This window comes from Nocardia sp. NPDC050378 (assembly GCF_040655675.1).
Lineage (GTDB): Bacteria > Actinomycetota > Actinomycetes > Mycobacteriales > Mycobacteriaceae > Nocardia > Nocardia coubleae.
This window is the reverse complement of the sequence record NZ_JBFAKI010000002.1, coordinates 1-57240: the sequence shown is the minus strand read 5'-3', so window position 1 is coordinate 57240 and position 57240 is coordinate 1. Positions and strand designations below refer to the sequence as shown.

The window sequence follows — 57240 nt, the reverse complement described above, 5'->3', positions numbered from 1 at the left end:
CCGCCGACAGCGCGGGGATTCCCGAGATCAGCCGCATCCTGGTGCGTAGTTCGGGGATGTCCTCGGCGCGATATCTGTTGGCGGCCACCACGATGCGCCGCACCGCCGTCATCATCGGCTCGTCGTCGGCGACGGCGGCGAAGGCCGCGCGCAGGTCGGCCACCTCGTCGTCGAACTGGTGCCACAGCACCTCGCCCTTGCTCGGGAAGTAGCGGAAGAAGGTGCGTTCGCTGACGCCCGCCTCGGCCGCGATCTGCCCGACGGTCACCTCCTCGAAGCCGTGCTCGGTGAACAGGCGCATCGCGATGAGTTCCAGGGCGCGGCGGGTGGTGCGCGGTGGGCGGCCGCGCTGGGTCGGGGCTGACATGGATACAGCGTAGGGAGTGGGCCGCCGAGTGGGCCCAGGTCTTGATTATGTCAGTGACTGACGTTAATGTTCGGTCATGTTCGTGGCCCAGCTCACATCGCCGGAGGTCGACGCCTGTCGCGCGTCGATCCTGCTGGTGCCGCTGGGCGCCGTCGAACAGCACGGACCGCACCTGCCGCTGTCGACCGATCTCGACATCGCCTCGGCGTTGTGCGCGCGCGCCGCCACCGCCCGCGACGACGTGCTCGTCGCGCCCGCCGTGCCCTACGGCGCCAGCGGCGAGCACGCCGGATTCGCCGGCACGCTGTCGATCGGGCAGGCCGCGCTGGAGCTGCTCGTGGTGGAGCTGTGTCGCTCGGCCACCGCGACTTTCGAGCGGATCGCGCTGGTCAACGCCCACGGCGGCAATGTCGAGGCGTTGCGCCGGGCCGTCGCTCTGCTGCGCTCGGAATCGCGCGACGTGCGCCTGTTCTGCCCCGGCTACGGCGGCGACGCGCACGCGGGCCACACCGAAACCTCCCTCCAGCTCGCCCTCGCACCCGACCGGGTGCGCCTCGAGCTGGCCGAACCGGGGGACACCCGCCCGCTCGCCGAGGTGCTGCCACTGCTGCGCACGGCTGGGGTGGCGGCGGTGAGCCACAACGGAATTCTCGGCGACCCGACCGGGGCGAATGCCGCCGCGGGCGCCGAACTGCTGAGCGCGGCGACCGCCGCGCTCCTGCACGACCTCGGCCATTGGTGGCCGGGTGACAACGAGGAAGGACCACGTCGATGAACCCCTGGTTCGAGACCGTCGCCGAGGCGCAGCGTCGCGCCCGCAAGCGGCTGCCGAAATCGGTGTACGGCGCGCTGATCGCCGGCTCCGAACGGGGCCAGACCATCGAGGACAACCAGACCGCGTTCACCGAACTCGGTTTCGCGCCACACTGCGCGGGCCCCATCGGGGACCGGGACCAGTCGACAACCGTCCTGGGGCAACAGGTTTCGATGCCGGTGCTGATCTCGCCGACCGGCGTTCAGGCGGTGCACCCCGACGGTGAGGTCGCCGTGGCACGGGCCGCGGCCGCACGCGGCATCGCCATGGGCCTCAGCTCGTTCGCGAGCAAACCGGTCGAAGAGGTGATCGCGGCCAACCCCGCCACCTTCTTCCAGCTCTACTGGTGCGGCAGCAAGGACCAGATCCTGGAACGGATGGAACGCGCGAAGACCGCCGGTGCGGTCGGGCTGATCCTCACCCTCGACTGGTCCTTCTCGCACGGTCGCGACTGGGGCAGCCCGCAGATCCCCGAATCGCTGAACCTGCGCACCATGACGAAATTCGCACCGCAGACCCTGGCCCGTCCGCGCTGGCTGGCCACCTACCTGCGCTCGGGTTCCATCCCCGATCTCACCGCACCCAACATGTCCGTCGGGGGCGGCGCCGCGCCCGGCTTCTTCGGCGCCTACGGCGAGTGGATGCAGACACCCGCCCCCGACTGGGACGACGTGGCCTGGATCTGCGCGCAGTGGGACGGTCCGGTGCTGCTGAAGGGCGTGATGCGAGTAGACGACGCGCTGCGCGCGGTCGACGCGGGCGTCGCCGGCATCTCGGTGTCCAACCACGGCGGCAACAACCTCGACGGCACCCCAGCCGCCATCCGCGCCCTGCCGGTGCTGGCCGACGCCGTGGGCGACCAGATCGAGGTCCTGCTCGACGGTGGTATCCGGCGCGGTAGCGATGTCGTCAAGGCCGTCGCCCTCGGCGCCCGCGCGGTCCTCATCGGCCGCGCCTACCTGTGGGGTCTGGCCGCCAACGGCCAGGCCGGTGTGGAGAACGTCCTCGACATCCTGCGCGGCGGCATCGACTCCGCCCTGCTCGGCCTGCGCAAGACCTCGGTCACCGACCTGACCCGCGACGACATCGTGGTCCCGGACGGTTTCGAACGCGCGCTCGGCCTCCCCGACCCGGTCCGCACCGCGAACGTCGCCGAGAAAGTGCTGCGGTAAGCGGTATTTCGCGAAGGGCGGGACGGGTTGTCCGGGCGGGGACCGGTCGCTATGGTCGAGCGTTGGCCTGTCGGTCGCCGGAGGGGGAATCATGGACGTTCGGGTAATGCGGTCGCGCAGTGTGACTTTCACCCTGCCCGCCTTGGTCGCGGTGGCGCTGGTGTCGGCCGGGTGCGGTGCGCCGGGTTCGGCCCAGCGCCCGACGACCACCACCCGCCCGCCGGTGACCACCCCGCGTACCACCACCTCGGTGCCCGCCACCACCGCGTCGGCGCGTCCCACCACCAGTACCACCGCCCGCCCGGCGTCGGTGGGGGTCTGTGTGGAGACGGCGACGAACAAGCGGGTGGCCGACGACCGGTGCGACACATCCGACGCGAGCTACAAACGGTTCTGGTACAAGCACACCGACACGCTGGTGTACCCGGCGGTCGGTGCCACGATCGCCCTGGCGGCGGGCAGTTTCCTGCGGCCGAGCACCGGCGACGTCTACGACCGTGGGGCACCGGTCGCGGGCGGAACGGTGCTGCGCGGCGGGCTCGGGCAGCGCCCCGACTCGAGCGGTGGCGGCGGAAGTTCGGGGTCCTGACTCACGCCATGTCCGCGGCCGGTGTCGCCTCCTTCGCCGCGACGCGAGTGCCGAGTTCCCTTGCCGCGCTGCGGTGGTGGTCGATCAGCACGTCGTAGATCTCGGCGAGTGCCGCCAGTTGCGAGCGGTCGAGCACATCGATCATGTGCCGTCGCACGCTGCGCACATGGGCGGGAGCCGCGGTCGTGAGCAACTGACCGCCCGCGCTCGTCAGCCGCGCGACGGTGCGGCGCTGATCGTGCGGCATCGTCTCGCGCACCACCAGCCCACGCTTCTGCATGCGGGTGATCTGGTGTGAGAGTCGGCTCTGCGACCACTCGAGCGCACTCGCCAGGTCGGCGAAGGTCAAACGCTGGCCCGGTGCGTCCGCCAGGTACACCAGCACGGAGTATTCGACATAACTGAGATTGGCCGCCCGGCCGGCGTCACGCCCGATCGCCGCGGCGATCAGGTCGCGGGTACGGACATAGCCCAGCCAGGCGCGCATTTCGACATCATCGAGCCACTGTGGATCGGTCACGATCGAGCTCCAGATTCGCCGGTGCAAGCTTCGGATTGAACGGCGCACGCCCACCACCGCCCGGGAGAATGGGTAGCACCGTTTGTGTTGAACGTGCAACCTCGACCATGCTTCATGTTGAGTAAGGGTTGCCTAATCCGCAGGCCGGCGGCCGGTGGCGGATAGGCTCTGCGATGCTCTGCCCACCTGCCTGAAGGAGTGCGATCCGTGACCGCGCCGGAGTTCCGCTATTCCGATCTGCTGCCGATCGGCGCGGACGACACGCCGTACCGCCTGCTGACCACCGAAGGGGTCAGCACCTTCGAGCACAACGGCCGCACCTTCCTGCAGGTAGAGCCCGAAGCCCTGCGCCTGCTCACCGAGACGGCGATCCACGACATCAGCCACTACCTGCGCCCCGCGCACCTGCGGCAGCTGCGCAAGATCATCGACGACCCGGAGTCCTCGGGTAACGACCGCTTCGTGGCGCTCGACCTGCTCAAGAACCTCAACATCTCCGCTGGCGGCGTGCTGCCGATGTGTCAGGACACCGGCACCGCGATCGTGATGGGCAAGAAGAGCGAGGGTGTGCTCACCGGCGCCGACGACGCCGAGTGGATCAGCCGCGGCGTGTTCGACGCCTACTCCCGGCTCAACCTGCGCTACTCCCAGCTGGCGCCGATCACCATGTGGGAGGAGAAGAACACCGGTTCCAACCTGCCCGCCCAGATCGAGCTGTACTCCACCGAGGGCGACGCCGACAACCCGGTCTACAAGTTCCTGTTCATGGCCAAGGGTGGCGGTTCGGCCAACAAGTCGTTCCTGTACCAGGAGACCAAGGCCGTCCTGAACCCCGAGCGCATGCTCGAGTTCCTCGACGAGAAGATCCGCTCCCTGGGCACCGCGGCCTGCCCGCCGTACCACCTGGCCGTGGTGATCGGTGGCACCAGCGCCGAATTCGCCTTGAAGACAGCGAAATACGCCTCCGCGCACTACCTGGACAACCTGCCGACCGAGGGTTCGATCACCGGTCACGCCTTCCGCGATCTCGAGCTCGAGGAAGAGGTCTTCCAGCTCACCCGTGAGTTCGGCATCGGCGCCCAGTTCGGTGGCAAGTACTTCTGCCACGACGTGCGCGTGGTGCGCCTGCCCCGCCACGGCGCCTCCTGCCCGGTCGCCATCGCCGTGTCGTGCTCGGCCGACCGACAGGCACTTGCCAAGATCACCAAGGACGGCATCTTCCTCGAGCAGCTGGAAACCGAACCGGCGCAGTACCTTCCGGAGCAGACCGAGGACATCCTCGGCGGCGACGTGGTGCAGATCGATCTGAACCGCCCGATGGACGAGATCCGCGCCGAACTGTCGAAATACCCGGTGAAGACCCGGCTTTCGCTCACCGGCCCGCTGGTCGTCGCGCGCGATATCGCGCACGCCAAGATCAAGGAACGCCTCGACGCGGGCGAGCCGATGCCGCAGTACCTGCGCGATATGGCCGTCTACTACGCGGGCCCGGCCAAGACCCCCGAGGGCTACGCCTCCGGTTCCTTCGGTCCGACCACCGCCGGTCGCATGGATTCCTACGTCGACCAGTTCCAGGCGGCGGGTGGTTCGATGATCATGCTGGCCAAGGGCAACCGGTCCGCGCAGGTCACCAAGGCGTGCAAGGAACACGGCGGCTTCTACCTCGGTTCCATCGGCGGCCCGGCCGCGCGTCTTGCCCTGGACTGCATCAAGAACGTCGAGGTGCTCGAGTACCCCGAGCTCGGCATGGAGGCGGTCTGGAAGATCGATGTCGAGGACTTCCCGGCCTTCATCGTCGTCGACGACAAGGGCAACGACTTCTTCGCCGAGACGTCCAAGCCGATCGCCCTGCGCGTGCGCACCCGCTCCAAGGAACGCGTGTAGCGACCAGCTCCCGAGGACCCCGGTGGCTGCGTCTTCGTGGGCGCCGGGGTCTTCTGGTCGTGCGTCCAGCCGTCGCGGTGTAACGTGACCGGCGACATACGGTGAACGGGGTGGCTATGCCCGCTGGAATTCCTGGGGGCCGGGTGGCGCGCGGCGCCAAGCTCGGACAGTTCGCCGCGGGCCAAGCGGTGCGCGGGGTCGGCAGACGACTGTCGATGATCGGTCGCACCGAGGAGGCCAGGCAGGTGCTGGCCGAGCGCTCGGCGATGACGACCGCGCAGCAGATCGTCACGGTCCTCGGCAGCATGAAGGGGTCGGCGATGAAGCTGGGGCAGATGGCCTCGGTGCTCGACCTCGACTTCGTTCCCGAATCGCATCGCGAACATTTCCGGGCCCAGTTGGCCGCACTGCAGGACAAGGCGCCCGCCGTCGCGTTCCCGACGATGCGTGCGGTGATCGAGGAGGATCTCGGACCGCTCGGCGGCGTCTTCGCCGACTTCGACGAGACCGCCATCGCGGCCGCGTCGATCGGTCAGGTGCACCGGGCCACCCTGCGCGACGGGCGCGTGGTCGCGGTGAAGGTGAAGTACCCCGGGGTGGAACGCGCCGTCCACGCCGATATCGGCAACCTCGAATTCCTCAGCAAGATGGGCAGATCCGTGCTGCCGAGCATGGCCGACACCGGTGTGCTCGAGGAGATCGCCGACAACCTGCGCAGCGAACTGGACTACGAACGCGAGGCCCGCACCCAGCACCGGGTGGCGCGGCGGTATCGCGGTCACCCGTTCATCACCGTGCCCGACGCGATCGTCGAACACTGCTCGCACAATGTGCTCGTCACCGAATACGTGGATTCCCAACCCTTTTCGCACATGCGAACGCTGCCCGACGCCGACCGCGACCACCTGGGCGAACTGATCTACCGGTTCTACATCTCCAGCCTGTTCGTCGACAACGAGTTCTGCGGCGACCCGCATCCGGGCAATATGCTGCTGGCCGCCGACGGGAAGCTCGCCTTCGTCGACTTCGGCCTGTACAAGCGGATGGATCCGGCGCATGTCGATTTCGAGCGCGACGTGCTGCGTGCGGCCGCCGAGGGGCGCGGTGAGGACCTGTACACCGCGTGGGTCGACCGGGGGATCATCGACCCGAGCGCCGGGGTGTCGGTCGAGGAGAGCCTGGCCTACGTGTGGGCCGCCACGGGCTGGCACCTGCTGGACGAGGACGTCACCATCACCCCCGAACTGGCCACCGGCGCATTGCTGCTCGCGGTCGACCCGCGTTCGTCGCAATTCCACGGCATGCACCGGCAGCTGCTGCCGCCGGAGCACGTGTTCTCCCGCCGGGCCGACCTGTTCACCTTCGCCACCCTCGGCCAGTTGCGGGCCACCGCGAACTGGCACCTGCTGGCCCGCGAATGGCTCTACCGCGAGCCACCCGTCACCGAGGTCGGCCGCGAGATCGACCGGTGGCGCCGGTCCGGGTGAGCCGAACCGCGCCGAACCGGGGTCGATAGGATTCCGGCATGCACTCTGTTCTCCGCATCCTGGTCGGCGTGAGCGCGGTCGCCGCGATGACGGCCACCGGTACCGCCGCGGCCGAGCCCGATCAGCGCGAACAGGTCCAGTCCGCCGCGGGCACCGAGGGCCTCGACCCACCGCTCGCCCTGGCCTACACCCTGGCCGAACAGCAGGCACACGCCGAGGGCGTGCCGCTGTCGGTCACCTCCGGCTACCGCACCCCCGAACAGCAGGAAGCGCTGTGGCAGGACGGCCTGGCCACCCACGGCACCCCGGAGGAGGCCCGTCGCTGGGTCCTCCCACCCGCCGAATCGACCCACGTCTCCGGCCACGCGGTCGACGTCGGCCCGCAGATCGGCGCCCAGTGGCTCGAGGCCAACGGCAATCGCTGGGGGCTGTGCCGGACTTTCGACAACGAGTGGTGGCACTTCGAGTTGGTGACGGTGCCGGGGGCGCCGTGCCCGCCGACCGTGCCCGACGCGAGCATGCGGTAGGTCGACCGGCGCGGTCTTGTCTGTCAGCGCAGGGCGGCGAAGAACGCCCGGATGTCGGCGACATGCGCCGCCGGTTCCTCCATCGCCACGAAGTGGTTGCCGGGGTTGCCCGACGGCCAGTGGGTGATCTTGTTGTCCCGTTCGGCGAGCTTGCGCATGAGCGGTGAGTCGCCACCGTAGACGCCCGTCGGCACCAGATTCTGGCCGGTCGGCCAGCCGAAACCGCCGTCGCGCAACCCGTTGTACATCGGCCACGAGGAGGTGCCGGTTGTCTGGGTGAACCAGTACAGCGACACCGTCGTGAGCAGGTGGTCGCGGTCGATCACGTCCTCGGCGAGTTCGGCCATCGGCGTGAACTCCTGGAACTTCTGCATCATCCACGCCAGCAGGGCGACCGGGGAATCGTTCCAGCCCAGCGCGAAGGTCTGCGGTGCGGTGCGCAGCAGGGCGTGGTGGTCGACGCCGCCGGTCATCCACACTTGCATCTGATCCCACTCGGCACGGTCCTCGTCCGACATCGCGGGCACGTCGGCCTCGGTCGGTATGCCGATCCCGCCGTCGAGATGGACCCCGATCACGTGCTCCGGGGCCGCGAGCGCCACCTCCGGTGCGATGTAGGCGCCCAGATCGCCGCCCTGCGTGCCGTAACGCTGATAGCCGAGCCGGTCCATGAGTTGCGTCCACATCCGTGCCACTCGTGCGGTGGTCGTCCCCACCTCGCGCGGAGCCTGGGAGAAGGCGAAGCCGGGGACCGACGGGACGACCACGTCGAAGGCGAGGGCGGGATCGAGACCGTGAGCGCGGGGGTGAGTCAGCGGGCCGATGATCCGGGTGAATTCAGCGAAGGTGTTGGGCCACCCGTGGGTGAGCAGCAGGGGCACCGCATCGGGTTCGGGGGAGCGGACGTGGACGAAGTGCACGTCGAGGTCGTCGATGGTCGTCTGGAACTGTGGGAAGGCGTTGAGCGCGGTTTCCTGGGCCCGCCAATCGAATTCGTCGGCCCAGTAGGCGGCGAGCTCACGCAGGTACGAGGCAGGCACCCCACGTTCCCAGCCGTCGCCCGGCAGCTCGGGAGTCCATCGGGCTCGGGCCAGCCGGTCGCGCAGGTCGTCGAGATCGGTCTGCGGGATGTCGATGTGGAAGGGGCGGACAGTCATTCGGAACTCCTCGTGATCGGTGTGAACCCGACGCTACGAGGGATCTAGGACAGGATCGGTCCTAGATGTGCGCGAGAATCGAAATCATGACCGACACCGCCGCCCGGCTGCTCCGTTTGCTCTCGCTGCTGCAGATGCCACGCGAATGGCCGGGCAGCGAACTCGCCGACCGACTCGGCGTCACCGACCGCACCGTGCGCCGCGATATCGACCGGTTGCGCGAACTCGGCTACCCGGTGCTCGCCGCGATGGGTGCGAGCGGCGGCTACCGCCTCACCGCCGGATCGGCGCTGCCGCCGCTGGTACTCGACGAGGACGAAGCGGTCGCGGTGGCCGTCGGCCTGCGGGTCGCCACCGGACAGGCGGTCGGCGGGATCGAGGAGGCGTCGGTGCGGGCGTTGACCAAACTCGAGCAGGTCCTGCCCGCGAAGCTCCGCCGCCGGGTGCGGGTGGTCGGTACGGCGGTCGCGGTCCGGGTGGGTGGGGGACCCACCGTGGAGCCGGAGGTCCTCACCACCCTCGCCGCGGCCGTCACCAACCGGGAACGACTGCGCTTCGGCTATTTCGACGCCGACGGCGCCGAGTCACGCCGCCATGTCGAACCGGTCGGCGTCGTCGCGTCCGGTCGGCGCTGGTACCTGGTCGCCTACGACCTCGACCGAGACGCCTGGCGCACCTACCGTGCCGACCGGATCGCCCACCCGCACCCGACCGGTGCCCGGATCACCGCGCGCGAGCTACCCGCCGCCGACGCCGCCGATTATGTGGCGGGACGCCGAACCGACTGGACCACCGCCCAGTACCGGATCGACGTCACCATAGAGGCCCCGCTGTCCCGGATCGCCGGCCGGCTCGGCGAGGACCCCGCCACATTGCACCCCACCGGCGCCACCACCTGCCGCCTCACCGGCGTCCGCGATGACGACCCCGATTGGCTCGCCAGGCAATTGGTTTCGCTCGGAGTCGCGTTCCGGGTACACGCCTCGCCCGAACTGTCCGGACGACTGCGTGCGATGGCGGAGCGCATCGGGCACGCGGTGGGGTGAGAAACGCGTCAGGGCCGGGCCGCGACCGCTTCCACCTCGAACAGCACATCGGGGGTGGCCAGCGCCGCGACCCCGATGAGTGTCTGGGTGGGCGGGGTGGTGCCCCAGTGCTCGGCGACGGCACCGGCGATCGGGCCGAGTTTCGTGACGTCGTGGTTCACCACGTAGGTACGCAGCGCGACGACGTGGCCGAGATCCAGGTCGTGGGCCGCCAGTGCGGTGGCGATGTTGTCGAATGTCCGCTTCACCTGGTCGGCGAAGTCGCCGGAGACGACCGCACCGTCGGCGTCGGAACCGTATTGGCCGGAGACGAAGACCAGCTCGGTGCCCGCCGCAACGGCGGCGGTGTGGCTGTAGCCGAACGGAACCGGGTTGTGCAGGCCGTCGGGGTTGACGATGGTGTGCGCCATGCGAGGCACCTCTCGTGTGATGGGTTGTCGTGACGCTGATGAGCCTGTCAGCAATACACGACATCCTCTGTCGTGTATTCCGGGTAATCTTTCGCGAATGCGCGCCGACCGGCTTGTCTCCCTCGTGCTGCTGCTGCGCAGACACGGCCGGCTGACCGCGGACGTGCTGGCCCGCGAGCTGGAGGTCTCCACGCGCACCGTGCTGCGTGATATCGAGGCGCTGTCCGCGGCCGGGGTGCCGGTGTACGCCGAGCGCGGCAGGCACGGTGGTTTCGCCCTGCTCCCCGGTTTCCAGACCGAACTCACGGGGCTGAATCACGACGAGGCGCTGGCGCTGCTCGTCGCCGGATCACGGCGTGGGGCACAGGCTTTCGGCCTCGGCGGCGCTCTGGCATCCGCCATGCGCAAGGTCGTCGACGCACTGCCCGAGAGTTATCGCGACACCGCGGCCGGCGCCGCCCGGCGACTGCTCGTCGACCCCGAGACCGATCTCCTGTCGCGTCGCGTCGTGCCCGAGGACCTGCCCGATGCCGTAGTGGCCGAGGTCCGCCGCGCGGTGCTGACCGGTCACCGATTGCGCATCAACTACGCCGCCGTCGACCGATCCGCCCAGTGGCGAACCGTGGACCCGATCGGCCTGGTCACCGTCGCCGGCCAGGGCTATCTGCTTGCCACCAGGGCGGGGGAGGACCGTACCTATCGCCTGTCGCGCATCCTCGACGCGGAGGAACTGCCCGAACTCGCGCAGCGGCCAGAGCACGTCGACCTGGATCAGGCCTGGAAGGAACGCGGCACCCGGTTTCGCACCGGCGGCGACCAGGTAGCCGTCGATGTCCGGGTGAACCCCACCCGCCGTACGGAACTCGTCGGCACGGCGGTGACACTTCGCTCCGAAACGATCGAGGCCGACGGCCGACTCCGCCTCGAGCTGACCTTCCAAGACCCGCGTCATGCCGAATGGGCACTATGGCAACTCGGCGCCCATGCGGAAATCCTGGCACCGCAATGGCTGCGCACCACCCTGCGCGACCGCGCGACCACGCTCGCCGCGCACTACCGATCGCAGTGAGACAGTGATCTCAGCCGACCGACGCCGGTTCTCCTGGCATCCCTTCCAAGGTCAGTCCACCCTCGATGGTGTTGGGCAGGCGGCGGCGGTTCGGGGAGCCGAGGGCGGTGGTGAGGTCGCCGCCGTCGTGTTCGGCGAGGAGTTCGCCGCTGTCCCACACCAGCAGTGTCGCGCTGACGGTGTTCTCGGCCGTGGAGTGGGCCAGGTCGTAGTGCGCGCAGCCGGGGACGTGTGGGTAGGTGATCCACAGGTCGTAGCCGGTCATGAACAGGTCGAGGTCGAATTGCACACTGAGGCCGAGCAATTCGCTGCGGCCGTTGTCGTCGACACCGGCGAACGCCTCGTCCAGCGCCAGCAGGCGCGGTGCCTGCGGGTCGGCGGAATCGAGCATCACATGGGCGGCGGCGAACAACGGCAGGTGCAGTGACACCGACTGCTCACCACCGGAGAGCGCGCTGTGGCGGGCGACGGTGAGCTTGTCCTCGGACCCGTCGCCGGAGATCAGCGTGAACGAGAACACCCGCCAGGACCGGTAATCGAGGGTGGCGGCGAGGATCTCGGGATACGAGCGTTCCGGGTGGGCCGCGCGGGCGGCGCGGATCTCGGCCGCGAAATGCGCACGGACCGCACCCAGATCGTCCGGGCTCAGCGCCGAGGTGTCGCGGTCGAGCAGCTTGCACATGGCGCGCGCCGCCTCCGACAGACCGTCGGCCAGCACCCAGTGCACGCCGATGGTGTTGCCGGACGACATCCGCCGCTGCTTCATCTCCGCGCCCATGCGAGAGATGAGTTCCCTTGCGTCGGTTGTTCGTTCGTGGATCTGCTGGGCCAAGCCGGTGAGCAACGCGTCCTCGAGGATGCGGCGTTCGGCGTCGGTGAGCAACAGTTCCTGGTCGCGGCGCGCGGCGTCGATCCGCGCCGCGAAATCGGCGAGCGCGGTCTGGCCGTTCTCGTCGTGTACGGCCACCACGGTGAGCCCGTCGGCGGCGTCCCAGTGCAGGCGGTAATCGCGGCCCGAGGCGGTGAGCGCGGCGTCGAATTCCTGTAGCGCGCTCGTCACCGCCGACCGGGTGGACTTGCGCCCGGCCTCGGTGGCGCGAACCTGGGCGGTGGCGGCATCCAGGTCGGCGAACAGGGCCGCGACCTCGTCCGGCAAGACCACCGGATCGGTTTCCGGGCCCGCGGCGACGATGCGGTACTGCAGCTGCTCGGGTGTCGACCAGGCGGCCTCGCTGCTCGGCCACCGGTGTTCGACCGAAGCGCCGAGCAGGCTCAGCAGGTCTGGCCGTGCGTACGGAGCCAGCGATCGCACGTCGGCGAGCACCTCGGTGAGCGCCGTGGCGAGCGCCTCGTGCGCCGTGCGATAGGCCGCTTCCGCATCACCCACCGCCTCGATCGCCGCATTGGCCGCCTTGCGCGCGGCCCGCTGCTCGGCTTTGGCGGCTTCGATGGCCGCACGCGCCGCAGCCAGCTCACGGTCGATGTCGGCAGCACCGGCGCCCAGCGCTTCTCGCAGCGTTTCGAGCTTGCGCTGCTGTTCGGTATATCCGGCGCGGGCCGCCTCGGCCTCCTCGGCGAACGCCTCGGCCAGGGCGCGGGCCTCGTCGTGCCGATCGGCGCCCTCCCGCTCGCGCTCCCGTTCCCGCTCGTGCTCGGCACGCAACCGCAACAGCCCGGTGCCGGTGTTCTCGAAATGCCGGACCGCGGCGGCCAGCGCGTCGAGTTCCCGCGCCGCGCGCGGCGTGCGATGCGCCTGCGCCGCCGCCCGCACCTTCTTGTCCTGGGCGGCCACCTCGGCCACCGCCAGATCGAGCTCCCGCTCGGCCTGCGCGGCCGCCTCCACCCGCGACCGCATCAGCCCGGCGGTCTCCGCGACCGTCCGCAGTGCGGCGGTCACCGCCGACGGCCGCGGCAACGACTTCGCCGCAGCACTGAGCTCAGCCAATTGTGCTGCCGCCGAGGACTCGTCGGCCCGAGCCGCCTCGTACTCCGCGCCGGCGGCCTCGATCGCCACCTCGATCTCGGCGAGCCGCGACGCCCGCCTGCGCGCCCGCGCGGTGGCACCGATGAACTCGGCCTCGGTCTTGTGATGCCTGCCGACCAGGACACCCAGCCGATAGTGGCCCGCTGTCCCGATCACCACGGGGGCGGCCTCGGAGGTCAGCGCACTCAGCGTGGCGCCTGGCATGGTCCGTCCCATGCCTTCGCCGTCCGCGACATCGGCGCGATCCGCACCCTTCGCCGCGACTGTCGCCGACTTCGCTCCGCTTCCCGCGCCTCCCGTCACGTCAGCTGTCGAGCCGCCATCGCCTGCTGCCTCGGGCACCGGATTCGCCTTGGCCGCTGCGCTTGGTGCGGAGTTGGCCGAGTCGGGGAGGAGTTCGTCGAGGGCGATGGAGGCGAGCACGGCAGCGACCGTGTCTCTCGGGACCTCGACCTCGGCCGTATTTTCCTCCACCACAAGGACATCGGCGAGGGTGCGACCGGTCGGGTGCTGGTCGATGGGCAGTGGGAGCAGGAAGTGGTCGGACTCGACCTCGGCGGGCAGGGTCGGTCCGCAGATCCAGCTGTCCAGCAGACCTGCGGCCTGCAACGCGGCCTCGATCCCGGCGGCTTCCTGCACGGACACCGCGTCGCCGAAACGCACGAGCTTCCACAGCGGCGCACCCGGAAGTCCTGCACGAACACCGGTTCTGGTCGTCGACGGCGGGGGAGCGTCGTCGTGCTGCGCAGCGATCTGCTTGCGTTCGGCGATGAGTGCGTCGCGGCGCGCGGCCGCGGCATCAGCCCGCGCCCGCACCTCCTGCCTGCGGGTGCGGAGCTGCTCGCGTAGCGGCTCGATTCGCTCCGTCAAAACCTCTGCGGCAGAGGGGATATCCTCGACTCCGGCGCCGGCGAAGGCGATCTCCAGCGCCTCGAACAGTCCGGCGTCATCAGCGAGGCCGGCGAGGATACCGGAGTTGGTTTTCCACCAGGCCCGAAGGTTCGCGACAGACTCCTTGCGCGCCAAGGCAACCGCGGCTTCCGCGTGCGCGACTTCGGCGGCCGCGGCGTCACGCAGCTCGACCGCGCGTTCGGCGAGGCGTTCGGCGCGGGTTCGGTCGGCGGCGGCGGATTCCCACTTGCTCACCGCCTTGCGGACCGCGCGCACATCGGCGTCGCGTTCCTCGGCGTGGCCGCGGACGGCGGCGGTGAACTGGTCGCCGCGGCCGTCGGTGCCGGGCGTGGTCCACTCGATGCCCGCTTCCTCGGCGGCCGCTCGGAGGGCTTCTTCGCCGCGCACCAGCGCGGCGGCGGCCGTGCGTACCGCTTCGGCCGCCTTCTCGGCTTCCTCGGCCCGCCGCTGCAGAGTCAGGGCGGCTTCGGCGGCTTTGTCGCGGTGGGCGGCGGCGGAGGTTTCGAGCCTGCGGACCGCGTCGGCGAGGTCGTCGAGTTGCTGTTTGCCCTCGTAGGCGCTGGAGCGCTGCAGGTTCTCGCGGTCGGCGATGGCCTGTTCGTAGGCGCGGTCGGCCTCTTCGGCACGGGCCTCGGCGGCGGCACGGTCGGCGTCGCGGCGGGTGCGTAAGGCGGTCGCGGCGAACAGGGCGGTCGAGGCATTGGTGACGGCGTCGAGCCGGGTGCGAACCTGATCGACATCCGATTTCGCTTGCACCGCGAGGTATTTGCGATAAACATCGACGAACCGCCGGGTGGCGGTGTCGGCCTGCACCAGCCCGTCGAGAGTGCGGCCCACTTCCTCCATGTCGCTGAAGGAACGAGCCGCGTCGAGGATGAGTTGTTCGTCGAGGGGACGCAGACCGTCGGTGAGGGCCTGCGACAACCCGCGCGGGTCGAGGTTCTTGGCCAGCTGTGGGCGGCGCAGCGTGAGGATCAGGTTGATGAGCTGGTCGTAGCGCTGCATACCGAGCCCGAACATGCGGGCATCGATCGCGGCCCGGTATTCGACGGGGCGGTCGACGATGGCGTCGCTGCCGATCTGCTCGGCGAGCTGTTTGCGGGTGAGCGGGCGGTCGTCGGGACCGATGAGCGAGAAGTCGACACCCGCGCGGCCGTCGGCGACGAAATACCAGCGCGTCACCTTGTCCGAGGACCGGGTGGCACGCATCCCGATACCGACCGTGACGACCTCGGGATCCTCCCAGCTGCCGCGCGCGAATTCCATCCACACATACGAGTACGCCGATTCCTGCTTGCGGTAGAGCAGGTTCGACTTCATGGTCCGTTCCTCACCGGCGAACGGGTTGAGCCTGCGCGGCTCGATCCGCCCGTCGAGCACGAACGGGAACAGCACCTCGAGAGCCTTGGTCTTGCCGGAACCGTTGGGCCCGCGCAGTACCAGGCGTCCGTCGGCGAAACAGAACTCCTGGTCGCGGTAGTCCCACAGGTTGACGATGCCCGCGCGGGTCGGGACGAACCGCACTCCGCCGTGAATGAGCGTCATCTGCTCAGCTCCCTCCCGTTCCGGTGCCGGCATCAGCGGCGGTGACGAACAATTCCTCGGTCTTGCGCACCCGTACCGTGACGACCGCTCCCCGGTATCTGGCCAGCGCGGGCAGTACGAGCAGACCGTCTTCGACGGGCCGGATCAGCCGCAGCTTGGTCAGCAGGGCAAGCACCTCGGCGGTGAGGCCGCCGAGGTCGGCCTGCCATTGAGCGGCGAAGGTGGCACCGTAGCGGTCGGTGAGGGCGGTGACGGTCGCGCGCACCCACGCATCGTCGAGGAACGGGTAGGTGTCGGGTTCCTCGGCGACCTCGTCGTCGGAATCTGGTGCCGGGTCGGGTGTTTCGTCTGCCAGCGGGACGAACACCCCGGCCTCGGGGATCGCGGTGTCGAGCTGGTCGAGGAGTTCCTCGGCCGGATCGAGGTCGGGCAGTGGGCGGTGTGGCAACGGGTTGTCCAGATCCAGCACCGCGTCGGCGATCTCACCGATCAGCAGCAGCCCCACCTGCGCGAGCGTGCCGGTGCCGGGGAACCGCGTGTCCGACAGGCGACCCGACGTGTCGACAAGGGCGACACCCTCGGCCCGCCGTTCGGCCCGCAGCCCGGTGCAGTACTCCACCTCACCGATCAGGCGCTCCTGGCCGAGCAGTGCCCGTTCGGCGGGCGTCAGATCCGCGAGATACACGACCGGGCGCTCCACCAGCGCGCGCCGCACCCGGCGAGCGACGTCGGCCGCCACCTCGGTGTCCTCGGCCAGCAGACCGCGCACGCTGTGCAGGTGCTGCAATGCCCGCGGAGGCCGGAACAGCGCGAAAACCACCGGGCGGTCGATGTCGTAGAGCGCCTCACCCGCGTCGGGGTCGCTGGCCCACCCGCCCGCGTCACCGTCGGCCAGGGTCAACGCGCCGCGCGCGCCGAGCCAGCCGACGGCGTCGACGAAGGCGTCACGATCGGCGGCCCGCTCGGTGGACAATTCGAGCCCATCGATCCGGCCCGCGTAATCGGCGACATGCTCTGCCAGCTCCGACAGGGTGATCTGATCCCCGGCCCGCCCCAACGCGGCCAACGCCAGGGACAGATAGGCGTAGCGCCGCCGGTCGAACACCCGATCGTTGACACTGCGCGCGGGCCGGGTGTCCTCGAGCCGATCGTGTACCGGATACAGTCGCGCCGTCGTCTCGGTGATCTCCACCCGATACCCGAACAACTCGGCCATGTCCTCGCGCAGTTCGGTCGCCCACCGCCGGATCAGCGGCAAGGCGATCCGATCCGGATACACCCGCGTGACAAGGTGATTCGCCAGCATCACCCGGACCGCCCGCTGATAGCTGTCGAGCGCGAGCGCATCGATCCGCTGCCGCTTCACCGCGTGGTCCTCCGCCCCGTCGAACCCTGAACTTCGAGGCGGCGATTGTTCAGATGGAGCAACCCGGCGGCCGTGCGGATCACCGTCGACCCGTCACACGGGCGGACCGTCAGGGTGACGCCGTTGTCGGAACCCGTTGTGCCCTCGACCCGTCCGCTCACCGGCACCCAGGCCGTGGAGGCCGCGTCGAGCAGACGCAGCAGCACTTCGGTCTCGCGCTGGTCGAGTACCCGCTCGTGCACGTTGCAGGTGGCCAGCGAGGCGGCGGCTGCCGCGCGTTCGCGTTGAGCGGCCAGTTGCGCTTCGCGCAGGCGACGTACTCCGGCGTCGTTGCGGGAGATCCGGGCGGGTGCGCCCGCGGTGGGTGCGCGGCCGGTCTCGGCGAGGGTGCGGGAGATCTCCAAAGGTGGTGCGTCCCACCAGGACCGGTCGACGGAGACCAGATCTGCGTCGGGGTGTTCCAGCGACAGGTGCCGTGGTTTGCCGAGGCCGAACACCGCGTCGTACAGGGCGTGCGCACTGTCCGAGGTGGGGGTGGCGACGAACCACGCCGCCAAGTGGCGCAATGCCGATTCCCGGCTGATCCCGCCCCGGCGGGTCTCGGTCACCCGGCGCAACAGCGACAACACGGCCGCGATGGCGCTCATCGTCGCCTCCCGCAGCCGGTCGGCCTCACACGACTCTCCCGGCTCGGTGCCCGCGACGAACCAGGTGCGCAACCCGTCCCAGCGGGCCCGCCAATCCGCCTCCCGCTCGACGGAACTCAGCAGCACTCGTTCGTCGCACCCGGCCGCCCGGCCGATCAGCGCGTCGACCCCGGTGTCCTCCACCTCGCCGATCGCGGCGGCCAGGCGTGGCGCGAACCGGGCCAGATCCATGCTGAACTCCCGCATGTGCGCGAGCAACGCGTCCTTGTGCGCGAGAAACGACTCGGGAGTGATCTCGGTGGTGCGCACCAGGTCGCCCAGCGACAGATAGAAGTGCGCGGCGCGGGCCGCCATGTCGGTGAGCGCGGCGTCGAGCCTGCGCAACGTCGTGTAGACGCGTTCGGCGTCGCCCTCGCGGTTGGCGGTAGCCAGGGTGCGCAGATCCGCGAGGAGCTCGGGGAGCACCAGCCGCGACAGCGACGCGTCCTCCATCCGGGCGGACAGCACCCCGGCCACGGCCTGATACGCCTGAAAACCGGCCTGCGCGAACTGGTACACGTAGTGCCGGTTGCGGTACTCGGCCAAAGTGGCCGCCCGGGTGCCGTCGTAGCTGCGCTCGAGCACTCCCCAGCGGTGCAGTTGCTCGAGCAGCGGACCGATCTCGGCCGCCGACAGCGGCACGCCCGCCGGAGCGGGCCCCTGCGTGCCCGCCTCGGCCTTGGCGATCCACTCGGCGACATCGTCGGCGTGCAGCAACACCACGTACGCCGCGCGCGCACTGTCGAAGGCACGCAGAACCCGCAGGTAGTCGGCGCGTTTCTCGGCGGTGGCGAACGAGAACAACCGCAGCCGCTCGTCCCACAGGGCAGGGACGGCGCTGGGCAGGCCGTCGGCGCGGTGGTCGGTCACCGTAGACAGATTAGTGGTGACCGAGCACTGCTCCGCCCGACCCGCCCCGGATCGGCGTGGCATCGCCGCCGCGCTCACCCGACGTTGAGCGAGCGCAACTGCTCGAGGAACGACTGGGTACGCGGATCACCGGGGAAGCGCTCGATGATCTCGCGCGCCGCCTCGCCCGCGATCCAGGCCAGCGACGGCAGCGACTTGCGTCCCGCCGTGAACGCCGCGACCCCTTCCTCCACCGCCCGCTCCAGATCACGATCACGCACGGCCACCACCGCGAGCGTGAGCCGGGCTTCGGACACGCGCATCGGATTGCGCACACTGCCGTCGGGCCGCGTCGAATCCTTGATCACCTGCTGGGCATAGCGTTCTGCCAGCCGGTCCTGCCCGGCCACCCGGCAGCAGTCCATGGCGTAGAAGTCGAATTTCGTTGCGTCGACGACGAAGTGGTTGTCCAAGTCGGCCGGATGACCCATCCGCGCCAGAATCGCCCGGCCCTCGTCGAGCGCGGTCTGCACCGCCCGGCGATCGCCCAGGCGCGCCCAGCCCTTGGCGCGTTGCGCGGCCAGTTGCACCCCGACACCCATCGACGTGGTCCCCGCCATCGCCTTCTCGGAGACATCGATGGCGCCGCGAAAGTTGCCCTGGGTCAACGCGAACCACGCCGACATCTCCGCCGCCCAGCCGACGATCTCGGGGTTGCCGGCCTCGCGGCCGAGCGAATCCGCCGCCCGCCGAGTGGCTTCCGCGCCTGCCCGGTGGCCGAGGTCGTAATCGACGCAACCCACCAGCAACGCCACCCAGCCGGCCAGTACGAGGATTTCCCGATGCTGGCTCAGGGTGAGTCGGCCGTCGAGCAGCGAGGTGATCCGGCGCAACCACGCGGTTCCCTCGGCGTGCAGCTCGTGCGGGTCGGCATAGGCGTACTCGCAGCACAACCGTTCGGCGGTGATCCGCACCGCGTCGAGGGTGGCGCTGTTGACATCGGACATGCGTAGCCTGCCGATGAATTCGAGTGTGTCCATACCGGTTGCGGATAACAGCTCGTCATCGCGGTTGGGACGGGACTTGGGGAAGAACGCGGCGGGGACGGTGTCGAACGCGGCCGCGATGATCGGCGCGTAGAACTCGTCGGGTCGTGATTCACCGGACTCCCAGCGCCGCCAATTGCGCAGCAGAGTACTGTCCGTCGGCAGGTTGTGTGTGGACTTGGCACGCATCGCGCGGACGGCGTCGGCTTGCGACCATCCCCTCGCGTCACGTTCCGAGCGCATCCGGACAGCCCAGACGGGTCGATCATCAGTTGCGGTCACGGCCGTAGTATTCCACCAGTTAACGTTCGGCGTCCCGGATAGGGCATGTAGATGTCATCGGTTTGACATCTGCTACAACGGAGGACGAATGCGCATGCTGTAAGTAGGTGCTCGGCCGGACCGAGCACCCGCCCCGCAGGAGAGCTTGCGAGGCAACGCAGTACCCCCGCGCGGCGGCTGGCGCCGCGCGGGGGGATCCGACAACAGAACAGCGATCCCAATCCAACGGAGGTTCGGGTGGAAGCGTTGATCTATGGATACTTGCGTGACGATCTGGCCGAGGGCCAGGGCGATCAATTGGAGGATGCGCTACGCAGCCTCGCGGCTACGGCGGGGATGTGTTTCGCCGCGACGTTCCATGAATCGACCGCGGGTGACGGTGCGGCCTTCGCCGAACTCACCCAGGAATTGAAGCGGGCCGATGCCCACCACGTGGTGGTTCCGTCGCTCGATCACCTTGCCGGGCAGACGATTCCGCGCGACATGCTGATCGCGAAGCTGGCGCACGAGGCCGCCGCCCAAGTTCTCACCCTGGAGCGCTGACATGACGCCTCCGGCGCCGAAGCACCATCGGTGACGGCGGCGGCCCGAGCGGGCCGGCGCGTCGGGCCTACAGCCCGAAGCTTCCCGGCCCGCGCCTGCGCAGGTACTTCTCGAACTCCGCGGCGATGGCGTCACCGTCGATCTTCGACATCGTCTCGTTGAGATCGAGTGCCGCGTCGCCCCGTTCCTCGAGCGAGCGCACGTATTCGCTGATCTCCTCGTCGCCGACGGTCATCTCGTTCACCGCGGCCTCCCACTCCTCGGCTTGAGCAGGCAGCTCGCCGAGCGGCACCTCGATATCGAGGACCTCCTCCACCCGGTGCAGCAGCGCGATCGTCGCCTTCGGATTCGGCGGTTGCGACACGTAGTGCGGCACCGCGGCCCAGAACGACACGGCGGGCACGCCTGCCTTCACACACTGGTCCTGCAGCACGCCGGTGATCCCGGTCGGACCCTCGTAGCGCGTCTGTTCCAGATTGAATCGCTCGGCGGCCTCCGGGCTGTAGGCCGAACCGGTGACCGGCACCGGCCGGGTGTGCGGCGTGTCGGCCAGCAACGCGCCGAGGATCACCACCGTCTCCACACCCAGCTGTTCGATGAACTCGAGCAGGTCGTTGCAGAAGCTGCGCCAGCGCATATTGGGTTCGATCCCGCGCAGCAGCACCACGTCGCGGTCGCTGCCGGGCGGCGAGCACACCGACAGCATGGTCGAGGGCCACTGGATCTCCCTGGTCACCCCGTCGACCTGACGCACGGTCGGCCGGTTCACCTGGTAGTCGTAATAGTCCTCGGAGTCGAGTTCGGCCAGCGGCTCGGAGTCCCAGAGCAACTCCAGATGTTCGACCGCGCCACTGGCGGCGTCTCCGGCGTCGTTCCAGCCCTCGAAGGCCGCGACCAGCACGGGATTGCGCAACGTCGGCAGTTCCGTCTCGGGGGTCTCACTGGCATCCACCAGGTCAGCCTAGTGTCTTGGGCCAATTGTTTTGTGGCGACCGGCAGGGTTGCGTGTTGTGTGGCCCGGGCCACTGGATCACCGACAGTGGTCTCGTGTGTCGGAGGCGCCCACTAGTCTTGAACCATGCCTGCGTCCTTGCCCACCACTTTCGATACCACGCTCCTCGACACGCTGCGACGCCGTGTCGTCATCGGCGACGGTGCGATGGGCACGATGTTGCAGGCCGCGGACCTCACGCTCGACGACTTCCGCGGCCTCGAGGGATGCAACGAGATCCTCAACGAGACGCGGCCGGATGTGCTGGCCGAGATCCATCGCGCGTACTTCGCGGCGGGCGCGGACGCGGTGGAGACCAACACCTTCGGGTGCAACCTGCCCAACCTCGCCGACTACGACATCGCCGACCGGATCCGCGACCTGTCCGAGCGCGGCACCCGTATCGCCCGCGAGGTGGCCGACGAGATGGGCCCCTCGTCCGACGGCACCCCGCGCTACGTCCTCGGGTCGATGGGGCCGGGTACCAAGCTGCCGACGCTGGGCCATGCCCCGTTCGCCGCGCTGCGTGACGCCTACACCGAGGCGGCGCTGGGCATGCTCGACGGCGGGGCCGACGCCATCCTCATCGAAACCTGCCAGGACCTGCTGCAGGTCAAGGCCGCGATCACCGGCAGCCGCAGAGCCATGCTCGCCGCCGGTCGCCGGATCCCGATCATCACCCACGTGACGGTGGAGACCACCGGCACCATGCTCGTCGGCAGCGAGATCGGTGCGGCGCTCACCGCGCTGGAACCGCTCGGTATCGACATGATCGGCCTGAACTGCGCCACCGGGCCCGACGAGATGAGCGAGCACCTGCGCCATCTGTCACGCCACGCCACCATTCCGGTGTCGGTGATGCCGAACGCGGGTCTGCCGGTGCTCGGTGCCAAGGGCGCGGAGTACCCGCTCACCGCCGAGGAGCTGGCCGTCGCGATGAGCGGTTTCGTCTCCGAGTTCGGGCTGTCGATGGTGGGTGGTTGCTGTGGTACCACGCCCGAGCACATCCGTCAGGTCGCCGAGGCGGTGCGCGAGGTCGAGAAGACGCTGCCGCCGATCGACGATCGCCGTCGTCCCGAGCACGAGCCCGCCGTGTCGAGCATGTACACCGCCGTGCCGTTCGAGCAGGACGCCTCGATCCTGATGATCGGTGAGCGCACGAACGCCAACGGCTCCAAGGCTTTCCGCGACGCGATGCTGGCCGCGGACTGGCAGCGGTGCCTCGAGATCGCCAAGGACCAGACTCGCGACGGCGCCCACATGCTCGACCTGTGCGTCGACTACGTGGGCCGCGACGGCGCCGCCGACATGAACGAGCTGGCTTCGCGCCTGGCCACCTCGTCCACCCTGCCGATCATGCTCGACTCCACCGAGGTCGCGGTCCTGCAGGCCGGGCTCGAGCACCTGGGCGGCCGGTGCGCGGTGAACTCGGTGAACTACGAGGACGGTGCCGGTCCCGAGTCGCGATTCCAGCAGATCATGGCGCTGGTCGCCGAGCACGGTGCCGCCGTGGTGGCGCTGACCATCGACGAGGAGGGCCAGGCCCGCACCGCCGACCACAAGGTCGCCATCGCCGAGCGGTTGATCGCCGACATCACCGGCAACTGGGGGCTGGCCGAGTCCGACATCATCATCGACACGCTGACCTTCACCCTCGGCACCGGTCAGGAGGAGTCGCGCAAGGACGGTCTCGAAACGATCAACGCGATCCGTGAGCTCAAGCGCCGCCACCCGCAGGTGCAGACCACCCTGGGTCTGTCCAACATCTCCTTCGGCCTGAACCCGGCCGCCCGGCAGGTGCTGAACTCGGTGTTCATGCACGAATGTGTGGAGGCCGGGCTCGACTCGGCCATCGTGCACGCCTCGAAGATCCTGCCGATGAGCCGGATTCCCGACGAGCAGCGCGAGACCGCCCTCGACCTGATCTACGACCGCCGCGGCGAGGACTACGATCCGCTGCAGAAGCTGATGGCCATGTTCGAGGGCGTGTCGACCGCGTCGTCGAAGGCTTCACGCGCCGAGGAGCTGGCCGCGCTGCCGCTGTTCGAGCGGCTGGAACGTCGCATCGTCGACGGTGAACGCAACGGTCTCGGCGACGACCTGGACGAGGCGATGAAGTCGGTGCCGCCGTTGCAGATCATCAACGAGACGCTGCTGTCGGGCATGAAGACCGTGGGTGAGCTGTTCGGGTCGGGTCAGATGCAGCTGCCGTTCGTGCTGCAGTCGGCCGAGGTGATGAAAACCGCGGTGGCACACCTGGAACCGCACATGGAGGCCACCGACGACTCGGGCAAGGGCCGCATCGTGCTCGCCACGGTGAAGGGCGATGTGCACGACATCGGCAAGAACCTGGTCGACATCATCTTGTCCAACAACGGCTACGAGGTGGTGAACCTGGGCATCAAGCAGCCCATCGCCACCATCCTCGACGCCGCCCAGGACAAGAAGGCCGATGTGATCGGCATGTCCGGCCTGCTGGTGAAGTCCACCGTGGTGATGAAGGAGAACCTGGCCGAGCTCAACGCCAAGGGTGTGGCCGAGCAGTTCCCGGTGCTCCTCGGTGGTGCCGCGCTCACCCGCTCCTACGTCGAGAACGACCTCACCGAGGTCTACGACGGTGAGGTGCACTACGCGCGTGACGCTTTCGAGGGTCTGCGGTTGATGGACGAGATCATGACCGTCAAGCGCGGCGGTGGCCTCGACCCCGACAGCCCCGAGGCGATCGAGGCCAAGAAGAAGGCCGCCGAGCGCAAGGCCCGCCACGAGCGCTCCAAGCGGATCGCCGCCGAGCGCAAGGCCGCCGAGGCGCCCATCGTGGTGCCCGAGCGTTCCGACGTGGCCGCCGACCTGCCGGTGCCGACCCCGCCGTTCTGGGGCACACGTGTGGTGAAAGGCCTTCCGCTGGCGGAGTATTCGGGTCTGCTCGACGAGCGGGCCCTGTTCCTCGGGCAGTGGGGTCTGCGCGGGCAGCGTGCTGGTGACGGCCCGAGCTACGAGGAGCTGGTCGAGACCGAGGGCCGTCCCCGGCTGCGGTACTGGCTCGACCGGCTGGCCACCGAGGGCGTGTTGCAGCACGCCGCCGTGGTGTACGGGTACTTCCCGGCGGTGTCGGAGGGCGACGAGGTCATCGTGCTGACCGAGCCGGAACCCGATGCTCCCGAACGGTACCGGTTCACCTTCCCGCGCCAGCAGCGTGACCGGTTCCTGTGCATCGCCGACTTCATCCGCTCGCGGGACAAGGCACGCGAGACCGGTCAGGTCGACGTGCTGCCCTTCCAGCTGGTCACCATGGGCCAGCCCATCGCCGACTTCGCCAACGCCCTGTTCGCGGGCGACAGCTACCGCGACTACCTCGAGGTGCACGGTATCGGCGTGCAGCTCACCGAGGCGCTGGCCGAGTACTGGCACCGCCGGGTGCGCGAGGAACTGAGCATCGACGGGCAGTCGGTCGCCGACAGCGACCCCGCCGACGTGCAGGACTACTTCAAGCTCGGCTACCGGGGCGCGCGGTACTCCTTCGGCTACGGTGCCTGCCCGGACCTCGATGATCGGGCCAAGCTCGTCGACCTGCTCGACGCGGGCCGGGTCGGGGTGACGCTGTCGGAAGAACTGCAGCTGCATCCCGAGCAGTCCACCGACGCCTTCGTCCTGCTGCATCCCGAGGCGAAGTACTTCAACGCCTGACATCGGTGTTCGGTGATCGGGCCGGTCCACCTCGGACCGGCCCGATTCGCCCTGTGCCCGTTGTGAATCTGATCACGAACCCGGCGGGTCGACCATGGTGGTCGATGGTCGGCAACGGAATCGAAGCACTGCGGCACGTAGGATTTTCGGAAGTTTCATCCCGCTGTGGCGCGCAGGGCTGGACGACTCGGCGGTAAGCAGGAGGGGCACACGTTATGACATCGGATCGGTTGATCGCGGGACGCTATCGACTCACCGACCCGATCGGCACGGGTGCGATGGGCGTGGTGTGGCGCGCCACCGACGTCCGGTTGCGCCGCACCGTCGCGGTCAAGCAGGTGCTGCTCGCGCCGGGTCTCACCGGAACCCAGGCGCTGGAAGCGAAATTGCGGGCCATGCGCGAGGGTCGCATCGCCGCCCGCCTGCACCACCCCAACGCCATCACCGTCTTCGACGTGGCCGAAGAGGACGGCCAGCCCTGGCTGGTCATGGAATACATGAACGCGCCGAGTCTGGCGGTGAAGATCTCCGGCGGGGCTACGCTGTCACCGCTCGAGGTGGCCGGGATCGGCGCGCAGGCCGCGGCGGCGTTGTCCGCCGCGCACGACGCCGGGATCATGCACCGCGATGTGAAACCGGCCAACCTGCTCGTCGGCGACGACGGCACCGTCAAGCTCACCGACTTCGGCATCTCGCACGCCACCGGCGACGTCACGGTCACCGCGACGGGCTTCCTCGCGGGTACCCCCGCCTATCTGGCGCCCGAGATCGCCCGCGGTGACAACCCGAAACCGGCCGCCGACGTGTTCGCCCTCGGTTCGACGCTCTACGCCGCCGTCGAGGGCGCGCCGCCGTTCGGCGAGGGCGACAATCCCCTCGCTGTCCTGCACGCCGTCGCGCGCGGGGTGGTGCCCGAGCCGAAGAAGGCGGGCCCGCTCGGACCGGTGCTGATGTGGTTGCTCACCGCCGACGACGCCGAGCGCCCGACCATGGCTCAGGCCAGGCGCGCACTGGAAGATGTTGCGGCGGGACGTGTTCCGGCGCTGCCCGCGACCGCGACCAAGGTGCTCGACCTCGCCGCGACGACGACCTCCGAGCAGGCACCGCAGGCCGGTGGGGGAGTGAAAGCCGCCGGATTGCTCGGCAGCGGCCTGGCTTTCGCCAAGGCGGCCCGCTCGGCGATCACCGGCGGTTCCTCGGGCGCGAGCGCCCCGGGTCTCGTCGGGCCGCCACCCCCGGCCGTACCACGCCTGCCCGACACGGCCCCGGCACCGGGTGATGTCGACTCGGCCGCCGCCACCGAATTCCTCGGCGGTGTCCGTGACGCGGCTGCCCCCGCCCAGCCGTCGCCCGCGCGCCCACCCGCTCTCACCCCTGCGCCCGCCCGCACCGGTTCCTCCGACAACCGCGCCGTCCTGTTGCTGGCCGCCGCCGTCGCCGCGTTCGCGGTGATGCTCGTGGTTCTGGTGGCCACCCGTGACCGCGGCGGTGACGCCGGGCAGCAGGCGCAGGACCCGCCCGCACCCGTCACGGTGACCACCATGGTCGACGGCAAGGTGAGCACCGTGGTGATCGTGCCCGAGCAGGAGACGATCACCGTCTCGGCGCCGCCGCCGTCCGGGGTCACCACCGCCCCCACCTCCACCCCGGCCACGAGCAGCGCGACCTCCACCCCGCGCCCCACCACGACCACCATCACCACGACACCGTTCGGCCCACCGACGCCCGAACGCATCAACCAGTTCATCGCGAACTACTACGGGATGCTGCCCGGCAACACCAGCGGCGCCTGGTCGCGCCTGGCCCCCGGCTACCAGGCCCAGACCGGCGGCTTCGGCCAGTACTCGTCGTTCTGGTCGACAGTGCGCTCGGTGACTGTCGGATCGATCACCCCCAGCGGTCCCGATCGCGCGGTCGTCTCGCTCACCTATCACCTCACCGACGGGTCGGTGAGCTCGGAGAACCGGTGGATCCAGGTCACCGGCGACGCGGGCAACCTGCAGATCGCCGGATCGGGCGTGTGACAGGCAGCCGTTAGGCTTGACCGGGCCCGTCGAGCGCGGTGCCACCCCCCGAGACGACGAGAACGAGGCGAGTGAACACGTGAGCGCGCGACCGGCCGCGGTGCTGTGGGATATGGACGGCACGCTGCTCGATTCGGAGAAGCTGTGGGATATCGCGGTGCGCGAGCTGGCCCGCGAACACGGCCACGAGATGAGCGACGAGTTGCGCCACTCCCTCATCGGCGCCTCCGGACCCAACGCGCTGCGCATGCTCTTCGACGGTATCGGCGTTCCGGCGACCCCGCAGGTGATCGCGGCGGCGGGGGAGTTCCTCGAACAGCGCGTCACCGAACTGATGCTCGGCCCCATCCCGTGGCGCCCCGGCGCGCTCGACGCGCTGAACATGGTGCGCGCCGCGGGTCTGCGCTGCGCGCTGGTGACCAACACCAAACGCTCGCTCACCGAGTACGGTCTCGACACCCTCGGCAGGCACTTCTTCGACCTGTCGGTCTGCGGTGACGAGGTGGCCCACGGCAAGCCCGCACCCGACATCTACCTGCGCGCGGCCGAACTGCTCGGTGTCGATCCGGCCGACTGTGTCGCGCTGGAGGACTCGCCGACCGGTGCGCTGGCCGCGCAGGGGGCCGGCTGCGCGGTGATCGTGATTCCCTGCGAAATCGAGGTTCCCGAGGTCGCCGGGCGGGTATTCAGGGAATCACTGGACGGATTGTCGGTGGCCGACCTGCGTGCCGCCTTCGCCGCACGGGATGAACGGGCCACTGCCACCGCGTGATAGGGCGTAATAGCCTACCGTGATAATTCCGTCATCGGGGTGGAATTTGCGAAAACTGTTGTGGCACAGATGAATTCACTTCCCTGTGATCTGTTCGGGATTGGCCGATTCGACCGAATCCCGGGCGTGTCACAGAATTTTCGCGCAAACTGTTTCCATGACAGGCACGCGGGGGCTTGACGAAATCGTCGACATCGCACGGTATCCACTCACCGATCCGGGTGATCCGGGGAGGCAGGCCGCGATCGACGCGGCCCGTGCCGAACTCGCCGAGGACGGCTGTACCGTGCTGCGGGAATTCATCCGTCCGCAGCTGCTCGAGACCCTGCGCGCCGAGGGCGAGGCCATCGCCCCGCACGCTTACTACAAGGTGGAGCGGGTCAACGCCTACAACATCCCCCTCGACGCCGATCTGCCCGCCGACCACCCGGCCGGCATCGTGTTCGACCGAGGCAACGCCTTCGTCGCCCGCGACCACATCCCCACCGACGCGCTGATCCAGCGCCTCTACACCGACCCGGTGTTCCAGCGCTTCGTCGCCGACTGCTTCGAACTCGACGAGCTGCACGAATTCGCCGACCCGCTGGCCGGGCTGTGCCTGAACGTGGTCGAGCCGGGCATGTCGCACCCCTGGCATTTCGACACCAACGAATTCACCGTCAGCATGCTCACCCGCCGCCCCGACTCGGGTGGTGTCTTCGAGTACTGCCCCAACATCCGCGACCCGCACGCCGAGAATCTCGACGACGTGCGCGCCGTGCTCACCGGCGAGGGCGGGCGATTCATCCGGGCGCTCGAGCTGCGCCCCGGTGACCTGCAACTGTTCAAGGGCCGCTTCTCCCTGCACCGCGTCACCGAGGTGACCGGTGCCGGGCAACGACATTCGGCGATCTTCGCCTACACGGACCGGCCAGGGGTGATCGGCACTGTCGAGCGCACCAGGCAGCTGTTCGGCCGTGTGCTACCCGATCACGTGGCCGCCGCGGCCGCCGCCGTCCGAGGTGACCGACTGCTCGACTGAGAGGAACCCATGTCCGTTCCGTTGCACACCACCGGTAAAGCATCCTTCGACGACATCTACGAGAGTCCGGACCCACGTGCGTATTTCGCCCGCATGAACGAGCTGGACTACCGGATCCCGGAACTGGCGAAGCCGCATTTCGCCGAGCAGTTGCGCCAGCTGCGCGCCGCGCGCCCGGACCGCATCCCGACGGTGCTCGACCTGGGCTGCTCCTACGGAGTGAACGCGGCGCTGCTGCGGACCGACACCACCGTCGACGAGCTGGCCACGCACTACCGCGACCACGCCGACACCGACCGCGTGGGCCTCATCGCGGCGGACCGGGAGCGGTTGCGCACCGACCTGATGCCCGACGTACGCTTCATCGGGATGGACGCCGCACGCCCGGCGCTGACCTATGCCCACGCCGCCGGACTCCTGCACGACTACGTGCACGCCGACCTCGAGGCCACCGAGCCCACCGAGGCACAGCGACGTGTGCTCGCCTCCGCCGATCTGGTGATCTCCACCGGATGCGTCGGCTACATCACCGAGAAAACCCTGTCCAGGGTCGCGCAAGCCGATCCACACAAGCGACCGTGGATGGCGCACTTCGTGTTGCGGATGTTCGACTTCGATCCCATCGCCGCCGAACTCGCCGCGCTCGGCTATCGCAGTGAGCAGCGGCCCGGTATGTTCCAGCAGCGTCGCTTCGCCTCGGCGCAGGAACGTCAGCAGGTGCTGGATGCGTTGGCGGCCAAGGGAATCGACACCACCGATCACGAAGCCGAAGGCTGGCTCTACGCCAACCTGTTCCTGTCCCGCCCGCATCCCATCGAGACCTGAGGATCTGGATTGAACCAACCCACGTTCGCCGCCGAAGACACCCTGCCCCGGGTTCCGCTGCCGACACTGGAAGACAGTTGCGCGCGGTTCCTGCAGTGGTGCGCTCCGCTGCTCGGCGCCGAGGAATACGCCACCACCGAGGGCGCGGTAGCCGAGCTGCTGCGCCCCGGTGGGGCCGGGCGCACGCTGCACGCCGCGCTGGCCGAATACGACGCCACACCCGGTGTCGGCAGCTGGCTCGACGAGTTCTGGCCCTCGCGTTACCTGGGCCGCCGCGACCGGATCGCGCTCAACGCCAACTTCGTGTTCCTGTTCCGCGACGACACGCCGCTGGCGTCGTCGACGGTGGCGGGGCAGGCCGAGCGGGCCGCCGCGCTCATCGGCGCCGCTGTCGACTACAAGCTGGCCCTGGACGCGGAGAAGATCCCGCCGGTCACCCAGCGTGGACAGCAGTTGTCGATGTGGCAGAACAAGTACCTGTTCTCCGAGACCCGGATTCCCGGCGAGGTGCAGGACTCCGTTCGCAAGCCCTACAGCGACGAATGGCCGGGGCCATCGGACGCCCGCCACATCGCGGTCTTCTACCGGGGCAACATCTTCCGGATGGACGTGGTCGGGGCCGACGGTGCGCCGTACGCGTTCTCCGACCTCGTCGACGGGCTGCGTGCGGTGATCAAGGCGGGCACCAAGCCGGCCGCCACCGACACCTCGGTCGGTCATCTCACCACCAAGGCACGCGCCGAATGGGCCCGCAGCCGGGCCGCCCTGCGCACCGTGCCCGCCAATGTGGAGGCGTTCGACGCCATCGAGACCGCACTGTTCTCGGTGTGCCTCGAGGACTTCGCGCCCCGCGACGAACTGCACGCCTGCGATCAGCTCCTGCACGGCGACAGTGGCAACCGCTACTTCGACAAGTCGGTGTCGTTCATCGTCTTCGCCGACGGCCAGGCGGGCATCAACATCGAGCACTGCGGGCTCGACGGCACCACGGTGCTGTCGTTCGTCGACGCGCTGCTCAAGCGCGGCGCCGACGACCACGCCGCAACCAGCGGCGCCAAGGCCCAGGGACTGCCCGCCGTCGAGCCGGTCGAGTTCGAACTCGACTCGGCGGCGCGGGCCGATATCGCCGCCGCCGGAGCGGATTTCGCGAAGTTCGCCGCCGACACCGCCACCTCGCTGGTGTCGTTCGACGACTTCGGCACCGCCGCCGCCAAGAAGCTCGGCATCTCACCGGACGCGTTCGCGCAGTTGAGCTATCAGCTCGCGCATCGGCGCAGCAAGGGCATCACCGGGGCGACCTACGAGTCCATCGCGACCCGCCAGTTCCGCAACGGCCGCACCGAGGCCATGCGGGTGGTGACGCCGGAGATGGTGGCCTTCGTCGACGCCATGGTCGACCCCGAGGCCGGCCAGGAGACGAAGCTCGCCGCCGCGCGGGCCGCCGCCGCCGCGCACGTGAACCGCGCCAAGGAATGCCAGGCGGGCCAGGCACCCGAGCAGCATCTGTGGGAGCTCGAGTGGATCCAGCGCCGTCGCGGTGCCGAGCTCGGTGTGGACGGTGAGCGGATCGCGTTGTTCGACAGCCCCGGCTGGACGGTCATGCGTGACGACTACCTGTCGACCAGTTCGGCGCCCTCGCAGTACATCCGCTACTTCGGTTTCGGGTCCACCAGCCCACGCTGTATCGGCATCGCCTATGTGCTGCTGCCGGACCGCTGGAACATCTACCTGGCGACGCCGAAATCGGTGGCCGATCAGATGTACGCGTTCGCCGACCACCTGCGCACGGCGGTTGGTGAGCTGCGGGAGTTGTTGGCGTGAGTTGGCCGGGTACGCGTCCGTGGGGCGCGTACCCGGCACTTTTCGGTTTGCGCCCCAGGAAGTGCCGGCTGTGTTTTTGGAGCGCTGGCGCGCTCGAGCGCGGCCCCTGGAGGGCCGCGAGTCAGCCACCGTTGCTCGCGCTTCGCGCATGCGCAACGGCGGCTGACTCGCGGCCGGGCCGCTACGCCGCTTCGCGGCGGTCCCTCATCGAGGTCGGGACGGGCGGGGCTGGGGATGCGGTGATGGCGGACTGAAGGTGGAGGTGATTGGGCTGGGAGTGCGGTAGGTAGTGGATTCGGGTGGTGCCGTGGGGCTGGGCGTGCGGGGGGCGGCGCACTCAGGTCGTGTCGGGTGGCTGTGAATGCGGTCAGGGTGGATTCAGTGCGCTCGGTGGGGCGGGGGTGGGGTGTGAAACAATCAGTTCTCGTGAAGAACTTCGAGTCCCTGTTCGCCGAGCTGACCGAGCGTGCCAAGACCCGTCCCGAGGGGTCGGGCACGGTGGCCGCGCTGGACGCGGGCGTGCATTTCCAGGGGAAGAAGGTGCTCGAGGAGGCCGGTGAGATCTGGCTGGCCGCCGAGCACGAGAGCGACGAGGCCCTCGCTGAGGAGATCTCCCAGTTGCTGTACTGGGTTCAGGTGATGATGGTGGGCCGCGGGCTGACGCTCGAGGACGTGTACCGACATCTGTGACGGCGAGATCCGTCCGGTTCGACACTCCTCCCGTCATCCCCGAAAGGACCCTCTTCCATGTTGCGCGTCGCAGTTCCCAACAAGGGCTCGCTGTCGGAATCCGCCGTCTCCATCCTCAGTGAGGCCGGCTACCGCAAACGCACCGACTCCCGTGACCTCACCGTCCTCGACCTCGCCAACCAGGTCGAATTCTTCTTCCTCCGGCCCAAGGACATCGCCATCTACGTCGGCTCCGGTGAGCTCGATCTCGGCATCACCGGCCGCGACCTGGCCCTGGACTCGGGTTCCCCGGTCACCGAACGCCTCTCGCTCGGCTTCGGCCGCTCCACCTTCCGCTACGCCGCCCCGGCCGGGGAGGACTGGAAGGTCGAAGACCTCGCCGGCAAGCGCATCGCCACCTCCTACCCGAACCTGGTACGCGCCGACCTGGCCCGCTTCGGTATCGAGGCCGAGGTGATCCGCCTCGACGGCGCCGTCGAGATCTCCATCCAGCTCGGCGTCGCCGACGCCATCGCCGACGTGGTCGGCTCGGGACGCACCCTGCGTCAGCACAACCTCGTCGCCTTCGGCGAGTCCCTGTGTGACTCCGAGGGCGTGCTGATCGAGCGCGCGGGTGCCGATCGCGACGACCGCGCCCGCAACCAGCTCATCAACCGCATCCAGGGCGTGGTGTTCGCCCAGCAGTACCTGATGCTCGACTACGACTGCCCCAAGTCGCTGCTCGACCAGGCCGCCGCCATCACCCCCGGCCTGGAATCACCGACCGTCTCGCCCATGCGCGACCCCGACTGGGTCGCGGTACGCGCGTTGGTCCCCCGCAAACAGGGCAACGAACTGATGGACCGCCTCGCCGAGCTGGGCGCCAAAGCGATCCTCGCCACCGACATCCGCTCCTGCCGGGCGTTCTGAGCCGTTCTCGTCAGACCCTCACTTGTTCGTACAGGTGAGGGCCTCTTTCGTGCGTGTTCGGACCGGCAGCGTTTCCTGCCCCTGGTAACTGTCTGAATGTGCTGGCCGGCGTCCTGAAACGACTTCATGCTGTAATCGGCGTTGCGAATGTGGTTGAACGAATTGTCGGCGAATGTCTCACCCCAGGAACGCTTGGTGATCTCCTCACCCGACAGATGTGGATTTCCCGCCATATGCGTCCACATCGTCTTCAGCGTGTCCTCGGACTTGGCTTCCATTTCGTCGTAGCGGCCCGCCGCCAATCCCAGCGTGCGGGCGATCGAGTTGCCCGCCTGCACCAGTGCGCGCACACCCCACGACCACCGCTCGGTGAATTCCTCGAAGGTCTTCTGCACTGTCTGTTTGCCCGCCTCGAGCGTCGACATCGTGAGCAGCGCGAATCCCCGGCCCATATTCCCGGTTTCGCCGATCCCCATCTCCGACAGCTGACCGATGGTGTCGTCGATGCCCGTCGCGGCCTGGTGCAGCACCGCCGGGTCGACTTTCAATGTGGTCATCGCATGCCCTGCCCGTCTGTCGCGTGTTCGGTGAGATCAGGTGGAAACGCCATCGGCGCGGAACCGAGGATGTCGATCGCTATTCCGGCGGGTTCGTCGCGCGTATCCAGGTAGTCGCGCAGGCGCCGCCCGAAAATCCAGTGGTAGTGGTAGTCCTGGTCGGCGTTGTCGAGGCGATCACGTGCGGCGATGAATCGGGCGTATTCCTCCACGCCGGTGAACGCGCACAACCAGTCGAGCCCACCGAACGGCAGGAAGAAGACCCTGTTCTCGGCGGTGAGCGGAACCAACAGGGCCGCCTGCCGAAACGCGGCGAGCAACGTATCCGGCTGCCCGAAGCCCGCGTAGAAGGCCGCTATTTCGGCGTGGAGGCGCTCCCTGCCGTCGCCATCGGTCATCCGACGCAACCTCCCCCGCCCCACATCCTCCACTCTCGAACGGCAGTGTACGCGAATGACGGCCGTCGTAGGGAGCCTCGGAATCCAGGGGTTTGTCGCATAATTCGCGCGGTTCCGTGTGCGAGAAGGTGTATGCCGAGGTCGTACGCCCGGCGGTCGATCGGTCGAGATCGGTTCAGGGTGAGTGTAATCGGTGTGTGCGGGCAGGTGGCGCGGTTAGTTTCCGGTTCTCGACGAGGAACGCAAGGAGTCACAGTGTCGCAACCAGAGACCGAGCCGAGGCCGGGTAGTGCTTTCAGGTGGAACGAGGATTGGGCGGCGACCGTTGTCGGTCTCGTCCTGATCGGTCTCGTGCTGGTGGGGGCGATTCCCGATTGGCTGGTGCCGTGATGGCCGAGGTGAAGACGACATCCGAAACCGCGGCGGTGCAAGGCAATACGCGGACGACGGGTGCCGATATCGCCGCCGGGGTACTCCTGGTACTCGTGCTCGGCGCGCTGACGCGATTCTTCGACACGCAGGTGCCGCAGTGGGCGGCCGACACACCGTTGAAGCGGGTGGCGAAGACCATCGAGTACCCGGTGTACGCGATCGCGATCGGCCTGATCGGGAACGTGGTGCTCGGCAAACTCGGTCTGCGGGATCGGCTTTCGGCCGGTTTCCGCACGGAATCCTTCATCAAGACGGGCGTGGTGCTGCTCGGCGCCTCCGTCAACCTGAAGATTCTGGTGACGGCGGCGGCGCCCGCCATCGTGCAGGCACTGGCCTTGATCACCATCGTTTTCGGATTCACCTGGTGGTTCGGCGGGGTGCTCGGCCTCGACGACAAACTGCGCGCCCTGCTGTCCTCTGCGGTATCGATCTGCGGGGTGAGCGCGGCCATCGCGGCGGCCGGAGCGGTGCAGGCGCGGCGTGAGCAGATCGCGTACGCGGCCTCGCTGGTGATCATCTTCGCGCTGCCGTCGATCTTCCTGCTGCCCTGGCTCGCCGACCTTCTCGGGCTTTCCGATGCCGTCGCGGGTGCGTGGATCGGCGGCAATATCGACACCACGGCCGCGGTGGCCGCCGCCGGTGCGCTCGCGGGTGAGGAATCGTTGCAGATCGCGACGATCGTGAAGACGACGCAGAACGCGCTGATCGGACTCGTCGCGATCGCGCTCACCGCGTGGTTCGCCTTCCGGGTGGACCGCACGCCGGGTGCGGCGCGCCCGAGCCTCGGTGAATTCTGGGTCAGGTTCCCGAAATTCGTGCTCGGGTTCGTCGCCGCGTCGATCATCGGCACCCTGTACCTGCAATCGGTCGACAAGAAGACCGGTGCCGCTCACATCGCGATCGTCAACGACCTGCGGACCTGGTTCCTGATCCTGGCCTTCGTGTCCATCGGCTTGGAATTCTCGCTGCGGGGATTGCGTGAGGCGGGGTGGCGGCCGATCGCGGTGTTCGGTTCGGCGGTGCTGGTGAACCTCGTTGCCGGACTCGGCCTTTCGGTGTTGTTGTTCCGTGACTTCGCGGCCTGACGTGGTGGAGCGCCCGCTCTCGGCGGGTACCGGATGGGTCCGCACCCACTGGCAGCGACGAGCCCGTCGGCCGCAGAGTAAGTCGGCCGGGGTGCTCTGAGCGGTCAGGTCGTGGTGCCGAGCTTCTGGGGCGTCAGGCGACGAACGGTCCGACCAGCTCCACAACGGCTTCGGGTCGTTCCACCAGCGGACTGTGCCCGGAGCCTGGGATGACTCGCGGTGTCAGCCCGGCCTCGGTGAATTTCGCGATGTTCGTGGCCGAGGGCGCCAGAGTGTCGTGCTCGCCCCAGATCACCAGCACCGGCTTACCGAGTGCGGCGAGCCGCTCGGCCACGGCACGTTCGTCGTTCATCGTGGTCGCCGCGGTCGATCGGCACACCGTGCGGTGCGTCGCGCGCTCGAGTGAGCGTTGGGCGAGCGGCGGCGGCGGGAAGTCCGCACCGAAACCGGCTTGCAACGAACCTTCCGCGATCGCGTCGATGCCGCGGAAGCGATCGATGACCGCACCGAGCAAGGGCCGACAGCCCAGCGTCTTCATCACAGGCATGTCTTTGAGTCCAGGGCCGCCCTGGGTATCGATCACGGCGACCCGCTCGATTCGCTCGGGCTCCCGTTCGGCCAGCAATGTCGCGATGTGCCCGCCCATCGAATGGCCGACGAGCGCCGCTCGGCGGATGCCGAGCGCGTCCAGCGCGCGGCTGACAGCAGTGGCCTGCCCCGAGGCGCTGTAGTCGTCGTCGGCGGTGGTCGCCTCGGATCCGCCGTGGCCGACCAGATCGAGGGCGACAACCCGGTGACCAGGCGCGGCGAGCGACGGAGCCACCTGTTCCCACCATTCGATCGACGACAGGTATCCGTGCAGCAGGACGACTGCCCGCTCGGTGGATGGGCCGTATTCGCGCACGTTCAGATCGGGGCCCTCGAGCGTGAGGACGCGACCGCCTGCGAACGGCGTCGCGCCGTGGGAGTCGCGGTCCACCAGGAACGCATTGACGACGAGTGCTGTCAGAATTCCGGTCAGCGCCAGCGCGGTAACACGCAGACTTCTCGAGAACCGCACGCCCACCCCTGGATTCAACCGAACAGCAACATGATCCAACCTACCGAGTGGTCGGCCGGGAGATGAGCTCGGGTCTGAGGATCATCGGTACGCGACGTCTCGGGGACCGTCGGAGCGCCGTCGAGCGAACTCAGATGTCTTCGGGGGTGCGGACCTGGGGGAGGCCGAGGTCTGTAGGGGTCGCGTCTCGGGTGGGCCAGCCGGGGTAAGGGGGTGGGGTGCCGCCGTATTCGGGGCACAGGGCGTGGAAGTCGCAGTAGCGGCACATCGAATTGCGTTGGGGTGGGAAGTCGCCCGTGCGGCCCGCGTCGAGGATGGCTTGCCACAGGGCGGTGAGGATGCGGGCGAAGCGATCGAGTTCGTCGCGGTCGGGGGTGTAGGTGAGCAGCACCTTGTCGGCCAGGTAGATCAGGCGCAGCTGTGCGGGGAGGATGCCGCGGGTGCGCAGGATGACCAGGGCATAGAACTTGAGCTGGAACAGGGCGCGGGCCTCGTGCTGGGGGCCGGGCGCGCGGCCGGTCTTGTAGTCGACCACGCGCAGCAGACCGTTGGGCGCTACGTCTATGCGGTCGACGAAGCCACGCAACGGGATCTCACCGTCGAGATCCACCTCGACCCGCTCCTCCAGGCCGTCCGGATCGAAACGGGTGGGGTCCTCGAGCTCGTAGTACCCGGCGACCAGGCGGCGCACCTCCTCGAACAGCGCCTCCGGACCACCTGCCGCCACCAGTTCGTCGAGCCCGTCCCGGCCCGCCCGCACGCGCTCCCACGCGCCGGGAACCAGCTCGGCCGCCCGGTCGGGTCCACGCTCGGCCGCGGGTAGACCGAACAGGTCCTCTAGCACCGCGTGCACCACCGTGCCGCGTACGGCCGCGCGCGTGGGTGGTTCCGGCACCCGATCGATCGCCCGCAACCGGTACTTCAACGGGCACTGCTTGAAATCGGCTGCGCGCGAAGGAGACAACGCCGGACGCGACCGGACGACCGGTTCGGCGGAGATCTCGTCGGTGATCGACGCGGACAGAGGCACTGACATGTTCGCCACGGTAACGGCACCTACCGACAGGTTCACGATTCGTCCATCGGGGCGGTGTCTGTCAAGATCGCCGCATGCGAACGATCCGGGTGGGGGCGGCCGTGGCCGCGATGATCATGCTCAGTGCTTGTGAGGAACAACTGCCGCCTGTGGCCACGAGCACATCGGCCAGTGCGCCGACGACCACCGCGACCAGCCCCGAGCAGGATTTGCGGACCGGCAAACTCGCCGAGGGCTTCCGGATGGCCGACGCGCTGACCCTCGGCTCCGATATCGATCCGACCTTCGTGCGCCGGGGACCGCTCGGTGTCCTCACCGAGCCGATGCTCACGATCATGGCGGGCCACAACGCCGCGGTGAGCGCCGCCGCCGCGGCCGACGGTCTGATCACGGGCTTCGCCGTCCAGCGGTCCAACGGCGGCGAGACGAGCACCGATACCCAGTGGCTCACCCACGGCGTCATGCGTTTCCCCGACAGCGCCTCCGCGACCAGGGCGGCCGAGGCCCTCGCCACCGCCGCGACCACACAGAGCGGTCTGCTCGAATCCGGTGACTGGGTGGTCACCGACCTGCCGGAAGCACCGGACAGCCGGGTCGTCACCATGACGAACCGCGGCAGGCTGGACGGCATGGCCTTCACCCCGCATCGGGAATACGTGGTGTTCACCCGGCTGAGCAACGGCGCGCTCCCCGAGATCGGGAAGGTCATCCGCGCCGCGCTCGAACGTCAACGCCCCGAACTGGATTCGTTCACGGCAACTCCGGTCGCCGAGCTGGCGAAGGTCCCCTACGACCCGACCGGGATCCACGCGCTCGCCGTCGGTAAGGGCGGTGCGAGCCGGGGCGCCTTCGGCAGGCGCGCCGCGGCGCATTACGCCGACGACCAGCAGGCGGCCCGCGCACTGTTCGACAGGGCCGGAGTGAGCGCGTTCGGCGTCGAAGGCAGCGTCGTCTACCGTGCCGCAGACGCCGCGGGCGCGGCGACCTTGCTCGCGTCCGACGCCGCCGAGTTCGGTTCCGATCGGGAATGGAAGCCGACGGCCGCCCCGACGGCTGTTCCCGGATCGGTCTGCTGGGCCGAGACAGACGAGAGCAGCTGGGCCTGTCTGGTGTCGGTCGGTCGCTACGTCGCGCAGGTCCCCGCCGACACCGAAGCCGAAGCACACTCCCTGCTCGCCGAACAGCACCGTGTGCTCACTGCCGCGAAATAGCTGACCCGTCGATCGCGCGGATCGCCCCGCCTGGCAGGCTTGAGACTTCCATTCGAAGAACGGGAGATACATGACGGCCAGACGGACCGGTCCATTCGCGATCGGGGACCGGGTGCAGCTGACCGATGCCAAGGGGCGCCTCTACACGGTGGTGCTCGAGGAGGGCAAGGAGTTCCACACCCACCGCGGCGGCATCAAGCACGACGACCTCATCGGTGCCGACGAGGGCTCCGTGGTGAAGTCGATCAACGGCACCCCGTACCTGGCCCTGCGCCCGCTGCTCACCGACTACGTGCTGTCGATGCCGCGCGGTGCCACCGTCATCTACCCCAAGGACGCCGCCCAGATCGTGCACGAGGGCGACGTGTTCCCCGGTGCGCGGGTGCTCGAGGCAGGCGCCGGTTCCGGTGCGCTGACCTGCTCGCTGCTGCGTGCGGTCGGTTCCGAGGGACAGGTGATCTCCTATGAGATCCGCGACGACCACGCCGAACACGCCGTGCGCAATGTGGAGACGTTCTTCGGTGAGCGCCCGCCGAACTGGTCGCTGACCGTCGCCGACGTGGCGAACTACGACGGAGAGCAGGTCGACCGGGTCGTGCTCGACATGCTCGCGCCCTGGGATGCGCTGCCCGCGGTGTCGAAGGCGCTGGTGCCCGGTGGCGTGCTCATCGTCTATGTCGCCACGGTCACCCAGCTGTCCAAGGTCGTCGAGGCGATGCGTGAGCAGGAGTGCTGGACCGAGCCGCGCTCCTGGGAGTCGATGGTTCGCGGGTGGCATGTGGTCGGGCTCGCCGTGCGTCCCGAACACCGGATGCAGGGACACACCGCGTTCCTGGTGAGCGCGCGCCGCCTGGCCGAAGGCACGGTCACGCCTAAGCCGCAGCGTCGTTCGTCGAAGGGATGAGTTCGATCAGGGTGTGCCCCTGCATCGGGCGCTCCGCCTGGCCGATGAACAGCTGACGAAAGCTCGGCACGGCATCGGGGTCGGCGCGCCGAGCGAGAGCACACCGCCGTTGCCGCCCCGGAGCCGTGGGTCGTTCATGCCCTGGTGAGCAGCCGCGCGCCGAAGAGCGCCGTGGCGGCGACCGCGAACCAGGGCAGACCCTCCGTGGTGAGGCCGCCTCGAGTGCCCTGCAGTATCGCGAGACCGGCCGCCGCCACAGCGAACAGCACGGCTGCGGAACGGGCGCCGCGCACCGTCGCGACCGAGCTGTCCCACCAGCGCATCGGCGTGTTCTCCAGCCCGCGCAAGGCGAGGAACGCGAGCGCGGTGAGGACCAGCGTCGCGCCCAACTGCATGGCGGTGAGCTGCCAGAACCCGGGGCGGGTCGGGCCGACCCGATCGCCACCGGCCAGATGACTCAGGACGAGCACCGTGAGCAACGCGGGCATGTGCCACAGGTAGAGCGTCATCGCGCCGGTGTTGCCGATGATCGTGAGCCACCACACGCGTGGCCGCGCCGCCAGCCGCCGTATCCACGGGGCCACCGCGACCGCCGCGCAGCACAGCGCTATCGCGTGCCCCGCGAGCAGGAGCGACGGCGGCGCGAGATTGGACAACCGCTGCCCGGGAACGGTCACCATGCTCGTCTCGTACGGTCCGACGAGAACCAGCGCCACATCGATGAGCAGCACTACGAAGGCCAGCGTAGCCGCGGTCCGTCGTGGCAGCAGACCGCGCAGGTAGCCGATCCCGAGCACGGCCGGGATCAACCACACCGCGACATTCAGCATGCCCACCTCGGCAGGTCCGCCACCGAGCCGCACCGCGTCGACGGTCCCCGCCGCGACCACGATCACCGCGACAGTCGCGAACATCCGGCCTGTACTGGTGACCCGAGTGGCCAACGGCGGCGTGCAGGCCAGCACCGCCAGATACATGCCGAGAAACCACAGCAGCTGCACACTGGTGATCGCGAGCGGCCGCTGCCAGCCCGGCCCGAGCGCCGACCCGGCGGCGAACACCAGCGCCGCCGAGGCGACCAGAAAGTAGCCGACCGGCCGGATCAGCCGCTGCGTACGCCGGAAAAGCCAAGCGCCCCAGGACGTTGCGGGGGCAATGCCGCGCGCGCCTGCCGCGACGCCCGCGAAGAAGAACAGCGGGAGCACCTGGAGCAGCCAGGTCAACGGCTGGAGGGCAGGCAGATCGGCGAGCACATTGCCGAAGCGGACGTGCTCGCCCGACACCGACACCGTCAGCATCAGGCAGTGACCGACCACCACGACCACCAGCGACGAGATCCGCAGCAGATCGAGGAACCGATCGCGATCGGCGGGCGTATTCGCCGCCACCACAGCCACACTCGGCACAACACTCATGCCGCAACCATCGCAGAAGCCGGGCCGCGACCACAGCGCGGAACTACCCACCCCGTGCGTGGAATTACTCGGATACGATCCGCCGAACCGATTTCCGCGCGCCGGAGGCGGATCGCCGCCCGGCGGCACACGAGGGGGAGAACCTATGACCGATCAGTCCGAAAAGCCGGTGCGTGACCCGTCGGCGGGAACCTTGTACCCGGGCACCTCGACCCGGTTCTACCGCGCCGCGTTCAACGTCTTCCCGCCGTACCTGTTCGCCGGCGTGCGTGTGAAGAGCATTGCCCCCGACTGGACTTCGGCGCACATCACCTACACGGTCCGGTGGTGGAACCGCAACAGCCCCAACCGGGCGGCCTTCGGCGGCACGCTGTACTCGATGACCGACCCGTTCTTCGCGATCCTCGCCTACGGCCAGCTCGGGCGCGGGTACCGGATCTGGAACACCACCGGGTCGATCGAGTTCCTCACACCGGGCCGCGGCACCGTCGCCACCGACATCACCCTGTCGAGCGAGCAGGTGGCGGCGATCAGGGAGACCACCGCCGCCGGGGCGAAGTCGCTCACCCAGCACACCGCGCAGATCTTCGACCGGGACGGGACACTCGTCGCGCGCGCCGGGCAGACGCTCTACGTGCGCCGCTTACGGGACTGAGCGGGCCGCTACGGCGCCTATCGGCCCGGGGCGGTACACCGGCGGGGCCCCGGGCCGGAGCGGGACTCAGGCAGGCGTGCAGGGCGCCTGCGCGAAGCCGAGGAGCAGGCAGCCGCTGGCGTCGGAGAGCTTCCAGGTGCCGTCGACGCGCTCCCAGGTCACCGGGAACGCGGGCGCGGTGCCGTGCGGCGAGGTGATGGTGACATCGGCGGTCGCCTTGTCGCCGCTGGTCGCGACGTTGTCGACCGCGAAGGTCAGGGCGTAGCCGGCCAGCATGCCGTTCATCTGGTCGATGTTGGGCTTGCGCGCCTCGCCGTTGACGATCAGCTTCGCCTTCTCGTCGCTGGACAACCCCGGGTCGGCGAACTGGACGAGAGTGGCCTTCAGGGAATCGGCGGACGGTGCTCCGGCGTTGTCCCCGGTGGGTGCCGGAGTTGCCGAAACGCTGGACGGAGCGGCCGAGATGCTGGTACTGCTGCTGGTGGCGTTCGTCGAGGAATCGTCGGAACCGCAAGCGGTGAGGCCGACGGCGAGGGCCGCGGCGGCGGCAGCGACGGTGACACGGATCGTGCGGGTAGGAAGGAGCATGTTCGGCAACAACCTTTCGGCTCGATGGGCGAGTAGCCCGCCCTGTGCCCCGTACGGGCTTAGGGGAGCCTAACAGGAGGTATTCGGTGGTTTGATGTCGTACCGACCGTACAAGATGTGATCACGACGAAACCATGTCGGAAAGCGAGAACGGACCGCGCCCGGTAGCGTTGATAGACCGGGACTGGGAGGAGCAGCATCATGAGCCCCAACGAGAATTCGGATTCGGCGGCCTGGCGAGAGCTCGAGGCGGTACGCGCCGAGGCGGCTGCTCTCCGCAGGCAACTCGCCGACTCGCCGGATCGCGCACGCGAATTGGAAGCACGAATCGATTCGTTGACCATCCGCAACGGCAAACTGATGGACACGCTCAAGGAAGCGCGCCAGCAGTTGATCGCCCTGCGTGAGGAAGTCGATCGCCTCGGTCAGCCGCCGAGCGGCTACGGCATCGTCATCCACACCTACGACGATCAAACGGTCGACGTGTTCACCTCCGGTCGCAAGATGCGCCTCACCTGCTCTCCCAATATCGAGGCCGAAACCCTCGAGTACGGCCAGACGGTGCGCCTGAACGAGGCACTCACTGTCGTCGAGGCGGGCAAGTTCGACGCGATCGGTGAAATCGGCACCCTGCGTGAGATTCTCGACGACGGCCGCCGCGCCCTCGTGGTGGGTCACGCCGACGAGGAGCGCGTGGTCTGGCTGTCGGGCCCGCTGTCGAAGATCGCCGAGTACGACGACATCGACGACCCCGATTCGCCCATTCGCAAACTGCGCCCGGGTGATTCGCTGCTCGTGGACACCAAGGCTGGCTTCGCCTTCGAGCGGGTGCCCAAGGCCGAGGTGGAAGACCTTGTGCTGGAAGAGGTTCCCGACGTCGACTACACCGACATCGGTGGTCTCGGCAGGCAGATCGAGCAGATCCGCGACGCGGTGGAGCTGCCGTTCCTGCACAAGGACCTGTTCCGCGAGTACGCGCTGCGCCCGCCCAAGGGCGTGCTGCTCTACGGTCCGCCCGGCTGCGGTAAGACGCTGATCGCCAAGGCCGTCGCCAACTCGCTGGCCAAGAAGATCGCCGAAGCCCGCGGTGAGGACGCCAAGGAGGCCAAGTCCTTCTTCCTCAACATCAAGGGCCCCGAGCTGCTCAACAAGTTCGTCGGTGAGACCGAGCGCCACATCCGCATCATCTTCCAGCGGGCGCGTGAGAAGGCCTCCGAGGGCACCCCGGTGATCGTGTTCTTCGACGAGATGGACTCGATCTTCCGGACCCGTGGTTCGGGTGTGTCCTCCGATGTGGAGACCACTGTTGTGCCGCAGCTGCTTTCGGAGATCGACGGTGTGGAGGGCCTCGAGAACGTCATCGTGATCGGTGCGTCCAACCGCGAGGACATGATCGACCCCGCGATCCTGCGGCCCGGCCGCCTGGACGTGAAGATCAAGATCGAGCGGCCCGACGCGGAATCGGCGCAGGACATCTTCTCCAAGTACCTCACCGAGACGCTGCCGCTGCACGAGGACGACCTGCGCGAGTTCGACGGCGACAAGCAGGCCTGCGTCGAGGCGATGATCGAGAAGGTCGTCGACCGGATGTACGCCGAGAGCGACGACAACCGGTTCCTGGAGGTCACCTACGCCAACGGTGACAAGGAGGTCCTGTACTTCAAGGACTTCAACTCCGGCGCGATGATCCAGAACATCGTCGACCGGGCCAAGAAGTACGCGATCAAGTCGGTGCTCGACACCGGCAACCCCGGTCTGCGGATCCAGCACCTGTTCGACTCGATCGTGGACGAGTTCGCCGAGAACGAGGACCTGCCCAACACCACCAACCCCGACGACTGGGCGCGGATCTCGGGCAAGAAGGGCGAGCGGATCGTCTACATCCGCACGCTCGTCACGGGCAAGAACGCCTCGGCCAGCCGGGCGATCGACACCGAGTCCAACACCGGTCAGTACCTGTGACGATCGGCTGACGCAGGCCGTGTTCCCGCTGCGGGAGCACGGCCTCCTCAGTGTTTTGTTCAAATTTTTTCACCGAAAACGCTGCGCGCGGATAAGTGAATAGGGCACGCTTCACTTGTCTCTCCCAGTGAGGGAGACCAGTAACGAGGGAGTGTTGCCATGTCCGGTTCGGCCGCCGATTTCCTGACCGAAGTGATCCTGCAGACGATCGCCAACCTGTTCAGCTCGATCAGCGCGGGCTGATCCAGCCCGGTTGCGCCGAAGGGCCGCGTCTCCGTTCCCGGAGACGCGGCCCTCGTGCGTTGTGGCTCAGTTCGCGGCGATGGTCACCTGGTCGAGGACTACCTCGGCCAACGGGGTGCCGTCCGAGCCGCCGCCCGCTACGCCGCCCTTCGCGATCGTGGTCAGCGCGTCCATGCCGGCGACCACCCGTCCGAACGGGGTGTAGTTGGGTGGCAGCATGCTGTCGCGATAGACCAGGAAGAACTGACTGCCGTTGGTGCCCGGTCCCGCGTTGGCCATGGCCACGGTGCCCGCCGGGTACACCGCGCCCGCGAGGTTCTCGTCGCCGAACTTGTAACCGGGACCGCCGAGGCCGGTGGCCGTCGGATCACCGCACTGCAGGACGAAGATGCCCTCGGTGGTGAGCCGGTGACACCGGGTGTGGTCGAAGTAGCCCTCGCCGGCGAGGAAGGCGAACGAGTTCACCGTGCGCGGCGCGGCGGCGGCGTCGAGTTCCAGTTCGACCGTGCCGCAGGTGGTTTCGAGGGTCGCCGTGTAGGCGGCGGCCGGGTCGATGGTGAGCGCGGGCTCGGCAGGCCACTGCTTGCCGTTGGGCAGGCCCGGTGCGGCCGGGCTGCAACCGGGCAGTACCTGCTGCTGCGGCGCGGTCTGCGCGGCAGGCGCGAGGGCGACGAGTGCGGCCGCGGCAACGCCGACGCCGAGCATCGCGCGCCGGAGAGTGCCGATGGATCGAACCTGCGAATGACTGCTCACCTGGGCGGTGTCTCCTCGAAATGGGGTGCTGCCGGACGATGTACCGCGCATCCTGCCAGTCGCGCCCGTCCGCGGCCAGACTTTGGGGCAGGAATCAGCGCGGAGTCAGCTGGACGACCACACCACCCTGTCGCCACGTCTGATAGATGTCGGCTTTGGACGGCTCGCCGTCGGCGGTGTAGCCGATCCCGTTGAACTTGGCGTTCTGCTTGTTGTCCCTGGCGATCACGGTGTACAGGTCGAGCACGGCGGCTTCGTCGGAATGCACGGTGGCGGTGAAGGTCTCCGGTTCCCCGCCGCGAGTGAGCCGCACGTCGGCACCGCCGCGCAGGTTCTTCACCCAGGGGCGCAGCACGGTTCCGATGAGCAGGGTGCCCTCGTGGACCGTGTAGGCCACGGGAATGTCGTAGACCTTGCCGGACTTGCGTCCGGTGACGTGCAGGGTCGCCAGACGCTTACCGACGATGCGCGACACCACCGGCACCTTCAGCAGACCACGCACGAAGGTGTTGACCCGGTTCTGATACGGACGCAATGGCTCGGGGCCGGTGGTTGTCGGTGTTCCGTAAGGGTTTTCGGAGGAGACGCTCATGGCTCCCAGTATCACCGCAGGCGCCGATCAGCGCGCCCGCAGCCGCCACAGCGTGGTCGTCTCGGCGGTGCGGGCGGCGGCCAGCGGGTCGTCTCGATCGCCCGCACGGGGATGGCGGGGGCGAGTGGTGAGCTTGCCCATCACGTGCAGGCCCGCGTCGTCGAGCAGGCGGGCGATCTCCTCGGGCGGGCGCAGGCCGAGCAGTTCGGCCAGGTCCGACAGCACCAGCCAGCCCTCGCCGTGCGGGGTGAGATGGGCGCGCAGGCCGTGTGCGAATTCCCGCAGCATCGACTGATCCTGGTCGTAGACACCACGTTCCAGATCGGAGGTGGGGTCGCCGGGCAGCCAGGGCGGGTTGCACACCACCAGGTCGGCGCGGCCGGGCGGATACAGGGCGGGGCCGGTGACGGCGATCCGATCCGACCAGCCCAGGCGCTCGGCATTGTCGGCCGCGCACCGCAGCGCGCGGGGATTGATGTCGGTGGCGACGATCTCGGAGACACCACGCTGGGCCAGCAGGATCGCGAGCACACCGGTGCCGGTGCCGAGATCGAAGGCGGTGCGGACTTCGGGGTCGAGGGGAGCGTCGGCGACCAGGTCGACGTATTCGCTGCGGGTCGGCGCGAAAACCCCGTAGCCGGGGTGGATGCGGGCACCCAGCGCGGGCACCTCGATGCCCTGTTCGTGCCAGCGCTGCGCGCCGAGGACGCCCAGCAATTCGGCGAAGGTGACAACTCGCGCGCCGTCGGCGCGCCCGTAGGCCGCGGTGCACGCGGCCCGGACATCGGGGGCGCGGCGCAGATCGAGTTCGTTGGCCGCGTCGAGGCAGATGAGTACCTTGCCGAGAATGCCTGCGCGCGTGCGCTTGCGAGCCCGCTCGCGCTGATAGAGGGCACCGAGATCGGTCGGTCCCCGCTTGGCGGGCCTGCGGTCGGCACGGCGACCGAGCGCCTGCAGCAGCTGGCGTCCGTTGTGGTAATCGCCGCGCCACAGCAGCGACTCACCCGCGCGGATGCGGCGGAAGGCGTGATCGGCCGAGAGGGTGTCGTCGGCGACGGTGACGGTGTTCGGGGCGGGCGTGCCGTTCTCCGAATGCCAGTCGGCGTGGAAACGGTTGTTGTCTTCGGTCCAGGCGATGGTGGACACGGGGATCTCCCGGTGGTCGATGTGCTGTGAGACGCGACGAGCACTTCGACGGGAGACGACAGGGGACAACCGCGGTCGCTACCGCGTCGAAATGCGCGGGTCGGCGTCGCCGAGGACCATGCCGAGCGTCACCACTGCTGCCTTTCGAGGGGAGGAAGGTTCCATTCTGCCGTACAGGCCGGATGGACGGCCCACCGGCCGCGATTAGGCTGCGGTCATGACATCTGGACAGACCGAGATCTGGCACAACCCGCGGTGCACCAAGAGCCGGAACGCAACCGCCCACCTCGACGCCAACGGGGTGGAGTACACCGTGCGGCGCTACCTCGACGACCCGCCGACCGTCGAGGAGCTGCGCGCCGTGCTCGCCCGCCTCGGCAAGGAGCCGTGGGACATCACCCGCACCGGCGAGCAGATCGCCAAGGACCTCGACATGGCGAGCTGGGGCCGCACCGCCGCCGACCGGGACCGGTGGCTCCGCGCGCTGGCCGAGCACCCGAAGCTCATCCAGCGCCCGATCGTGCTGACCGCCGACGGTGGCGCCGTCGTCGCCCGCGACGAGGAATCCCTGCGCGCGCTCGACTGAACACCCGCGATTGCCAGGCGATAACTATTCGGGCACGGGGGTAACGTGTCGACCGGATCAGATGATGTAGCTCACATCAGCGCGACACCGTGTCCGCTGCACATCTATTCGGACCGAGCGTGGCCGAGCCTGCGGATCGCCGAGCAGCCCGACCGCGCGCGTGGAGGTTGACATGAAATCGCTTCGCAAGATCGCCGTCGCGACCACCGCCGCCGGGCTCATCGGCGCGTCGACCATGCTCGCCGCGCCGGCGCAAGCCACGCCACCGGGGCGCTGTTCGGCGAATCCCGTCGCGGCCACCGGCGCCTTCTCGCAGTGCGGGGACCCGGTCTGGCACCAGGTGCGCGTCACCTGCTGGGCCTGGTGGAACTGGTTCAGCAGCTACGAGCGCTACGGCCAGCCCGCCTTCCACGGATTCCACTCGCAGACCGCCTGTGACCTGCCCTTCAGCATGCAGACCTGGTCGGTCGTCGTCCACCCGTGACCCTCAGGCTCGGGGGCCTTCGTCCCCGGTGAGCAGGTCGTCGAGGACGGCCCGCGTATCGGGGACGAAGGGCCACGTCGGGTCGCTCAGCGCGGCCCGTAGTTCGGCCTCGGTCCACCACCAGCCGTCCGCGATCTCGGACGGCTGGTGGCGGATCGGACCGTCGTGGCGGTACTCGAAACCGAACAGATGACACCGCAGGTGTCGGCCCGCCCACATACCGTCCCAGGACGCCGTGGCGCGCAGCGGTAGGCGCGTGCCCGGCGTGACGGTGATGCCGAGTTCCTCGCGCAATTCGCGGACCGCCGTGTCGGCCGGGTCCTCGCCCGCGTCGACCACGCCGCCCGCCAGACAGTCGTGCATCCCCGCGAAGACGAGTTTGCTGTCGGTGCGCCGATGCACATAGACGCGCGTCCCGTCCAAGGATCGGACGAGGACGCCCGCACTGGCGTGCCAGAGCCCGTCCCGATAGACGATGCCCCGCTCGGCCGTGCCGGTCACGCGGCCCTCGGCGTCGTACACGGCGAGCAGTTCGGACTCCGGATGCGGCGACACGGCCCGAGACTAACCGGCCTTTCTGCGTAGCGGTGCCGCGTCGGGCGCCGCGACCTCGGGCACGAAGGCGCGGCGGAGGAGATATTGCTGGCAGAGGGTCCACAGGGCGTTCGTCGCGAAGTACACCAGGACCACGATCGGCAGGATCACCCCGCTCACCAGTGCGCCCGCCGGGAACACCCACAGCGACAACGTCCGCATCACCGAGGCCGTCGGGTTGTCGGCGGCCAGGGGCGTGAGGCGAGCGGTGCAGTGCGTGGCGAGCGCGGCGATCACCACCAGCGCCACCACGAACACAGCCGCCGACGCGCCGGCCCCGAACAGCGTCGCCGACAACGGCGCGCCGAAGAGGCGGGCATCGAGAAATGCCCGGACCTCGTCGGCACCGAAGAAGTAGTTCGCGGTGGCCGCGTTGACCTCAGGAGACAACGGTGTGCTCGTCGCGGTGAACGGGCCGACGGCGAACGCCCCGGTCCGGTCGAACGAACGCAGCACATGGAACAGGCCGAGGAAGACCAGGGCCTGCGCGATCATCGGCCCGAAACCCGCGAACAGGCGAACACCATGCTCGCGATGCACCTGCCGGATCTCGACGGCCTGGGTGCGTGGGTCGTCTTCGTGGGTGCGGCGGATGCTGTCGATGCGTGGTTGCAGTGTGCGCAGAACCGCTTGTGACCTGGCTTGGCGCAGCGCTGTCCTGACAAGCAGCGCGCGCACGGTGACAACGAGTGCGACGACGGCGACCAGCCAGGTGATGCCGGTGGCCGGGCCGAAGACGAGGGCCGAAAGCTGATGCCAGCACCACAGGAGTGCGGACACGGGGAAATACACGAAATCGAGCATGGCGGAACGACCTGTCCGAAGGGCGTGCGCGACGGCACGGCAGGGGAGTGGGATCACGGAATCCGACAGGCGCGCGGCCTGTCAGCGGTGATCGATTCCCGGTGCTCGAGGACGTGGACGACCGGCGCCGTCCGGATTGCTCTGCGGCAGGAACGCGCCACGCAGCCTGCGCTGCGCCGAACGGGGCGGACCGGCACACGCGACTCGGACGGGCACGTGCCTGCCGCTGGTGACGGCGACCAGCGCGCACACCATGGCGGCCGCCAGCGCGCCGAAGGCGAGCATGCGCGCGGTCTCGCCGCCGGGGGTCGTCATGAGCACGAAGGCGGGCAGCACGCACGCGAGAACCGCGTACGCCAGAATCATCGCCCGTGCCTGCACGCCGCCGAGCATACCGGCGCGCCAGCACTGTGCCGAGGGATCGAGGCCCGTGATCCGAGCGGCACGTGATCGCGCTACGCTGGCGAGGAACCGGACCGTGGTCACCGGTTGCTGGAACGCTATGTCACGGTCAGTTTTGTGCCGCGTATCGTTGGCACTGTGATCGCATCATCCGCGCAGGCCGAGCAGACCGCTGGCGACGGGCGCGCCACCCGCTGGCAGGGCCACAAGGCCCGGCGCCGCACGGAGATGATCGATGCCGCCATCGAGGTCATCGAGGAACACGGCAACGAGATCTCGGTGCAACTGATCGCCGAACATCTCGGACTGCCGAGACCGGTGGTCTACCGCCACGTCGGCGGCCGCTCCGAACTCGACGCCCTGGCCCGCAGACGCATCCTCGATCTGCTGCTCGCCGAGCTACTGCCGACCCTGCGCCCGGACGGCACCCTCAAAGAGGTGGTGCGCGCGGTGATCCGCACCTACCTCGGCTGGATCGAACGTCACCCGAACCTGCACCGTTTCCTCAGCGACGCCGCACCGCAGGTGGAGGGCGCCCCCACGCTGTCGCCCGCGGGCCGGGAGATGGGTGGTCAGCTTGCCGACATGTTCTCCGCGACCCTGGCCCGCTTCGGCATCGATCCGGCACGCGCCCGGCCGATGGCGCTGGCGGTGGTCGGCTTGGTCGACGCGGTGATCGCCGGCTGGCGCGCCGAACCGGAACCGGTGCTCGGCGCCGAGCAGATCCAGGGCATCCTCACCGAATCGGTGCTGTCGCTGCTGGAGGGCAACGCACGCAGCCTCGGCGTTCCGCTGCAACGGGACTCGCTCGTCGCCGACCTGCTCGTCGCCCCCGAGGCGGCCCCGCCGCCCGAGGACCGCCTGCGCTGAGCCTCAGCCGCGGGCCAGCGCACTGTAGGTGCGCTGCCACAGCCACTCCACCGGCCCGCGCTCGAACCGCCGCAACCACAGGTGGGCGAAGCAGGCGATGAGTGCGACCACCAGCAGGTAGATCCCGATCGTGAACGGCACGCGCGCGGCGTCGGAGACCCGGGCCGCCAATCCGAAACCCCAGCCGTAGCACAGGATTCCGGCGATCAGATTCTGCAAAATGTAGCAGCTCAGCGCGGTGCGGCCGACCTCGCTCAGGCGTGCCCCGATGAAGCCGACGCGCGGATCGCGCAGGTAGTAGGCGGCGACGGCGGCGAGGATGCCGAGCGCCACGAACGGCGCGGTGCCGTACCGGGTGAACAGGACCAGGTCACCACCGCCGAACACGCCGATCGCGAAGTCCACGGGCGCGGCGACGCCGAAACCGATCACCATGAGCCACCGGCGAATTCGTGCGCCCTCGGCTCGGAACACGCCCGCCCGGTACAGGTGGGCGCCGAGCAGGAACAGCGCGATCGACATCGGGAAGACGAAGATCGCCTCGATGCGGAACGTGAGGGCGTTGTCGATCCGGAAGGCGACCAGCTCCCAGAACGAGCCGTCCGCGTAGGGGTTCGGGTCGAGTGTCGAGGGGGTGGCGCGTGTGTCGTCCGGTTCGACGGCGAGTGCGGCCGCGAGCAGCGTCAGCACGCTCACGTGCACGGCGCTTGCCACGATCACCCAACGGCGTTGCGCGCGTTCGCTTGTCGCCAGCAGGTAGGCCACGACGAGACCGGTGACCGCGTACCCCATCAGCACATCGAACTCCGCGACGAGCAGGAAGTTCAGCAAACCGTCCAGGAACAGCAGCGCCGCCCGGATCGGATACTTCCCCGGCCAGTTCCGGCCCGCCCGCCGGGCGGAATCCTGCTGGATCGCCAGCCCGATCCCGAACATCACCGTGAGCAGGCCGAGGAACTTGCCCTGCGCGAGCTGCTGTAGCACCCGCTCGGTCCACATCCACCCGCCCTCGGCGGCCGCACCGAGCCCGTCGAGATAACCGACCAGCCCGGCGGGATCGGTGAAGATCCAGACATTGGTGCCGAGCGTGCCGAGAATCGCTGTGCCGCGCAAGACGTCCAGCGCGGGCAACCGCCGTGGCCCGGCCGTCGCCACTGTTTCGGTATCGGTCTGCGTCACGATCTCGCTCATGATCCGAGTATCGCCAGCGCCGGTGCCGACCGGATCGCCCGCGAGAACCATCGGAGGTCCCCCGTCCGGGGGACCCCGACCCCGATCGATGTGCCGCGCCGGTGCCCGGGGCGACCCCGTGGGGCCGAGATGACGGTGCGGGGGTGGCACGTCGCCTAGGCTCGACAGCATGCAGCGCATCATCGGAATCGAGGTCGAGTACGGCATCTCGACCCCCACGGAGCCGACGGCCAACCCGATCCTCACCTCCACCCAGGCCGTTCTCGCCTACGCGGCCGCCGAAGGGGTGCCGCGCGCCAAGCGCACCCGCTGGGACTACGAGGTGGAATCCCCGCTGCGTGACGCACGCGGTTTCGACCTCAGCCGGATGAGCGGGCCCGCCCCGGTCATCGACGCCGACGAGGTCGGCGCGGCCAACATGATCCTCACCAACGGGGCCCGGCTCTACGTCGACCACGCCCATCCGGAGTACTCCGCGCCCGAGGTCGTCGACCCGCTCGACGCCGTCATCTGGGACAAAGCGGGCGAACGGGTGATGGAGGCCGCGGCGCGCCACGCCTCGAGCGTGCCGGGTGCACCGCGCCTGCAGCTGTACAAGAACAACGTCGACGGCAAGGGCGCCTCCTACGGCACCCACGAGAACTACCTGATGAACCGCGATACGCCGTTCAGCCACATCATCGCCGGTCTCACCCCGTTCTTCGTCTCCCGTCAGGTGATCTGCGGCTCGGGCCGCGTCGGCATCGGCCAGTCCGGTGACCACGCGGGCTTCCAGTTGTCCCAGCGCGCCGACTACATCGAGGTCGAGGTCGGTCTCGAGACCACCCTCAAGCGCGGCATCATCAACACCCGCGACGAACCGCACGCCGACGCGGACAAGTACCGGCGTCTGCACGTCATCATCGGTGACGCCAACCTGGCCGAGATGTCGACCTACCTCAAGGTCGGCACCACCGCGCTGGTGCTCGACCTGATCGAGGCGGGCGAGGACCTCTCGGAGTTCCAGCTGGCCCGTCCCGTCACCGCCGTGCACCAGATCAGCCACGATCCCACGCTGCGCGCCACCGTGGCCCTCGCCGACGGCCGCGAGCTGACCGGCCTTGCGCTGCAACGTCTCTACCACGAGCGGGTCGCGAAGTTCATCGACCGCGAAGGCAACGACGACCCGCGCGTGCGCGATATCGTCGAGAACTGGGCCATGGTGCTCGACCTGCTCGAGCGCGACCCGATGGAATGCGCCAATCTGCTCGACTGGCCGGCCAAACTGCGTCTGCTCGAAGGCATGCGCAGCCGTGAGGGCCTCGGCTGGGCCGCCCCGAAACTGCATTTGATGGATCTGCAGTACTCCGATGTGCGCCTGGACAAGGGCCTCTACAACCGCCTGGTCGCGCGCGGGTCGATGAAGCGTCTGGTCAGCGAGCAGGATGTGCTCGACGCCATGACCAACCCGCCGACCGACACCCGCGCCTACTTCCGCGGCGAGTGCTTGCGCCGGTTCGGTGCCGATATCGCCGCCGCCAGTTGGGATTCGGTGATCTTCGATCTCGGTGGCGATTCGCTGGTCCGCATCCCGACGCTGGAGCCGCGGCGCGGTACGAAAGCCCACGTCGGCAAGCTGCTCGAGGCGGCGGAATCGGCGGCAGATCTTGTCGATCAGCTCACCCACTGAGGCGATCAGCAGCACGACCGGGCGACAATACGATCGCTATTCGACCATGTTGTCGGATCTGCTCGGTAGGGTTGAAGAACGAGCACGATCATTGAGTGGAAGAGGAGGTCGGCTGCCATGGCACAAGAGCAGACCAAGCGCGCCGGGGGTGGCGACGAGGACGAGGGCCCCGAGGGCGACGGTGCGGCAGGACAGGAGCGGCGCGAGAAGCTCGCGGAGGAAACCGACGACCTGCTCGACGAGATCGATGATGTGCTCGAGGAGAACGCCGAGGACTTCGTGCGGGCATATGTGCAGAAGGGCGGCCAGTGACCCAGGGTGACCCGTTGCGTCTGCACGCAGGTCGGACGCTGTCCTCGTTCACCGAACATCTTCGTATGCACGCGCCGGACCTGTTGCCCGCCAACAGGTTCGGCGGCAGCGAGCTCGTCGGCGCGGATTTCGCGCCGCACGGCACGACGATCGTCGCGGTCAGCTACCACGGTGGTGTGCTGATCGCGGGCGATCGTCGCGCCACCCAGGGCAACCTGGTGGCCTCGCGCGATATGGAGAAGGTGTACATCACCGACACCTTCTCGGCCGCGGGCATCGCCGGTACGGCCGGGCTCGCCGTGGAGATGGTGCGGTTGTTCGCGGTGGAACTCGAGTACTACGAGAAGATCGAAGGGGTCTCGCTCACCTTCGACGGCAAGGCCAACAAGCTGTCGAAGATGGTGCGTGAGAACCTGCCCGCCGCCATGCAGGGACTGGCGGTGATCCCGCTGCTCGTCGGTTACGACGATCAGGTCACCGACCCCGACAAGGCCGGGCGGATCGTGTCCTACGACGTGGTCGGTTCGCGCAGCGAGGAACGGTTCGGCTACACCGCCGTCGGTTCGGGCTCGAACTTCGCCAAGTCCTCGCTCAAGAAGCTCTACCGGCGTGGGCTCGATGCGGACCAGGCTCTGCGGATCGCGGTGGAGTCGCTGGTCGATGCCGCCGACGACGACAGTGCCACCGGCGGGCCCGACGCGTTGCGCGGGATCTACCCGACGGTGGTGACCATCGATGCCGAGGGCGCGGCCGATGTCACCGAGGAACGTCTCGGTGAGGTCGCCGCGGCCATCGCGGCCGACCGGGAAGCGGCAGTGAACGGGGGTGCCAGCGCATGACGCTGCCTTACTACGCGTCCGCCGAACAGATCATGCGGGACAAGACCGAGCTCGCCCGCAAGGGCATCGGTCGCGGACGCAGCGTGGTCGTGCTGGTGTACGACAAGGGCGTGCTGTTCGTCGCCGAGAACCCGTCGGCGACCCTACACAAGATCAGCGAGCTCTACGACCGCATCGGGTTCGCCGCGGTCGGTAAATACAACGAGTTCGAGGCCCTGCGCCGCGGCGGCATCCTGCAGGCCGATCTGAAGGGGTACCAGTACGACCGGCGCGATGTCACCGGTCGTTCGCTGGCCAACCTCTACGCCCAGAGTTTGGGTTCGATCTTCACCGATCAGCTCAAGCCCTACGAGGTGGAACTGTGTGTGGCCGAGGTCGGGTACCCGGAACAGGCGCCGACCTCGGTGCTGTACCGGATCACCTTCGACGGGTCGATCGTCGACGAACGCGAGTTCGTCGTGATGGGTGGCACCACCGAACCCATCGTCACCGCGCTCAAGGCCGCATACAAGCCGGGGCTCACCCTGGACGAGGCGTTGAAGGTGGCGATCGGCGCATTGCAGGCCGGTCAGCCCGAAGCCGACAAGGACAAGCGTTCGCTCGGTGTCGCCTCGCTCGAGGTGGCCACCCTCGAACAGGCACGTCCGCGCCGGGCGTTCCGGCGCCTGCAGGGCGCCCCGCTCGAGCAGGCCCTGGCCGGGACCACCGGCAAGAAGGTGACCGAGGCGAAGCTGCCCGAATCCGAGGACGGTTCGGACGGCTGACGCCTGGGTGAAGATCGTGATCGGGCCCGTGAACCACCTCGGTTCACGGGCCCGACCTCGTCGTGGGCACACGGTCGTTCGCTGTCCGAATCGTTGTGAACACGTATGCGAATGGGGTCTCAGAGCGCCGCGCGGGTACTGGTCATGGCTGTAGTGTCGATAGTGTGCAGCGACGAATCATGGGGATCGAGACCGAGTTCGGTGTGACGTGCACCTTCCACGGTCACCGTCGGCTGTCCCCCGACGAGGTGGCCCGGTACCTGTTCCGCCGGGTGGTGTCCTGGGGCCGTAGCTCTAATGTCTTCCTTCGCAACGGTGCCAGGTTGTACCTCGACGTCGGATCGCATCCCGAGTACGCCACGGCCGAATGCGACAGCTTGGTGCAGCTGGTCACCCACGACCGGGCCGGTGAGCGGGTGCTCGAAGAGCTGCTCATCGACGCCGAGCAGCGGCTGGCCGAAGAAGGTATCGGCGGCGACATCTACCTGTTCAAGAACAACACCGACTCCGCGGGCAACTCCTACGGCTGCCACGAGAACTTCCTCGTGGTGCGTGCGGGCGAGTTCTCCCGGATCTCGGATGTGCTGTTGCCGTTCCTGGTGACGCGTCAGCTCATCTGCGGGGCGGGCAAGGTGCTGCAGACGCCGAAGGCGGCCACGTTCTGCCTGTCGCAGCGTGCCGAGCACATCTGGGAAGGTGTGTCCTCGGCGACCACCCGGTCACGCCCGATCATCAACACCCGCGACGAACCACACGCCGACGCCGAGAAGTACCGGCGCCTGCACGTGATCGTCGGCGACTCGAACATGGCCGAACCGACGACGATGCTCAAGGTCGGCACCGCCTCGCTGGTGCTGGAGATGATCGAGGCCGGGGTGTCGTTCCGCGACTTCGCCCTCGACAACCCGATCCGAGCCATCCGCGAGGTGAGCCACGACCTCACCGGCCGCCGACCCGTGCGGCTGGCCGGCGGGCGGCAGGCCAGCGCGCTCGAGATCCAGCGCGAGTACTACGCGCGTGCCGTCGACCACCTGCGCAACCGGGACCGCGACCCGCAGATCGACGCGGTCGTCGACCTGTGGGGCCGCACTCTCGACGCGGTCGAGGCGCAGGACTTCGCCAAGGTGGACACCGAGATCGACTGGGTGATCAAGCGCAAGCTGTTCCAGCGATACCAGGACCGGTACAGCATGGAACTGTCCGATCCCAAGATCGCCCAACTGGACCTCGCCTACCACGACATCAAGCGGGGACGTGGGGTGTTCGACCTGCTGCAGCGCAAGGGGCTGGCGAAGCGGATCACCGAGGACGAGGCGGTGGATGCCGCGGTCGAGACACCGCCGCAGACCACCCGGGCCAAGTTGCGGGGTGACTTCATCACCGCGGCTCAGGAGGCCGGTCGTGATTTCACCGTCGACTGGGTGCATCTGAAGCTCAACGATCAGGCACAGCGGACAGTTCTGTGCAAGGACCCGTTCCGGTCGGTCGACGAGCGAGTCGATCGGCTGATCGCCTCGATGTAGGCGAACCCCCACAGACGGGGGGACCGACAAAACCGGTGGCGCATGGGAGCGAACGCGTAGGCGCCACCGGTTTTGCTGTGTTTTTGGAGCGCTGGCGCGCTCGAGCGCGGCCCCTGGAGGGCCGCGCGAACAGCGCTCGAGACTCGCGCCTGCGGCGCATGCGCTTCGAGCGC

General features: G+C 68.6%; 52 protein-coding genes (1 of these 52 only partly in view). 31 read left to right on the top strand and 21 right to left on the bottom strand.

The genetic code is table 11. The annotated features are described in order from the left end of the window. Positions 1–367 carry the 5' portion of a mycofactocin system transcriptional regulator gene (gene mftR, locus AB0I35_RS04195; protein ID WP_357394261.1) on the bottom strand. It extends 224 nt beyond the left edge of the window, so only the first 367 of its 591 coding nucleotides appear in the window; the start codon lies at positions 365–367; its stop codon lies beyond the left edge, outside the window. Positions 368–443: 76 nt separating this feature from the next. On the opposite strand from mftR, the gene mftE reads away from it, so the two are divergent. From mftE to AB0I35_RS04180, 3 genes are all read left to right on the top strand, one after another. Then, positions 444–1142, top strand: coding sequence for a mycofactocin biosynthesis peptidyl-dipeptidase MftE (gene mftE / locus AB0I35_RS04190; protein WP_357394259.1), 699 nt, complete (start codon positions 444–446; stop codon positions 1140–1142). Beyond that, complete coding sequence (gene mftD / locus AB0I35_RS04185; protein WP_357394258.1) at positions 1139–2353, top strand: pre-mycofactocin synthase MftD; 1215 nt, start codon at positions 1139–1141, stop codon at positions 2351–2353. Before mftE ends, mftD begins: the two co-directional genes overlap by 4 nt. 91 nt (positions 2354–2444) lie before the next feature. Continuing rightward, a complete protein-coding gene (locus tag AB0I35_RS04180) occupies positions 2445–2942 on the top strand; it encodes a hypothetical protein (protein ID WP_357394257.1) in 498 nt (165 codons plus the stop codon). 1 nt (position 2943) lies between these two features. On the opposite strand, the gene AB0I35_RS04175 is transcribed toward AB0I35_RS04180, so the two are convergent. Then, a complete protein-coding gene (locus AB0I35_RS04175) occupies positions 2944–3462 on the bottom strand; it encodes a MarR family winged helix-turn-helix transcriptional regulator (RefSeq protein WP_357394255.1) in 519 nt (172 codons plus the stop codon). A 207-nt stretch (positions 3463–3669) separates the two neighbouring features. On the opposite strand from AB0I35_RS04175, the gene AB0I35_RS04170 reads away from it, so the two are divergent. The 3 genes from AB0I35_RS04170 to AB0I35_RS04160 all read left to right on the top strand — a co-directional run bounded on the left by AB0I35_RS04170 (position 3670) and on the right by AB0I35_RS04160 (position 7360). Further along, positions 3670–5346, top strand: a complete 1677-nt coding sequence (locus tag AB0I35_RS04170) for a fumarate hydratase (RefSeq protein ID WP_174550282.1) — start codon at positions 3670–3672, stop codon at positions 5344–5346. 116 nt (positions 5347–5462) lie between these two features. After that, positions 5463–6833, top strand: a complete 1371-nt coding sequence (locus tag AB0I35_RS04165) for an AarF/ABC1/UbiB kinase family protein (protein WP_357394977.1) — start codon at positions 5463–5465, stop codon at positions 6831–6833. A gap of 38 nt (positions 6834–6871) precedes the next feature. After that, positions 6872–7360 carry a M15 family metallopeptidase gene (locus AB0I35_RS04160; protein WP_357394253.1) on the top strand — a complete coding sequence of 163 codons (489 nt, stop codon included), beginning with the start codon at positions 6872–6874 and terminating at the stop codon, positions 7358–7360. Positions 7361–7383: 23 nt separating this feature from the next. Here AB0I35_RS04160 and AB0I35_RS04155 read toward each other — a convergent pair whose 3' ends face one another. Continuing rightward, a complete protein-coding gene (locus AB0I35_RS04155; RefSeq protein WP_357394252.1) occupies positions 7384–8517 on the bottom strand; it encodes an epoxide hydrolase in 1134 nt (377 codons plus the stop codon). 86 nt (positions 8518–8603) lie between these two features. On the opposite strand from AB0I35_RS04155, the gene AB0I35_RS04150 reads away from it, so the two are divergent. After that, entirely contained in the window at positions 8604–9563 is a 960-nt protein-coding gene (locus AB0I35_RS04150) for a YafY family protein (protein WP_357394250.1), read from the top strand. 8 nt (positions 9564–9571) lie between these two features. Here AB0I35_RS04150 and AB0I35_RS04145 read toward each other — a convergent pair whose 3' ends face one another. Continuing rightward, complete coding sequence (locus AB0I35_RS04145; protein ID WP_357394249.1) at positions 9572–9973, bottom strand: RidA family protein; 402 nt, start codon at positions 9971–9973, stop codon at positions 9572–9574. Between the two features lie 97 nt (positions 9974–10070). Here AB0I35_RS04145 and AB0I35_RS04140 point away from each other — a divergent pair, with 97 nt between their 5' ends. Then, positions 10071–11042, top strand: a complete 972-nt coding sequence (locus AB0I35_RS04140) for a WYL domain-containing protein (RefSeq protein ID WP_357394247.1) — start codon at positions 10071–10073, stop codon at positions 11040–11042. 10 nt (positions 11043–11052) lie between these two features. Here AB0I35_RS04140 and AB0I35_RS04135 read toward each other — a convergent pair whose 3' ends face one another. The 4 genes from AB0I35_RS04135 to AB0I35_RS04120 all read right to left on the bottom strand — a co-directional run bounded on the left by AB0I35_RS04135 (position 11053) and on the right by AB0I35_RS04120 (position 19712). Further along, positions 11053–15483, bottom strand: a complete 4431-nt coding sequence (locus AB0I35_RS04135; RefSeq protein WP_357394245.1) for an SbcC/MukB-like Walker B domain-containing protein — start codon at positions 15481–15483, stop codon at positions 11053–11055. A 4-nt stretch (positions 15484–15487) separates the two neighbouring features. Continuing rightward, positions 15488–16849 (bottom strand): DUF2398 family protein, encoded by a 1362-nt coding sequence (locus AB0I35_RS04130; protein WP_357394244.1) that lies wholly within the window; start codon positions 16847–16849, stop codon positions 15488–15490. After that, a complete protein-coding gene (locus tag AB0I35_RS04125; protein ID WP_357394975.1) occupies positions 16846–18345 on the bottom strand; it encodes a TIGR02677 family protein in 1500 nt (499 codons plus the stop codon). The genes AB0I35_RS04130 and AB0I35_RS04125 overlap by 4 nt, the downstream gene beginning before the upstream one ends. A gap of 134 nt (positions 18346–18479) precedes the next feature. Continuing rightward, entirely contained in the window at positions 18480–19712 is a 1233-nt protein-coding gene (locus AB0I35_RS04120; protein ID WP_357394242.1) for an XRE family transcriptional regulator, read from the bottom strand. Between the two features lie 237 nt (positions 19713–19949). Between AB0I35_RS04120 and AB0I35_RS04115 the strand changes: the two genes are divergently transcribed. Further along, positions 19950–20255 carry a hypothetical protein gene (locus tag AB0I35_RS04115; protein ID WP_067492061.1) on the top strand — a complete coding sequence of 102 codons (306 nt, stop codon included), beginning with the start codon at positions 19950–19952 and terminating at the stop codon, positions 20253–20255. 67 nt (positions 20256–20322) lie between these two features. On the opposite strand, the gene AB0I35_RS04110 is transcribed toward AB0I35_RS04115, so the two are convergent. After that, positions 20323–21207, bottom strand: a complete 885-nt coding sequence (locus AB0I35_RS04110) for a PAC2 family protein (protein ID WP_067492062.1) — start codon at positions 21205–21207, stop codon at positions 20323–20325. Between the two features lie 126 nt (positions 21208–21333). Here AB0I35_RS04110 and metH point away from each other — a divergent pair, with 126 nt between their 5' ends. The 8 genes from metH to hisG all read left to right on the top strand — a co-directional run bounded on the left by metH (position 21334) and on the right by hisG (position 32992). Next, positions 21334–24930, top strand: coding sequence for a methionine synthase (gene metH, locus AB0I35_RS04105; protein ID WP_357394240.1), 3597 nt, complete (start codon positions 21334–21336; stop codon positions 24928–24930). A 215-nt stretch (positions 24931–25145) separates the two neighbouring features. After that, entirely contained in the window at positions 25146–26954 is a 1809-nt protein-coding gene (locus tag AB0I35_RS04100; RefSeq protein ID WP_357394239.1) for a serine/threonine-protein kinase, read from the top strand. Between the two features lie 79 nt (positions 26955–27033). After that, positions 27034–27726, top strand: coding sequence for an HAD family phosphatase (locus tag AB0I35_RS04095; protein ID WP_357394237.1), 693 nt, complete (start codon positions 27034–27036; stop codon positions 27724–27726). Between the two features lie 157 nt (positions 27727–27883). Continuing rightward, positions 27884–28747, top strand: coding sequence for an arpA protein (locus AB0I35_RS04090; protein ID WP_357394235.1), 864 nt, complete (start codon positions 27884–27886; stop codon positions 28745–28747). 9 nt (positions 28748–28756) lie between these two features. Then, on the top strand, positions 28757–29572 hold the full coding sequence (locus AB0I35_RS04085; protein ID WP_357146472.1) for a class I SAM-dependent methyltransferase: 816 nt from the start codon (positions 28757–28759) through the stop codon (positions 29570–29572). A gap of 9 nt (positions 29573–29581) precedes the next feature. Next, entirely contained in the window at positions 29582–31393 is a 1812-nt protein-coding gene (locus AB0I35_RS04080) for a choline/carnitine O-acyltransferase (RefSeq protein WP_357394233.1), read from the top strand. 426 nt (positions 31394–31819) lie between these two features. Beyond that, the gene (locus tag AB0I35_RS04075; RefSeq protein WP_067492188.1) at positions 31820–32083 is read left to right on the top strand and encodes a phosphoribosyl-ATP diphosphatase; all 264 of its coding nucleotides are present in this window, start codon (positions 31820–31822) and stop codon (positions 32081–32083) included. Positions 32084–32140: 57 nt separating this feature from the next. Then, the gene (hisG, locus tag AB0I35_RS04070; RefSeq protein ID WP_357394231.1) at positions 32141–32992 is read left to right on the top strand and encodes an ATP phosphoribosyltransferase; all 852 of its coding nucleotides are present in this window, start codon (positions 32141–32143) and stop codon (positions 32990–32992) included. 553 nt (positions 32993–33545) lie between these two features. Here the strand turns inward: hisG and AB0I35_RS04065 are convergent. After that, positions 33546–33947: a hypothetical protein gene (locus tag AB0I35_RS04065; protein WP_357394230.1), complete on the bottom strand. Its 402-nt coding sequence runs from the start codon at positions 33945–33947 to the stop codon at positions 33546–33548. Between the two features lie 255 nt (positions 33948–34202). Between AB0I35_RS04065 and AB0I35_RS04060 the strand changes: the two genes are divergently transcribed. Both AB0I35_RS04060 and AB0I35_RS04055 read left to right on the top strand, forming a co-directional pair. Further along, positions 34203–34337: a hypothetical protein gene (locus AB0I35_RS04060; RefSeq protein WP_357394228.1), complete on the top strand. Its 135-nt coding sequence runs from the start codon at positions 34203–34205 to the stop codon at positions 34335–34337. Further along, positions 34337–35464 (top strand): putative sulfate exporter family transporter, encoded by a 1128-nt coding sequence (locus AB0I35_RS04055; RefSeq protein WP_357394226.1) that lies wholly within the window; start codon positions 34337–34339, stop codon positions 35462–35464. Before AB0I35_RS04060 ends, AB0I35_RS04055 begins: the two co-directional genes overlap by 1 nt. A gap of 133 nt (positions 35465–35597) precedes the next feature. On the opposite strand, the gene AB0I35_RS04050 is transcribed toward AB0I35_RS04055, so the two are convergent. Both AB0I35_RS04050 and AB0I35_RS04045 read right to left on the bottom strand, forming a co-directional pair. Then, a complete protein-coding gene (locus tag AB0I35_RS04050) occupies positions 35598–36524 on the bottom strand; it encodes an alpha/beta hydrolase (protein ID WP_357394225.1) in 927 nt (308 codons plus the stop codon). Positions 36525–36654: 130 nt separating this feature from the next. Continuing rightward, the gene (locus AB0I35_RS04045) at positions 36655–37560 is read right to left on the bottom strand and encodes a RecB family exonuclease (protein ID WP_357394223.1); all 906 of its coding nucleotides are present in this window, start codon (positions 37558–37560) and stop codon (positions 36655–36657) included. Positions 37561–37634: 74 nt separating this feature from the next. Here AB0I35_RS04045 and AB0I35_RS04040 point away from each other — a divergent pair, with 74 nt between their 5' ends. Continuing rightward, entirely contained in the window at positions 37635–38771 is a 1137-nt protein-coding gene (locus AB0I35_RS04040) for a hypothetical protein (protein ID WP_357394221.1), read from the top strand. Positions 38772–38841: 70 nt separating this feature from the next. Continuing rightward, on the top strand, positions 38842–39675 hold the full coding sequence (locus AB0I35_RS04035) for a tRNA (adenine-N1)-methyltransferase (protein ID WP_357394219.1): 834 nt from the start codon (positions 38842–38844) through the stop codon (positions 39673–39675). A 134-nt stretch (positions 39676–39809) separates the two neighbouring features. Here AB0I35_RS04035 and AB0I35_RS04030 read toward each other — a convergent pair whose 3' ends face one another. Further along, positions 39810–41090: an acyltransferase family protein gene (locus tag AB0I35_RS04030; RefSeq protein WP_357394217.1), complete on the bottom strand. Its 1281-nt coding sequence runs from the start codon at positions 41088–41090 to the stop codon at positions 39810–39812. A gap of 145 nt (positions 41091–41235) precedes the next feature. Between AB0I35_RS04030 and AB0I35_RS04025 the strand changes: the two genes are divergently transcribed. Continuing rightward, on the top strand, positions 41236–41745 hold the full coding sequence (locus tag AB0I35_RS04025) for a DUF4442 domain-containing protein (protein ID WP_357394215.1): 510 nt from the start codon (positions 41236–41238) through the stop codon (positions 41743–41745). Between the two features lie 66 nt (positions 41746–41811). Here AB0I35_RS04025 and AB0I35_RS04020 read toward each other — a convergent pair whose 3' ends face one another. After that, positions 41812–42333: a hypothetical protein gene (locus AB0I35_RS04020; protein WP_357394213.1), complete on the bottom strand. Its 522-nt coding sequence runs from the start codon at positions 42331–42333 to the stop codon at positions 41812–41814. Between the two features lie 201 nt (positions 42334–42534). On the opposite strand from AB0I35_RS04020, the gene arc reads away from it, so the two are divergent. Further along, the gene (gene arc / locus AB0I35_RS04015) at positions 42535–44295 is read left to right on the top strand and encodes a proteasome ATPase (RefSeq protein ID WP_067492080.1); all 1761 of its coding nucleotides are present in this window, start codon (positions 42535–42537) and stop codon (positions 44293–44295) included. Between the two features lie 309 nt (positions 44296–44604). Here the strand turns inward: arc and AB0I35_RS04010 are convergent, their stop codons facing one another. The 3 genes from AB0I35_RS04010 to AB0I35_RS04000 all read right to left on the bottom strand — a co-directional run bounded on the left by AB0I35_RS04010 (position 44605) and on the right by AB0I35_RS04000 (position 47029). After that, positions 44605–45291: a peptidylprolyl isomerase gene (locus AB0I35_RS04010; RefSeq protein WP_357394211.1), complete on the bottom strand. Its 687-nt coding sequence runs from the start codon at positions 45289–45291 to the stop codon at positions 44605–44607. 94 nt (positions 45292–45385) lie between these two features. Next, positions 45386–45883: a nitroreductase/quinone reductase family protein gene (locus AB0I35_RS04005; protein WP_357394209.1), complete on the bottom strand. Its 498-nt coding sequence runs from the start codon at positions 45881–45883 to the stop codon at positions 45386–45388. Positions 45884–45910: 27 nt separating this feature from the next. Next, positions 45911–47029 carry a class I SAM-dependent methyltransferase gene (locus tag AB0I35_RS04000; RefSeq protein WP_357394207.1) on the bottom strand — a complete coding sequence of 373 codons (1119 nt, stop codon included), beginning with the start codon at positions 47027–47029 and terminating at the stop codon, positions 45911–45913. A gap of 217 nt (positions 47030–47246) precedes the next feature. Here AB0I35_RS04000 and AB0I35_RS03995 point away from each other — a divergent pair, with 217 nt between their 5' ends. Both AB0I35_RS03995 and AB0I35_RS03990 read left to right on the top strand, forming a co-directional pair. Continuing rightward, complete coding sequence (locus AB0I35_RS03995) at positions 47247–47615, top strand: arsenate reductase family protein (RefSeq protein ID WP_357394205.1); 369 nt, start codon at positions 47247–47249, stop codon at positions 47613–47615. 172 nt (positions 47616–47787) lie between these two features. Further along, on the top strand, positions 47788–48099 hold the full coding sequence (locus AB0I35_RS03990) for a hypothetical protein (protein ID WP_067492085.1): 312 nt from the start codon (positions 47788–47790) through the stop codon (positions 48097–48099). A gap of 3 nt (positions 48100–48102) precedes the next feature. Here AB0I35_RS03990 and AB0I35_RS03985 read toward each other — a convergent pair whose 3' ends face one another. From AB0I35_RS03985 to AB0I35_RS03975, 3 genes are all read right to left on the bottom strand, one after another. Next, positions 48103–48654, bottom strand: coding sequence for an NUDIX domain-containing protein (locus tag AB0I35_RS03985; protein ID WP_357394203.1), 552 nt, complete (start codon positions 48652–48654; stop codon positions 48103–48105). A 9-nt stretch (positions 48655–48663) separates the two neighbouring features. After that, positions 48664–49497: a membrane protein insertase YidC gene (yidC, locus tag AB0I35_RS03980; protein WP_357394201.1), complete on the bottom strand. Its 834-nt coding sequence runs from the start codon at positions 49495–49497 to the stop codon at positions 48664–48666. 81 nt (positions 49498–49578) lie between these two features. Further along, on the bottom strand, positions 49579–49878 hold the full coding sequence (locus AB0I35_RS03975; RefSeq protein ID WP_245655195.1) for a DUF6412 domain-containing protein: 300 nt from the start codon (positions 49876–49878) through the stop codon (positions 49579–49581). Between the two features lie 159 nt (positions 49879–50037). Here AB0I35_RS03975 and AB0I35_RS03970 point away from each other — a divergent pair, with 159 nt between their 5' ends. Beyond that, positions 50038–50769 carry a TetR/AcrR family transcriptional regulator gene (locus tag AB0I35_RS03970; RefSeq protein WP_225282381.1) on the top strand — a complete coding sequence of 244 codons (732 nt, stop codon included), beginning with the start codon at positions 50038–50040 and terminating at the stop codon, positions 50767–50769. Between the two features lie 3 nt (positions 50770–50772). Here the strand turns inward: AB0I35_RS03970 and AB0I35_RS03965 are convergent, their stop codons facing one another. Beyond that, complete coding sequence (locus AB0I35_RS03965; RefSeq protein WP_357394199.1) at positions 50773–51960, bottom strand: DUF418 domain-containing protein; 1188 nt, start codon at positions 51958–51960, stop codon at positions 50773–50775. Positions 51961–52129: 169 nt separating this feature from the next. Between AB0I35_RS03965 and dop the strand changes: the two genes are divergently transcribed. The 5 genes from dop (at position 52130) to pafA (ending at position 57067) form a co-directional block, all read left to right on the top strand. Next, positions 52130–53629, top strand: coding sequence for a depupylase/deamidase Dop (gene dop / locus AB0I35_RS03960; RefSeq protein WP_357394197.1), 1500 nt, complete (start codon positions 52130–52132; stop codon positions 53627–53629). Between the two features lie 117 nt (positions 53630–53746). Next, complete coding sequence (locus tag AB0I35_RS03955; RefSeq protein ID WP_067492090.1) at positions 53747–53941, top strand: ubiquitin-like protein Pup; 195 nt, start codon at positions 53747–53749, stop codon at positions 53939–53941. Positions 53942–54006: 65 nt separating this feature from the next. Beyond that, positions 54007–54780 carry a proteasome subunit beta gene (prcB, locus tag AB0I35_RS03950; protein ID WP_357394195.1) on the top strand — a complete coding sequence of 258 codons (774 nt, stop codon included), beginning with the start codon at positions 54007–54009 and terminating at the stop codon, positions 54778–54780. Next, complete coding sequence (gene prcA, locus AB0I35_RS03945) at positions 54777–55544, top strand: proteasome subunit alpha (protein WP_357394193.1); 768 nt, start codon at positions 54777–54779, stop codon at positions 55542–55544. Before prcB ends, prcA begins: the two co-directional genes overlap by 4 nt. Positions 55545–55708: 164 nt before the next feature. Continuing rightward, positions 55709–57067: a Pup--protein ligase gene (gene pafA / locus AB0I35_RS03940; RefSeq protein ID WP_181696425.1), complete on the top strand. Its 1359-nt coding sequence runs from the start codon at positions 55709–55711 to the stop codon at positions 57065–57067. Positions 57068–57240: the final 173 nt, after the last annotated feature.

Coding starts and splice junctions, on each gene's coding strand:
- dop (WP_357394197.1), top strand. CDS start 52,130: ATGCAGCGCATCATCGGAATCGAGGTCGAGTACGGCATCTCGACCCCC.
- AB0I35_RS04025 (WP_357394215.1), top strand. CDS start 41,236: ATGACCGATCAGTCCGAAAAGCCGGTGCGTGACCCGTCGGCGGGAACC.
- AB0I35_RS04045 (WP_357394223.1), bottom strand. CDS start 37,560: ATGTCAGTGCCTCTGTCCGCGTCGATCACCGACGAGATCTCCGCCGAA.
- mftD (WP_357394258.1), top strand. CDS start 1,139: ATGAACCCCTGGTTCGAGACCGTCGCCGAGGCGCAGCGTCGCGCCCGC.
- AB0I35_RS04150 (WP_357394250.1), top strand. CDS start 8,604: ATGACCGACACCGCCGCCCGGCTGCTCCGTTTGCTCTCGCTGCTGCAG.
- AB0I35_RS04030 (WP_357394217.1), bottom strand. CDS start 41,090: ATGAGTGTTGTGCCGAGTGTGGCTGTGGTGGCGGCGAATACGCCCGCC.
- AB0I35_RS04140 (WP_357394247.1), top strand. CDS start 10,071: ATGCGCGCCGACCGGCTTGTCTCCCTCGTGCTGCTGCTGCGCAGACAC.
- AB0I35_RS03955 (WP_067492090.1), top strand. CDS start 53,747: ATGGCACAAGAGCAGACCAAGCGCGCCGGGGGTGGCGACGAGGACGAG.
- AB0I35_RS04020 (WP_357394213.1), bottom strand. CDS start 42,333: ATGCTCCTTCCTACCCGCACGATCCGTGTCACCGTCGCTGCCGCCGCC.
- AB0I35_RS04155 (WP_357394252.1), bottom strand. CDS start 8,517: ATGACTGTCCGCCCCTTCCACATCGACATCCCGCAGACCGATCTCGAC.
- AB0I35_RS04135 (WP_357394245.1), bottom strand. CDS start 15,483: ATGACGCTCATTCACGGCGGAGTGCGGTTCGTCCCGACCCGCGCGGGC.
- prcB (WP_357394195.1), top strand. CDS start 54,007: ATGCACGCGCCGGACCTGTTGCCCGCCAACAGGTTCGGCGGCAGCGAG.
- AB0I35_RS04055 (WP_357394226.1), top strand. CDS start 34,337: ATGGCCGAGGTGAAGACGACATCCGAAACCGCGGCGGTGCAAGGCAAT.
- metH (WP_357394240.1), top strand. CDS start 21,334: ATGCCTGCGTCCTTGCCCACCACTTTCGATACCACGCTCCTCGACACG.
- arc (WP_067492080.1), top strand. CDS start 42,535: ATGAGCCCCAACGAGAATTCGGATTCGGCGGCCTGGCGAGAGCTCGAG.
- AB0I35_RS04085 (WP_357146472.1), top strand. CDS start 28,757: ATGTCCGTTCCGTTGCACACCACCGGTAAAGCATCCTTCGACGACATC.
- mftE (WP_357394259.1), top strand. CDS start 444: ATGTTCGTGGCCCAGCTCACATCGCCGGAGGTCGACGCCTGTCGCGCG.
- AB0I35_RS04100 (WP_357394239.1), top strand. CDS start 25,146: ATGACATCGGATCGGTTGATCGCGGGACGCTATCGACTCACCGACCCG.
- AB0I35_RS04180 (WP_357394257.1), top strand. CDS start 2,445: ATGGACGTTCGGGTAATGCGGTCGCGCAGTGTGACTTTCACCCTGCCC.
- AB0I35_RS04165 (WP_357394977.1), top strand. CDS start 5,463: ATGCCCGCTGGAATTCCTGGGGGCCGGGTGGCGCGCGGCGCCAAGCTC.
- yidC (WP_357394201.1), bottom strand. CDS start 49,497: ATGCTCGATTTCGTGTATTTCCCCGTGTCCGCACTCCTGTGGTGCTGG.
- AB0I35_RS03995 (WP_357394205.1), top strand. CDS start 47,247: ATGACATCTGGACAGACCGAGATCTGGCACAACCCGCGGTGCACCAAG.
- AB0I35_RS04035 (WP_357394219.1), top strand. CDS start 38,842: ATGACGGCCAGACGGACCGGTCCATTCGCGATCGGGGACCGGGTGCAG.
- hisG (WP_357394231.1), top strand. CDS start 32,141: ATGTTGCGCGTCGCAGTTCCCAACAAGGGCTCGCTGTCGGAATCCGCC.
- AB0I35_RS03990 (WP_067492085.1), top strand. CDS start 47,788: ATGAAATCGCTTCGCAAGATCGCCGTCGCGACCACCGCCGCCGGGCTC.
- AB0I35_RS04145 (WP_357394249.1), bottom strand. CDS start 9,973: ATGGCGCACACCATCGTCAACCCCGACGGCCTGCACAACCCGGTTCCG.
- AB0I35_RS04065 (WP_357394230.1), bottom strand. CDS start 33,947: ATGACCGATGGCGACGGCAGGGAGCGCCTCCACGCCGAAATAGCGGCC.
- AB0I35_RS04090 (WP_357394235.1), top strand. CDS start 27,884: ATGACAGGCACGCGGGGGCTTGACGAAATCGTCGACATCGCACGGTAT.
- AB0I35_RS04005 (WP_357394209.1), bottom strand. CDS start 45,883: ATGAGCGTCTCCTCCGAAAACCCTTACGGAACACCGACAACCACCGGC.
- AB0I35_RS03965 (WP_357394199.1), bottom strand. CDS start 51,960: ATGAGCGAGATCGTGACGCAGACCGATACCGAAACAGTGGCGACGGCC.
- AB0I35_RS04160 (WP_357394253.1), top strand. CDS start 6,872: ATGCACTCTGTTCTCCGCATCCTGGTCGGCGTGAGCGCGGTCGCCGCG.
- AB0I35_RS04040 (WP_357394221.1), top strand. CDS start 37,635: ATGCGAACGATCCGGGTGGGGGCGGCCGTGGCCGCGATGATCATGCTC.
- prcA (WP_357394193.1), top strand. CDS start 54,777: ATGACGCTGCCTTACTACGCGTCCGCCGAACAGATCATGCGGGACAAG.